The 57671-nt window shown below is 35.1% G+C and carries 48 protein-coding genes (2 of these 48 only partly in view); 33 read left to right on the forward strand and 15 right to left on the reverse strand.

Annotation, left to right across the window (positions count from 1 at the left end):
* Together K0U91_RS05430 and K0U91_RS05435 are read left to right on the forward strand one after the other, a co-directional pair.
* Positions 1–1481: the 3' portion of a S9 family peptidase gene (locus K0U91_RS05430; protein ID WP_220178685.1), read on the forward strand. 565 nt of this gene lie to the left of the window's left edge; the window shows 1481 of its 2046 coding nt (coding positions 566–2046); the start codon falls outside the window, past its left edge; it ends in the stop codon at positions 1479–1481.
* A gap of 54 nt (positions 1482–1535) precedes the next feature.
* Positions 1536–1877 (forward strand): hypothetical protein, encoded by a 342-nt coding sequence (locus tag K0U91_RS05435; RefSeq protein ID WP_219970061.1) that lies wholly within the window; start codon positions 1536–1538, stop codon positions 1875–1877.
* A 31-nt stretch (positions 1878–1908) separates the two neighbouring features.
* Here the strand turns inward: K0U91_RS05435 and K0U91_RS05440 are convergent, their stop codons facing one another.
* Entirely contained in the window at positions 1909–2397 is a 489-nt protein-coding gene (locus tag K0U91_RS05440; protein ID WP_220178686.1) for an SRPBCC family protein, read from the reverse strand.
* A gap of 196 nt (positions 2398–2593) precedes the next feature.
* Between K0U91_RS05440 and K0U91_RS05445 the strand changes: the two genes are divergently transcribed.
* The 10 genes from K0U91_RS05445 (at position 2594) to fabF (ending at position 12734) form a co-directional block, all read left to right on the forward strand.
* Positions 2594–4135: a sensor histidine kinase gene (locus K0U91_RS05445; protein WP_220178687.1), complete on the forward strand. Its 1542-nt coding sequence runs from the start codon at positions 2594–2596 to the stop codon at positions 4133–4135.
* Between the two features lie 32 nt (positions 4136–4167).
* Positions 4168–4854 (forward strand): response regulator transcription factor, encoded by a 687-nt coding sequence (locus K0U91_RS05450; protein ID WP_219970058.1) that lies wholly within the window; start codon positions 4168–4170, stop codon positions 4852–4854.
* A gap of 110 nt (positions 4855–4964) precedes the next feature.
* Positions 4965–5606 carry a hypothetical protein gene (locus K0U91_RS05455; protein ID WP_220178688.1) on the forward strand — a complete coding sequence of 214 codons (642 nt, stop codon included), beginning with the start codon at positions 4965–4967 and terminating at the stop codon, positions 5604–5606.
* 30 nt (positions 5607–5636) lie between these two features.
* Complete coding sequence (locus K0U91_RS05460; protein ID WP_220178689.1) at positions 5637–5984, forward strand: hypothetical protein; 348 nt, start codon at positions 5637–5639, stop codon at positions 5982–5984.
* Between the two features lie 63 nt (positions 5985–6047).
* Complete coding sequence (locus tag K0U91_RS05465; RefSeq protein WP_220178690.1) at positions 6048–8741, forward strand: TonB-dependent receptor domain-containing protein; 2694 nt, start codon at positions 6048–6050, stop codon at positions 8739–8741.
* 86 nt (positions 8742–8827) lie between these two features.
* The gene (locus K0U91_RS05470) at positions 8828–9700 is read left to right on the forward strand and encodes a helix-turn-helix domain-containing protein (protein ID WP_220178691.1); all 873 of its coding nucleotides are present in this window, start codon (positions 8828–8830) and stop codon (positions 9698–9700) included.
* A gap of 91 nt (positions 9701–9791) precedes the next feature.
* Positions 9792–10208 carry an OsmC family protein gene (locus K0U91_RS05475; RefSeq protein WP_219970053.1) on the forward strand — a complete coding sequence of 139 codons (417 nt, stop codon included), beginning with the start codon at positions 9792–9794 and terminating at the stop codon, positions 10206–10208.
* Positions 10209–10312: 104 nt separating this feature from the next.
* A complete protein-coding gene (locus tag K0U91_RS05480) occupies positions 10313–10918 on the forward strand; it encodes a TetR/AcrR family transcriptional regulator (RefSeq protein ID WP_219970052.1) in 606 nt (201 codons plus the stop codon).
* A gap of 8 nt (positions 10919–10926) precedes the next feature.
* Positions 10927–11352, forward strand: a complete 426-nt coding sequence (locus tag K0U91_RS05485) for a PaaI family thioesterase (RefSeq protein WP_219970051.1) — start codon at positions 10927–10929, stop codon at positions 11350–11352.
* 140 nt (positions 11353–11492) lie between these two features.
* Positions 11493–12734, forward strand: coding sequence for a beta-ketoacyl-ACP synthase II (gene fabF, locus K0U91_RS05490; RefSeq protein WP_220178692.1), 1242 nt, complete (start codon positions 11493–11495; stop codon positions 12732–12734).
* A 48-nt stretch (positions 12735–12782) separates the two neighbouring features.
* On the opposite strand, the gene K0U91_RS05495 is transcribed toward fabF, so the two are convergent.
* Together K0U91_RS05495 and msrB are read right to left on the reverse strand one after the other, a co-directional pair.
* A complete protein-coding gene (locus tag K0U91_RS05495) occupies positions 12783–13541 on the reverse strand; it encodes a murein L,D-transpeptidase catalytic domain family protein (RefSeq protein ID WP_220178693.1) in 759 nt (252 codons plus the stop codon).
* Between the two features lie 126 nt (positions 13542–13667).
* Positions 13668–14195 carry a peptide-methionine (R)-S-oxide reductase MsrB gene (gene msrB, locus K0U91_RS05500; protein WP_220178694.1) on the reverse strand — a complete coding sequence of 176 codons (528 nt, stop codon included), beginning with the start codon at positions 14193–14195 and terminating at the stop codon, positions 13668–13670.
* A 103-nt stretch (positions 14196–14298) separates the two neighbouring features.
* Here msrB and K0U91_RS05505 point away from each other — a divergent pair, with 103 nt between their 5' ends.
* Complete coding sequence (locus K0U91_RS05505) at positions 14299–15543, forward strand: DUF445 domain-containing protein (protein WP_220178695.1); 1245 nt, start codon at positions 14299–14301, stop codon at positions 15541–15543.
* A gap of 63 nt (positions 15544–15606) precedes the next feature.
* On the opposite strand, the gene K0U91_RS05510 is transcribed toward K0U91_RS05505, so the two are convergent.
* The 3 genes from K0U91_RS05510 to K0U91_RS05520 all read right to left on the reverse strand — a co-directional run bounded on the left by K0U91_RS05510 (position 15607) and on the right by K0U91_RS05520 (position 18765).
* Entirely contained in the window at positions 15607–16644 is a 1038-nt protein-coding gene (locus tag K0U91_RS05510) for a quinone-dependent dihydroorotate dehydrogenase (RefSeq protein ID WP_219970046.1), read from the reverse strand.
* Between the two features lie 345 nt (positions 16645–16989).
* A complete protein-coding gene (locus K0U91_RS05515; RefSeq protein WP_219970045.1) occupies positions 16990–17685 on the reverse strand; it encodes a pseudouridine synthase in 696 nt (231 codons plus the stop codon).
* Positions 17686–17709: 24 nt separating this feature from the next.
* Positions 17710–18765: an alpha/beta hydrolase gene (locus K0U91_RS05520; RefSeq protein WP_220178696.1), complete on the reverse strand. Its 1056-nt coding sequence runs from the start codon at positions 18763–18765 to the stop codon at positions 17710–17712.
* A gap of 234 nt (positions 18766–18999) precedes the next feature.
* Here K0U91_RS05520 and K0U91_RS05525 point away from each other — a divergent pair, with 234 nt between their 5' ends.
* Together K0U91_RS05525 and K0U91_RS05530 are read left to right on the forward strand one after the other, a co-directional pair.
* Positions 19000–20541, forward strand: a complete 1542-nt coding sequence (locus K0U91_RS05525) for a glycine--tRNA ligase (RefSeq protein WP_220178697.1) — start codon at positions 19000–19002, stop codon at positions 20539–20541.
* Between the two features lie 87 nt (positions 20542–20628).
* Positions 20629–22158, forward strand: a complete 1530-nt coding sequence (locus K0U91_RS05530) for a hypothetical protein (RefSeq protein WP_219970042.1) — start codon at positions 20629–20631, stop codon at positions 22156–22158.
* 19 nt (positions 22159–22177) lie between these two features.
* Here the strand turns inward: K0U91_RS05530 and K0U91_RS05535 are convergent, their stop codons facing one another.
* On the reverse strand, positions 22178–23479 hold the full coding sequence (locus K0U91_RS05535; RefSeq protein ID WP_220178698.1) for a M48 family metalloprotease: 1302 nt from the start codon (positions 23477–23479) through the stop codon (positions 22178–22180).
* A 94-nt stretch (positions 23480–23573) separates the two neighbouring features.
* Here K0U91_RS05535 and K0U91_RS05540 point away from each other — a divergent pair, with 94 nt between their 5' ends.
* A complete protein-coding gene (locus K0U91_RS05540; RefSeq protein WP_220178699.1) occupies positions 23574–24707 on the forward strand; it encodes a serine hydrolase domain-containing protein in 1134 nt (377 codons plus the stop codon).
* A 75-nt stretch (positions 24708–24782) separates the two neighbouring features.
* On the forward strand, positions 24783–25394 hold the full coding sequence (locus tag K0U91_RS05545; RefSeq protein WP_220178700.1) for a YdeI/OmpD-associated family protein: 612 nt from the start codon (positions 24783–24785) through the stop codon (positions 25392–25394).
* A 9-nt stretch (positions 25395–25403) separates the two neighbouring features.
* Here K0U91_RS05545 and K0U91_RS05550 read toward each other — a convergent pair whose 3' ends face one another.
* The gene (locus K0U91_RS05550) at positions 25404–28472 is read right to left on the reverse strand and encodes a DNA polymerase III subunit alpha (RefSeq protein ID WP_220178701.1); all 3069 of its coding nucleotides are present in this window, start codon (positions 28470–28472) and stop codon (positions 25404–25406) included.
* 19 nt (positions 28473–28491) lie between these two features.
* On the reverse strand, positions 28492–29640 hold the full coding sequence (gene dinB, locus K0U91_RS05555; protein ID WP_220178702.1) for a DNA polymerase IV: 1149 nt from the start codon (positions 29638–29640) through the stop codon (positions 28492–28494).
* A 61-nt stretch (positions 29641–29701) separates the two neighbouring features.
* Here dinB and K0U91_RS05560 point away from each other — a divergent pair, with 61 nt between their 5' ends.
* The 14 genes from K0U91_RS05560 to K0U91_RS05625 all read left to right on the forward strand — a co-directional run bounded on the left by K0U91_RS05560 (position 29702) and on the right by K0U91_RS05625 (position 48970).
* A complete protein-coding gene (locus K0U91_RS05560; RefSeq protein WP_219970036.1) occupies positions 29702–30475 on the forward strand; it encodes an XRE family transcriptional regulator in 774 nt (257 codons plus the stop codon).
* 276 nt (positions 30476–30751) lie between these two features.
* Entirely contained in the window at positions 30752–31252 is a 501-nt protein-coding gene (locus tag K0U91_RS05565) for a M15 family metallopeptidase (protein WP_219970035.1), read from the forward strand.
* 84 nt (positions 31253–31336) lie between these two features.
* Positions 31337–32374 (forward strand): patatin-like phospholipase family protein, encoded by a 1038-nt coding sequence (locus tag K0U91_RS05570; protein WP_219970034.1) that lies wholly within the window; start codon positions 31337–31339, stop codon positions 32372–32374.
* 241 nt (positions 32375–32615) lie between these two features.
* Positions 32616–32795 carry a hypothetical protein gene (locus tag K0U91_RS05575; protein WP_219970033.1) on the forward strand — a complete coding sequence of 60 codons (180 nt, stop codon included), beginning with the start codon at positions 32616–32618 and terminating at the stop codon, positions 32793–32795.
* Between the two features lie 285 nt (positions 32796–33080).
* On the forward strand, positions 33081–36596 hold the full coding sequence (locus tag K0U91_RS05580) for a hypothetical protein (protein ID WP_220178703.1): 3516 nt from the start codon (positions 33081–33083) through the stop codon (positions 36594–36596).
* A 205-nt stretch (positions 36597–36801) separates the two neighbouring features.
* Complete coding sequence (locus tag K0U91_RS05585) at positions 36802–40917, forward strand: hypothetical protein (RefSeq protein WP_220178704.1); 4116 nt, start codon at positions 36802–36804, stop codon at positions 40915–40917.
* A gap of 118 nt (positions 40918–41035) precedes the next feature.
* Positions 41036–43276: a zincin-like metallopeptidase toxin domain-containing protein gene (locus K0U91_RS05590; RefSeq protein WP_220178705.1), complete on the forward strand. Its 2241-nt coding sequence runs from the start codon at positions 41036–41038 to the stop codon at positions 43274–43276.
* A 1-nt stretch (position 43277) separates the two neighbouring features.
* Entirely contained in the window at positions 43278–43604 is a 327-nt protein-coding gene (locus K0U91_RS05595; protein WP_220178706.1) for a hypothetical protein, read from the forward strand.
* 618 nt (positions 43605–44222) lie between these two features.
* The gene (locus K0U91_RS05600) at positions 44223–44789 is read left to right on the forward strand and encodes an REP-associated tyrosine transposase (RefSeq protein WP_220178707.1); all 567 of its coding nucleotides are present in this window, start codon (positions 44223–44225) and stop codon (positions 44787–44789) included.
* Between the two features lie 305 nt (positions 44790–45094).
* Positions 45095–45574: a hypothetical protein gene (locus tag K0U91_RS05605; protein ID WP_220178708.1), complete on the forward strand. Its 480-nt coding sequence runs from the start codon at positions 45095–45097 to the stop codon at positions 45572–45574.
* Between the two features lie 708 nt (positions 45575–46282).
* Positions 46283–47200, forward strand: a complete 918-nt coding sequence (locus K0U91_RS05610; protein ID WP_220178709.1) for a helix-turn-helix transcriptional regulator — start codon at positions 46283–46285, stop codon at positions 47198–47200.
* Between the two features lie 51 nt (positions 47201–47251).
* Complete coding sequence (locus K0U91_RS05615) at positions 47252–47881, forward strand: energy transducer TonB (RefSeq protein ID WP_258561815.1); 630 nt, start codon at positions 47252–47254, stop codon at positions 47879–47881.
* Positions 47882–47936: 55 nt separating this feature from the next.
* Entirely contained in the window at positions 47937–48485 is a 549-nt protein-coding gene (locus tag K0U91_RS05620) for a hypothetical protein (protein WP_220178710.1), read from the forward strand.
* 53 nt (positions 48486–48538) lie between these two features.
* Complete coding sequence (locus tag K0U91_RS05625; RefSeq protein ID WP_220178711.1) at positions 48539–48970, forward strand: nucleoside deaminase; 432 nt, start codon at positions 48539–48541, stop codon at positions 48968–48970.
* Between the two features lie 51 nt (positions 48971–49021).
* Here K0U91_RS05625 and K0U91_RS05630 read toward each other — a convergent pair whose 3' ends face one another.
* Positions 49022–49780, reverse strand: a complete 759-nt coding sequence (locus K0U91_RS05630) for a type III pantothenate kinase (protein ID WP_220178712.1) — start codon at positions 49778–49780, stop codon at positions 49022–49024.
* A gap of 112 nt (positions 49781–49892) precedes the next feature.
* Positions 49893–50372: a hypothetical protein gene (locus tag K0U91_RS05635; RefSeq protein WP_220178713.1), complete on the reverse strand. Its 480-nt coding sequence runs from the start codon at positions 50370–50372 to the stop codon at positions 49893–49895.
* A 333-nt stretch (positions 50373–50705) separates the two neighbouring features.
* Here K0U91_RS05635 and K0U91_RS05640 point away from each other — a divergent pair, with 333 nt between their 5' ends.
* A complete protein-coding gene (locus tag K0U91_RS05640) occupies positions 50706–51539 on the forward strand; it encodes a M23 family metallopeptidase (RefSeq protein WP_220178714.1) in 834 nt (277 codons plus the stop codon).
* On the opposite strand, the gene K0U91_RS05645 is transcribed toward K0U91_RS05640, so the two are convergent.
* From K0U91_RS05645 to K0U91_RS05660, 4 genes are all read right to left on the reverse strand, one after another.
* Positions 51536–52099: an STM3941 family protein gene (locus K0U91_RS05645; protein ID WP_220178715.1), complete on the reverse strand. Its 564-nt coding sequence runs from the start codon at positions 52097–52099 to the stop codon at positions 51536–51538. The two genes, K0U91_RS05640 and K0U91_RS05645, sit on opposite strands and share 4 nt — an antisense overlap.
* Positions 52100–52514: 415 nt before the next feature.
* Entirely contained in the window at positions 52515–54356 is a 1842-nt protein-coding gene (locus K0U91_RS05650; protein ID WP_220178716.1) for a M1 family metallopeptidase, read from the reverse strand.
* A 203-nt stretch (positions 54357–54559) separates the two neighbouring features.
* Positions 54560–55027: a DUF1572 domain-containing protein gene (locus K0U91_RS05655; protein WP_220178717.1), complete on the reverse strand. Its 468-nt coding sequence runs from the start codon at positions 55025–55027 to the stop codon at positions 54560–54562.
* Between the two features lie 238 nt (positions 55028–55265).
* The gene (locus K0U91_RS05660) at positions 55266–56957 is read right to left on the reverse strand and encodes a DUF6909 family protein (RefSeq protein WP_220178718.1); all 1692 of its coding nucleotides are present in this window, start codon (positions 56955–56957) and stop codon (positions 55266–55268) included.
* A 377-nt stretch (positions 56958–57334) separates the two neighbouring features.
* Here K0U91_RS05660 and K0U91_RS05665 point away from each other — a divergent pair, with 377 nt between their 5' ends.
* A protein-coding gene (locus tag K0U91_RS05665; protein ID WP_219970011.1) for a glutamine synthetase III family protein crosses the window boundary here: on the forward strand, positions 57335–57671 show its 5' end (the start). It continues 1859 nt past the right edge of the window; 337 of the gene's 2196 nt are visible here — the first part of the coding sequence; it begins with the start codon at positions 57335–57337; its stop codon lies beyond the right edge, outside the window.

Consider the following 57671-nt stretch of genomic DNA (forward strand, 5'->3'; position numbering starts at 1 on the left):
ATGAAAGCCTTCGTGCATATAAAGTGTACAGGCATGAATTGGGAACAAGTCCTTCAGAAGATGTTTTGATTTTTCATGAGGAAGACGAAACTTTTGATGTTAATGTTTTTAAAACAAAATCTTTAGAATACATTTTCCTGGCGAGTTCGAGTACGATTTCTGATGAACATCATTTCATTCCTTCAGACAACGTTTTTGCAGAATGGAAAGTCATTCAGCCAAGAATTGATGATCTGGAATATTCTGTTGAGCATTATGAAGATGAGTTTTACATCATCACCAATGCGGACGATGCTACCAATTTCAAAATTGTAAAAACAAAAATCGATAATTGCGGAATGGAAAACTGGGTAGACGTTATCCCTCACCGTGCCGAAGTTTTGCTGGAAGGTTTTGAAATTTTCAAAGATTATCTTGTGTTGGAAGAAAGAGAAGAAGGACTTTTGCAAATCAAAATCATCAACGAGAAAAACGGGGAAACGTATGATTTACCTTTTTCGGATCCCACTTATACCGCTTATATTGGTTTAAATTTAGAATTTAATACTGATGTTTTACGTTACGGATACACATCGCTTACAGTTCCTAGCTCGACTTACGAGTATAATATGAAAGACAAAACCACAAAACTCTTGAAGCAACAGGAAGTTTTAGGCGGAAAATTTGTCGCAGAAAATTATATTTCAGAAAGAATTTGGGCAGACTCAAGAGATGGAGAAGTGAAAATTCCAATCTCATTAGTTTATCATAAAGACACTCAAAAAACAGCGGAAACTCCGGTTCTTTTATACGGATATGGAAGTTACGGACACACCGTTGATGCGAGCTTTTCTAATGTGCGACTTTCAATTCTTGATCGTGGTTTTATTTATGCAATTGCTCACATCCGTGGTGGAGAGTACCTGGGAAGAGAATGGTATGAAGACGGGAAAATGTTATTTAAAAAGAATACGTTTTTTGATTTTATCGATGCCGGAAAATATTTAGTTAAAGAAAATTATACTTCTTCGAAACACTTATATGCAATGGGAGGAAGTGCAGGAGGCTTGTTAGTTGGAGCTGTCGCTAATTACGAGCCACAATTATTTCACGGAATTGTTGCACAGGTTCCTTTTGTAGATGTTGTAACAACAATGTTGGATGAATCGATTCCTTTGACAACAGGAGAATATGACGAATGGGGAAATCCGAACGACGAAGAATATTATCATTACATGAAAGATTATTCGCCATACGATAATGTGGAAGCGAAAGAGTATCCGAATATGTTAATTACAACAGGTTTTCACGATTCTCAGGTACAATATTGGGAGCCTGCAAAATGGGTTGCGAAATTACGTGAGTTAAAAACTGACAACAATCTTTTATTGTTTAAAACTGATATGAGTTCAGGACATGGCGGCGCAAGCGGAAGATTTGAATCTTTGAAAGAAGATGCATTGGAATATGCGTTTTTGATGAAACTTGAAAATAAAATTTAATTAAAAATCAGGTTTAAATTACTTGATTTAAATAATAAAACAAATTCTTAAAATATGACAGAAGCAGAATTATGGGCTAAGGTTGAAGAATTTTTTCAAATAAATTTCGATACAGAAAAACATCCGCAGATTGACACTATTTTATTTTTAATCGGTGTGCAGGAATTAGGAAGTGGCCAACAGAAATATACGAAAGACGACAAGCTGAATATTCTTCATATTGCAGTTTGCCGACTTCTGGAACCTTTTGGGTATTTTAAATTTACACATTACGACAAAGATGGTTATCCGCATTTTGAAGAAGTGGAAAAGCTTCCGGAGCTGAAACCAAATGAGCAGCAGCTTTTAATGAAAAAAGCGATTATTCACTATTTTCAGGAAGAAGAATTATTATAAAAAAAGGGAAGCGTATTTGCTTCCTTTTTTGTTATTTTTTTAAAAGTTCTTCGAGCTGATTCAAACCCATTTTAAAACCTTCTTCAAAACCCATCTCTAGTTGTTTTTTCATATCCTCTTCATTTTGAAAATGCATATTTACAGATAGCTTTGTACCTTCTTCCACTCCTGTGAAGCCTAAAAGCCATTTAGTTTGAGGTAAATTCTCATCTGCTTTTCCGTTTTCGTCACAGAATGCATCGATTCCGTCAAAACTCCTTCCATCATTAATCTCACCGTACTTCACTTGTGAATACATTTTCTCGCCGTCCGGACCATTCATTGAATAGAACCAAATACCACCTTCTTCAAAGTTCAGATTTTCAGTTTCACATTTCCAAGGTTTTGGTGCCCACCATTGGTCGAGCAAATCCGGCTGAGTAAAGTAATCCCATACTTTTGAAACTTCTGCATCATATACTTTCATTACATAGATGCTTTTTGAATCAAAATCTTTATTAAAAACAATTTCTAAACTCATATTGCTATTTTTATTTAAAAATAAAAAATTAAACTTAAACAAATACAATTTCGCCATTAAAATAGATCAAATTCCCAAAAAAATGTTAAAAAATAGGATTTTAAGAAACTGGATGCAATTTTTTGGCGTATTTTTTGTTTATGTGGTCATAAAATATTTAATTTTAACATTTGTAATTATAAATTAATTAAGTTCAATGAATAATAAATTCATACCTATAATCTCAGTGTTCATGACAATCTCCCTGATTGTATTTGTGACGCTGCAGTTTTATTGGCTTAAAGGATATTATGGCGCTTTGGAACAGGAATTTTCCAACAAAGTATACACGGCCCTTGAAAACACCTCAAAAACAGTTTCCGAATTGGAAGTTGATAAATATCTCAATCAAGACAATTTCAGAGACAATATCATTTCAAACAGCAAACAGCCTTCATTGACAACCATTCAGCAGACATTAGATTCCGGAACACAAAGATCAATTATCTATTCTAAAAATCTCATCGAGCAAAAACAGCTCCCTTTATCGAAAAGAGGAGATTCTTTAAGTTTAACTACTCTTTACACTGATGAAGCTGCATACAAAATAAAAAGAGACACCACAAAAAGAGAACAGCTGACATCGGAAATCAATCAGGATATACAAACCGGAGATTGGGGCATGAGAGAATTTGTAAAAGTTTCGGGAAATAACCTTCCGATAGCGAAACGTGTAGAACCTAAAGTTTTAGACTCAATCCTTACAAAAGAGCTTAGCATGAAAGGAATTTCAGCAAATTTCGGATATGGTGTTACAGACAAGAATAACAAGCTTACTAATGTTGTCAATACAATTTTTAAAGAAAAAAAAGACGGCAATACCTATTCTTACCCTCTATTTACGGATACCAAAGACCGTACGCTCTACACATTGGCCTTAGTTTTTCCGAAAAAGGAATATTCTTTAGCGATGAATAACTGGCCGATGCTTTTGGGGACCTTTCTTTCTTTGCTGACCATTTTGGGAATTTATATTATTTCCATCAATTACATGATGAGACAGAAAAAAATTGCTGAGATCAAAACAGATTTTATCAACAATATGTCTCATGAGTTTAAAACGCCTCTGGCAACAATTTCTGTGGCGACAGACTCTTTGGCCAATGACAAAATTGCGACCAATCCGGAAAAGGTAAAATACTACTCTAGCCTTATCAAGCAGGAAAATCTCAGAATGAAAAAACAGGTGGAAAATGTTCTCAATATGTCTAAGCTTGAAAGGAATGAAGTGAAATTATTCCTCAAAGAAACTAACGTCAGAGAACTCATCAAAAGAACAACAGAATCTTTCAGCCTGATTGTAGCACAAAGAAACGGATCGCTAAGGCAGGAATTTAATGCCAGCAAATACATTTTTAAGATCGATGAATTTCATATTTCAAATATGCTGGTCAATCTATTGGATAATGCCAATAAATATTCTACAGATGCCCCGGAAATAGATGTAAAAACAAGAAATGAAGGAAATTGGTACGTCATAGAAATTTCTGATAAGGGAATGGGTATGGAAACAGAAAACAAAACCAAGATTTTTGAGAAATTCTTCCGTGAAGAAACCGGCAACATTCACAATGTAAAAGGTCAAGGACTTGGACTTTCTTATGTGAAAAAAATCATTGAGCTTCATAAAGGCCAGGTCATTGTAGATTCAGAAAAAGACAGAGGAAGCACGTTTATCATCAAACTTCCGATGTCGTAAAATAAAAATAGTTTTTAAATAAAAAAAAAAATATGAGCAACAGAATATTATTAGTAGAAGACGACCAGAGTTTCGGAGCAGTTTTGAAAGATTATCTATCCATCAACAATTTTGAGGTGACACTGGCTGTAGACGGCGAGCAAGGATTAAAAGAATTTACAGAAAACGAATTTGACATCTGTATTTTCGACGTAATGATGCCGAAAAAAGATGGTTTTTCTTTGGCGGAAGACGTTAAAAAAATTGATAAAAACACACCCATCATATTCCTTACGGCAAGAAATATGAGAGAAGATATTCTGAAGGGTTATCAATTGGGAGCTGATGATTATATCACAAAACCATTTGATACTGAGCTTCTTTTATACAAAATCAAAGCAATTCTACAGAGAAGTTCTACCTTAGAAAATGAGGAGCAGGAACAGTTCAAAATTAGCAACATTTTCTTTGATTCGATGTTGAGACAATTGAGAGTAGGCGATAATGAGTACAAACTTTCACCTAAAGAAAATGAACTTTTAAAATTGCTTTGTCTTCACAGAAACGACTTCATGCCGCGAGACTTGGCTTTAAGAAAAATCTGGAAAAAAGAGAATTATTTTACAGCAAGAAGTATGGATGTCTACATTGCTAAGCTTAGAAAATTATTGAGAGATGATGAAGGATTAGAAATTATCAACGTACACGGCGAAGGTTTCAGGCTTTTGGTTAAAAACTAACCGAACGTTAAAACATCAACATAAAGGAGAAATTAGCAAAGCATTTGGAAATGTTTTGCTAATTTTGTTTTTCAACATAAATGGTGAGAATTTAAACAATAAATCTACCTATGAAAAATATATTTTTAGGAATAATTACAGCAGGCATTTTGGTTATTTCTTGTAAAAAAGACGAAAAGCCTACATACATAAAGGATGAAAATAGCGTTCAGCAGCCCGCTGCTGCAGTCAATAATGCTCCACAACCTTCCCTATTGAATCAGGCAGGAATTCAGACGACCACACAAAACTCTCCATCAGTTGCAACTGCGCCAGGTATGAATCCTCCGCACGGGCAACCGGGGCATCGATGTGATATTCCTGTAGGACAGCCTTTAAACAGCAAAGCGGCGGCTCCTTCTGCTGCACCATCTGCACAAAACATAACTGTAAATGGAAATAACTCTGTTCAGATTAATCCCAATGCAGTAAGTCCGGGAAAGGTAATGATTGATCAGAATGGAAAACAGGTAAAAACCGCTCCGGGAATGAACCCGCCGCACGGACAACCTGGTCATAGGTGTGATATTCCTGTGGGACAAGCTTTAAACAGTAAACCTGCGCCGCAACAATCTGCAAAGCCTAGTCCGGTACAGACTCCGACATCTGCTCCACAAGCGGTTGCCGCAAATACAGGACCTAAACCAAAGTTGAATCCTGCGCATGGTGAGCCTTGGCATGATTGTGCTAAAAAAGTAGGTGAAGCTCTATAAATTTTTTCGTAATTTTGCACCGTGAAGTATATGAAGGTTTTATTGATTATCTTTTGCTTGGGAATTTTCTTGATTCCTAAAGATAATTTTTATGCCCAGGCTTCACAGGAAAACTGCTGCAAAACAGATTCAAAAACTGATGATTGCTGTAATAAAGACCACAGCAGCCACGATAAAAAAGATGGTAAATCTTCATGCAATGATGATTGCTGCTCTTTCTGTATGACTTGTCATACGTTTGTAGAAAATATTTCCAATAAAGCTATTTTCTTCGATTATTCTGATTATTATGCAGATAATAATTTACGATTTCAATATTCTGATCCTTACATTTCAAACAGTTTAAAAGACATTTGGCAACCGCCAAAACTAAGTTAATTATATCCAGATTATTCATTAAAATTTTAATGAATCGTTTTTAATTAACTTAAATTTAAACAAATGAAAATATATACAACCAAGGTACTTCTTGGCTTATTCCTGTTATTTACACAATTTATATTTGCTCAAAATCTTAATAAAAACCAGTTTCAAGTAAAAGGAAACTGTGAGATGTGCAAAGAAAGAATAGAATCAACAGCATTGAAAGCTGGAGCAACTGCCGCAAGATATTCAATAGACAATCAAACGCTTACTTTAGAAACCACCGGAAACGTTTTACCGGAAGAAATTCTCAAAAAAGTAGCAGAAGCCGGACATGACAATGAAAAATTTAAAGCGTCAGATGAAACTTACGACAAGCTTCCGGGATGCTGTCATTATGAAAGAGATGCTCCTTCTGCAAAAATTTCGATTACAGAAAATCATGATCATTCAAAAGCTGAAAATGAATTTTTTGTAAAAGGAAATTGTGAATCTTGCAAAGCAAGAATTGAAAACGCGGCAAAAAATGCCGGAGCAAATTCTGCAGAATGGGATGCAGAAAAGCAGACTGTCGTTTTAGATTTTGACTCTTCAAAAACTTCAGCAGATCAGATCCTGAAAAAGATTGCTGAAGTCGGCCACGATAATGAAAAGTACAAAACTACAGATGATGTTTACAAAAAGCTTCCCGGTTGTTGCCTATATGATCGTGAAACTGCATTGGGAGAAACCAATATCAATGTCCATTCCGACAAGGCAACTGGTACACAAAATCCTGAAAAGCATGATCATTCAGATCCTGCTCACCAAAACGATACCGGCGAAAAAAATATCGAAGAAGTAAAATTATCGGCTTCAAAAGCGGCTACTTCAATCAATAAAAAAGAAGCGGGTTTGGTTTTTAATATCGACTCCAAAGAATTATTAAAAGCTGCATGCTGTAATTTGTCCGAAAGCTTTGAAACCAATGCAACGGTAGATGTTTCTTTCAGTAATGCAGTGACCGGAACAAAACAATTGAAAATGTTGGGTTTAGACCAAAAATATACGAGCTTAACTAAAGAACTTTTACCTGAGATCAGAGGAATTGCATCTGCATACGGCTTAAATCTGATTCCGGGAAGATGGATCGAAAGCATTCAGCTTACCAAAGGCGGTAGTACCGTTACCAACGGCTACGAGAGTATCACAGGACAAATCAATACAGAACTCATCAAGCATTCTGAAAAGTCTGAAACTTCTTTAAATTTATTTTCAGATTTTAACGGAAGAGCCGAAGCAAACATTACTCACGTAGAGCCGATAAACGATCATTGGACGCAGACTTTCCTGCTCCACGGTAATGGAACATTTGGAGATACAGACATGAATGATGACGGCTTTCTTGACAGACCAAAAGGAAATCAGATCAACGCAGCTTATTTGTTGAATTTTAATGACTTAGATCACTCAGGTTTTGGTTCACACTTCGGAATTAATTTTGTAAAAGATGAAAGAACTGCCGGGCAAATAGGTTTTGACAAAAAGCTTCCACAAGATAAACAGGACGCATACGGAGTCGGGATTGACCTCTCAAGATTTCAGGTCTGGAACAAAACAGGATACGTTTTTAAAGGTAAACCTTATCAAAGTCTAGGCTGGATGAATCAGTATGTTTATCACCAGCAAAACAGCTTTTTCGGATTGAGAAATTATTCCGGACAGCAGCATACTTATTATTCAAATTTAATTTTTGAAAGTATTATTGGAAACACGAATCATAAGTATAAAACCGGTGCAAGTTTCATGTATGATACGTACAACGAAGATTATTTGACCGATAATTTCAAAAGAAACGAAGTCGTTCCCGGAATTTTTGCAGAATATACTCTGACAGGATTACAATATACATTAGTTGCCGGTGCAAGAGCCGACTTTCATAATCTGGCAGGAACCCAGTTTACACCGAGATTAAATTTAAAATATGATTTTACTCCACAAACTATTTTAAGATTGTCTGCAGGAAGAGGCTTCAGAACCGCTTCGGTTTTTGCTGAAAACCAACAGTACTTTGCATCCAACAGAAACATTCAGATTTTACAAAATGGTGGAGAAATCTATGGTTTAAGACCTGAAATTGCCTGGAATTATGGTGCAAGTTTACAACAAGAATTCAAACTATTCGGAAGAAAATCGACTTTGATGGCAGATTTTTTCAGAACAGATTTTCAGGATCAGGTGTTAGTAGATCTTGACCGTTCACCTCAACAGCTGACTTTTTATAATCTTGAAGGAAAATCTTTTGCCAACAGTTTTCAGACGCAGTGGGACTTTTCGCCTTTCAAGAACTTTGATGTGAGACTGGCTTACAAATATTATGATGTACAAGCTGATTATATGGATGGGCGAAGAGAAGTTCCGTTTATGGCAAAGCATAGAGGTTTTGTAAATTTAGCGTATGCTACTAATAAAAATACAAAAGGTGGATTCTGGAGTTTTGACACCACTTTAAATGTTGTCGGAAAACAAAGACTGCCAAACACAGCAAGTAATCCGGTCGAGTTTCAAATTCCTGCATATTCTGAATCTTATGCGGTTTTGAATGCACAGATTTCAAGAAATTTCAACCAAAAAATAAGAGCTTATTTAGGTGGTGAAAACCTGACTTCTTACAACCAGAAAAATGCGATTGTAGATTTTAAAAATCCTTTCGGAAATTATTTTGACGGCGGAATGGTTTACGCCCCAATCATGAAGGCCAACTTCTACTTGGGGTTGGATGTGAGTTTTTAGACTTATACAATAACTGCAGAGCGTGATGTCATTAATTAATCTTACTGCATCACGCTTTTTTTGTATCTTTCATTGAAAGAAAATATATGAGTATACCAGATTTATTTTTTGAAGACGATTATAAAAAATTTGGTTTCGGACATTTCTCACAAGACAATTTTGAAAATGTAGAACGTATAAAAACGCAACCCTACATCAAGGTTCTGTATGTTCCTGCAGGGTATGAGCTTACAGTAGATTTTAATCATTACAAAACAGAAATTCCAAGTCTTTTTTTCATTACTTATCAATTTCTTGATATCAAGAAAGGAAATATTGATGAAGCTTCTTTAATTTATTACAACAGAGATTTTTACTGTATTCAAATCCACGATAAAGAAGTTGCCTGCGACGGGTTGCTTTTTCACAATGTTTTTGAGAACCCAAAAGTAGAACTCAGTGGTTCTGAAAATAAGATCATCAAGAGTTTATTTGATAATATTAAAGATGAATTGCAGTCTAAAGATTCTTCCTCCGAAGAAATGATCAGAACCTATTTGAAACAGATCATCATCCGTGCAACAAGAAAATGGAAAATTCAAAACATGGAAACAGAAAACCTGAAGATCAGCCCCCATGAAGTAGATGTTTTCCGGGACTTTAGCCGCTATCTGGAACTCCATTACAGGGAAAAGCATCATGTATCTGACTATGCAGATATGCTTCATATCGCACCCAAAACATTGACTCACAAGTTTAAAAATCTAAATTTAGAGTCGCCCAATCAATATATCATCAACAGAATTCTGCTGGAAGCAAAAAGACTTCTCTTCTATACCGAAAAAACGGTGAAAGAGATTGGCTATGATTTGGGCTATGAAGATCCCGCATATTTCAACAGACTTTTTACCCAAAAAGTGGGAAGCACACCTATCAATTTCAAGAAAAATTATTCCGCGGGAAAAAAGTCCAACATTTAATGCTTTTAATCTATTTATTTGGGAATATACAGTTCATATCTTTGTATCATCAAAAAGCAATTAATATTTAACATTAAAAAATTCAAACATTATGAAACGTAACGCAACAGCCGTTTGGAACGGTACCGTAAAAGAAGGAAAGGGTCACTTAACGACTCAAAGCACCACGCTTAATCAAACACAATATTCTTTCAGCAGCCGTTTTGAGGATGGTGTGGGAACAAACCCTGAAGAATTATTGGCCGCAGCTCACGCAGGCTGTTTTACAATGAAACTGAGTGCAGAACTTACTCAGGCAGGTTTTACTCCTGAAGAACTGACTACCAAATCGGTTATCACTTTAGATCCAAGTATCGGAAAAATCACGAGGTCTGAATTGACATTAACGGCAAAAGTTCCCGGAATTTCTGAAGAAGACTTTCAAAAATATGCAAAGATTGCAGAAGAAGGTTGCCCCGTAAGCGCAGCTTTCAATTTTGAGATCACTTTGAATGCTACTTTAGCGTAATAAAATAAAAAGTCTGAGTTTAATATTATTCTCAGACTTTATTTTGAAATAAAATATACCGATTGGTATATTTTTGTTATATTTGCAAAACATTTCTTGCAAAAATGTCTAAAGCAGAAAAGACAAAACAGTTTATCATCGAAAAAACCGCAGCCTTGTTCAACAGCAAGGGCTACACAAGAACGTCATTATCTGATATTTCTGAAGCAACAGGACTTACAAAAGGTAGTATTTACGGAAATTTCGAAAACAGAGATGAATTGGCCATAGAGGTTTATAAGTTTAATTCTGGTTTGCTCGGGAAAAATTTACTAAGATCTTTTGGCGATGAATTTCCGAGCTTACTCGATAAACTTTATGCATTTGTTGCTTTTTATAGAAAAAACTGGCATTTTGTTTTCGCCAATGGAGGTTGCCCGATTATGAATGCGGCAACAGAATCTGACGATACTTTCCCAGATCTTAAAAAACAGGTTGCCATATCTTTTGAAAACTGGAAGAAAACAGTATCAAAAATCATCTTAAAAGGACAGGAAAGTGGGGAATTTAATAAAAAAATAAATCCAGAAGAATATGCGTCGCTCTTTATCATGCTGATCGAAGGTGGCATTTTATTATCTAAAACTACCGACGATGAAAAATACCTTAATCTGGCGTTAGATAAAGTTTTATCAATCATCGACACGGAAATAAAACAAATTCCATCATAAACACTGCTATGGACAAACTTTCAAAATTACAAGCATTTATCGGCAAAGAATTCACCGAATCTCCTTCACCATTTATGCGCTGGCTTAATCCTGTTGTAATCTCAGCAGAGGAAGGTCAGATAGTTTTTCAATACACGGTACGAGAAGAATGGCTGAACCCGATGGGGAATCTTCATGGTGGTGTCACAGCCGCAATTATGGATGATATTATTGGTGCAACAATGTTTTCTTTAAATGAAAAATCATTCATAACAACAATTAATAATGCGATTGATTATTTCTCGACGGCAAAAGTGAATGATAATATTATTGCTGAAACCAAAGTCATTAAGAGAGGAAGACAATTTGTAAATGCTCAGTGTGAAATCTGGAATGCCAATAAGACCCGCTTAATTGCGAGAGGAACGTCTAATTTATTTAAAATCAACAATTAAACATAAAAGCCAATATACTTAGGCATAGTTTTAATGCTATTATTGAACTTTAAAAGAATACAATTTTATTTATGAAATCGGCACTAGTTTTTACGACCGAAAACTGTCATAAATATTAAAAACAACAGTAAAATCTACTTATGAAAAGAGTTGTCATTACAGGAATGGGTGCAGTAACACCTTTGGGAAACAATGTCGAAGATTTTTGGCAAAACAGCATCAATGGAAAAAGCGGAGCAGATTTAATAAAACATTTCGATACCCAAAAATTTAAAGTTCATTTTGCCTGTGAAGTGAAAAATTTTGACCCAAAAGTTCATCTTACTCACAACGAGATTAAAAGAAGTGACCTTTTTACCCAATATGCAATGTATTCTTCTGCTGAAGCCATTCAGGATTCGGGATTGGATTTTGAAAAGATGGATCCGTTTGACACAGGTGTTATCTGGGGAACCGGACAGGGAGGAATGTGGACTTTTGAGCATGAAGTAATGGAATTTTCAAAAGGTGACGGAACACCTCGCTTTAACCCGTTTTTCGTTCCGAAATTTATCGCCAACATGGCATCCGGAATGATCTCAATGAAATTTGGACTACAGGGAATTAATTATACAACGGTTTCTGCATGTGCCACCGGAAATACCGCAATCATGGATGCTTTTAATTATATTCGTCTTGGAAAAGCGAAAGTTATCATCAGCGGAGGTTCTGAAGCAGCAATTACACCCGCTTCAGTTGGCGGATTTTCTATCATGAAAGCCATGTCGACCAGAAATGATGATTTTGCTGCAGCAAGCCGACCATATGATACAGACAGAGACGGTTTTGTAATGGGAGAAGGTGCCGGATCTTTGGTTCTTGAAGAATATGAACATGCAAAAGCACGTGGCGCGAAAATCTATGCGGAATTGGTAGGAGCAGCAATGACTGCCGATGCTTATCACATGACCGCACCGCATCCGGAAGGTGCCGGAGCGATAAAAGCAATGCAACTTGCTCTGGAAGAGGCAGAAATCAATGCTGAAGAGATTCACTACATCAACCCGCACGCAACCTCTACTCCGCTTGGGGATTTGATTGAACTGAATGCAATCACAAAAGTTTTCAAAGGCAATACCAATTTAGATATCAGTGCTACCAAATCAATGACCGGCCATTTATTAGGTGCAGCTGGAGCGGCGGAAGCAATACTTTCTATAAAAGCGATCCAGACCGGAATTATTCCTCCGACTATTAATATGCATTCTATTGATGAAAGAATTCCGAGGGATATCAATATTGTATTTAACGAGGCGAAAGAAAAAGAGGTTAACTATGCCTTAAGCAACGCCTTTGGTTTCGGCGGACATAATGCTACTTTGATTTTTAAGAAGTTTAAATAAGATTAACAAACATAAAAAAGGCTGTTCCGATAAGAACAGCCTTTTTATTTATGCTTTCAACCACTCTGAGGAGGAAAGGTAATTTTCATCAGGATAATAAATAAAAAGACAATTTTTTCCTTTTATTGTATTGATGATAGGCTCTGCCAAACTTCGCGGAATTGCAGGGCAACCCCAGCTTCTTCCGATTCTTTTGTGCATCGCTGCAAATTCTTCACTTACATAATCTGCACCATGCATTACGACTGCTCTTTTATATGCTGCGTCATTAAATCCTTTGTCCATTCCTAAAAGTTTTAGAGAATACCCATTATCACCATTATACGTAGATTCGGTAATATAAAATCCCATACTGCTTTGAAGTGAGCTTTCGGTATTGGAAAAATTGGTAGCGAACTCCTCACCAGTGTTCTTCCCATGAGCTACAAGAGAATTAAAAAGCACTTTCTTTTCATCAGTATCAATGACCCAAAGTCTTTTGGTATTTGAAGACATCGAAAAGTCACAGATGGTAAGTAAATGAGCATTTTGATCAATTTTTCCTGCTTTTTTAAGATTTTCGAATCCTAATAGTGCTTTTGCAAATACGTCAAATTGAATTTTGTGATCGTTCTCAAATAGTATTGAGTTATATAGTTCTTCGGAAGAACTCACGCCGCTTGTATTTTTTACAGATTTTGTTTCAACTATAGTTTCTATTTTGTTTGTGCTCTTAAAATTTCTGTTATTATCTGCTTTTTTTGGAGACAGATAAAATGAAGTTGAAATCAAGTACACAATGCCTAATAAGCTATAAAATCCTTTCATTAAATATTATGTTAATTAAAATTGGTGAGGCAAAATTATAAAAACATAATAAGTTATCAGTCTAAAACTTAAAAGTTTAACTGAATTTAAGAAAGTTTAACGCAATGATTATCTGATACTAAGCTGTTATTTCTTCGAATCCGGAACAAATTCTAAACTAACAGAATTCATGCAATAACGAGTTCCTGTAGGTGCAGGACCGTCATTGAAAACATGACCGAGATGCGAATCGCAGCGTTTGCAAACCACTTCTATTCTTTCCATCCCGTGAGAAGAATCTCTGTTATAAGCCGTACCTTCTTTGTCAGCTTCAAAGAAACTTGGCCATCCGCAAGTTGATGAAAATTTAGAATCTGAACGGAATAAGTGATTGCCACAAACCGCGCAGTAATATTCTCCTAATTCGTCAAATTCATTATATTTTCCTGTAAAAGGTCTTTCTGTCGCTGCTTCTCTCGCAATGGCATACAAATCAGGTGAAAGAATTTTCTTCCATTCTTCGTTCGATACATTCAGCTTTGTACGGTCTGTTCTTGAATAATATGGATTGTTTTTTGCTTCAATATTTTCCATAGGAGTTGATTTAACAGGTTTTTGAGTCTGCGAACACATCTGCAGAAAGATTAGTAATAATATGGGAATCAAAAATTTCATAATTGATTATAAATCGCCAAGATGAATGCAAATTTTAATCCGCAATCGATCATCCGTCACTTTTATTCCGTTTTTCAATTCCAAATTTACTAAATTTGAGACTATGAATGACGAATTAAAAAGAAAACAGCTCAATAAATACAAGGCATTTGCCACAGGACTTTTTGTTTTGATGGCGATTATTTTTGTTCTGGCTACAATTTTTCAGAAAACTAATGAATCGCATTGGATCGGCTATGTAAGAGCTTTTTCTGAAGCAGCAATGGTAGGTGCGTTAGCAGATTGGTTCGCTGTAACTGCATTGTTTCGTCATCCGCTTGGGTTACCGATTCCGCACACCAATCTGATTGAAAACAGTAAAGAAAAATTGGGTGATAATTTGGGAAGCTTTGTGGTTTCTAATTTTCTTTCTCCAAAAACAATCCGGCCTTATATTCAGAAAATTAAAATCTCAAATTTTGTCGGTGAATGGCTTTCAAAAGAAAGAAATCAGGATATTTTGATTAAAAATATTTCAGATATTGTGCTGGACATTCTCAATAAGCTAGATGATTCTGAAGTAAGTCAATTTATCAGCAGAAAAGTCAGTGAAATGACAAATGACATTCAACTAAACAAAATTCTTGGGAATGGAATTATTTATCTTTTAGACAAAAATGACCATCAGAAAATCGTCACCAATCTTTCAAAACAAATCAAAGAATACCTGATAGAAAACGACAGCATGATTCAGGAACGGGTGAAAAAAGGCAGTTATTCTTTTATTCCTTCGTTTGTTGACAATAAAATTGCCGAGAAAATCGCTAGTGGACTTTCAGATTTCTTCCGAGAAGTAGAAGAAGATACCCATCACGAAATCAGAGGTTTAATTACAAAAAAGATTTATGAATTTTCTAATGATCTGAAAGAAGACCCTAAATGGAATGATGAATTCAAAACCATCAAAAATGACTTTCTAAACAATGATAAACTTAATGAATATTCTAATGACATCTGGATTTCGATTAAAAAAACTCTGAGCAGCGAATTACAGGAAGAAGAATCTTCATTAAAAAAATACATTACAAAAAACCTTAATGAGTTTTCTCAAAACTTGAAAACTGACGAAAACCTTCAGAATAAAATTGACCATTGGGTACGAGTAACTGCCTATAAATACATTCTAAAAAATACACATCAGGCCGGAAACCTCATCAGCTCGACCGTCGGAAACTGGCAGGGAAAAGAACTGAGCGAAAAGCTTGAATTAGAGGTCGGTAAAGACCTGCAATTCATCCGCGTAAACGGAACTTTAGTTGGTGGATTGGTGGGATTAATTATTTATACAATATCTCATTTTTTTCTTTAAATCTAAATAATAAAAAAAAGCAAAGCCACAGTGACTTTGCTTTTTTAATATATCTAATCAAATTTATCTGGCAATTCTTCCCGCTCTCGTCAAAAGTTCCCGATTAATATCGTTGATCAATTGTGGACCTTCATAGATAAATCCGGTGTACAACTGAACCAAACTTGCACCTGCATTTAGCTTTTCAATCGCATCTTTTGCAGTGTGAATTCCGCCCACTCCGATGATCGGGAATGCTCTGTTGCTTTTATCAGAAAGATATTTAATCATTTTTGTACTTCTTTCACGAATCGGTTTTCCACTCAAACCACCGTTTCCGATTTCTGCTAAAACTTCAGGTGAAGTTTTTAAACCTTCTCTATTAACTGATGTATTTGAAACTACAATTCCATCGATTTTTGTATCTGAAATCAATTCGATGATTTCGTCAAGCTGTTGATTGTTCAAATCAGGAGCAATTTTTAAAAGAATTGGTTTTTGAGTCGGCTTGGTTTGATTGATTTTCTTTACTTCTGTAATCAATTCTCTTAAATATTCAACATCTTCAAGCTTGGCGTGGCTTCCCACGTTTGGACAGCTTACATTCAGTACAAAATAATCTACGTAAGGATGCAGACCTTCGAAACAATCTAAGTAATCCTGTGTATAATTTTCGGGAGTTGTATTGGTGTTTTTTCCAATGTTTCCGCCGATGATGATTTTTCCTTTGTTGCCTCTCAGTTTTTCAATGGCCGCTTCAAGACCGTCGTTATTGAAACCCATTCTGTTGATGATTCCACCATCTTCGATCAAACGGAACAATCTTTTCTTTGGATTTCCAGCCTGTGCTTTTGGAGTTACTGTCCCGATTTCTACAAATCCGAATCCTAAATCGCCTAATTCATTGAATAAAACCGCATTTTTATCAAAACCTGCTGCTAAACCAACCGGATTTTTAAATTTCAGTCCGAAAACTTCTCTTTCCAGACGTTTGTCAACAATGGGTTTTGGTAGAAATAATTTAGTGAGAAATCCGAAATTTTTAAGCATTGAAAAAGTAAAGTGGTGAACTTCTTCGGGATCAAATTTGAAAAGGATAGGACGGATGAACGATTTGTACATTAAAAAAAAGTTTTACAAAAATACCATTTTAAATTGAATGATTTTTTGATGGTTGATATTTTATTTAAATGAAGATGATTGTTGCAATTAATTTTTTAAACCACAACGATGTTCTTCACGAATGAACAAATTATAATCTGCTTAATTCTCTAATTCTGCGAAAGCTATTTAACGCAAAGGTTTATATTCTAAATGTAGAATTAATTTTAAAGGATCAAAGAATCGTCAAGTCGATTTGATGATGCGTGTAGCTTAGCGAAGCAAATTTATTTGCCTTTGCGCTCTAAAAATAAAACGCTTGCTTGATAAATCTTTGCATTTAAGAATAGGAATTCTATCCCATAATTAACTATACAAGCTCAAATCAAGTTTTAAAATTTCCCCTACTCTTTTGAACTCATCATCTATAGTAGCATTGACCATAATTCTTTCGTTAGAAATTGGATGATTAAAAATTAATTGATGAGCATGAAGCGTCATTTTGGTAATACCAAAAGTTTGAAGCCATAATTTGTTTTGCTTATTGCAACCGTGCTTACGGCATCCTAAGATCGGATGTAAAATATGTTTAAAATGCTTTCTCAACTGATGAAATCGTCCCGTTTCAGGAATTGCTTCAACTAAACAATATCTTGAAGTTTGATGTTTTAAAAATGGCAAATCTATTTCTGAAGTCTGTAAACGATGATAATAGGTGATCGCATTTTGTTTGACTTCATCTTCATTAACTAAATCATAATCAATGGTTTCTTCTTCTTTTGTCCAGCCGCGAAGAATGGCTATGTATTTCTTTTCGACTTCCCTTGATGCAAACTTGTCGCTCATGGTTCTCAAAGTCTCTTTATCTAAAGTAAAAAGCAAAACGCCGGAAGTCTTTCTATCTAAACGATGCACAGGAAAAACTTTCTGCCCAATTTGATTCCTCAACTCCTGAATCGCGTACGTGTCTGCTTCACCGGAATAAAAAGATTTGTGAACCAATAATCCGCTGGGTTTATTGATGGCAATAAGATGTTCGTCTCGATAAAGAATTTCTAACATCCGGCAAAAGTAGAGGTTTTCTGATTATTCCTCAAACTTTAGATGTTGATTAAAAAATGGCAACATCTGATTTTCAATTCTTCCGTTTTCTTTGCTTACTTCACTTCCATGCGTTCCGATATATTCTTCAGCTTCATGTTTTATGTTGAGTATTTCAAGAGTCTTACTGAAATTCATACAACTAGGCGGGATATGTTTCAGTTCGTCATTTCTTCCCCAGTCGAATTTGATGGCTTTTAATTTTTTAAGATTTTCATAATGTGAAAATGGTAATTCTGATGTAGAATTTTTCTTAAGCTCTTCGGCAATAGATGCATTCACTGTCAATTGATTATCTTTAAAAGAAAATGGAAAATCTGCGTAAAATGGAGGTTTATTTTCGTTTCCGTTATAAGCTCTTGCGATGGCAAATATGATATTTGTTCTTGCGTTTTCGGGTTTTGTTAAGTCTTTTACATCCTTTATTTTGTCTAAATTTTTATACAGATCAATTTCTGTCAGGGCAAAATATTGAACATCTAAAATTCCCGGAGAAAGTGCATAAACAGAGGAAAAAACTTCGGGATGGAGAATTGCATTTCTTAAAGCTCCATTTCCACCCATCGAATGACCGGAAATTCCACGGCTTTCTTTGTTGGCAATGGTTCGGTAATTTTTATCAATAAAATTGACGAGTTCAACAGAAGTAAAATCTGACCAGTTTCCGGATGATTTTGAGTTGGCATAAAAGCTTCCTTTGAAAACCGTACTCTGATCAGCCATCACTACAATTACCGGTTTAATCTTTCTTAAATGAATCGCACGATCTAAAATGTGATTGATTTTATCGCTGTTTACCAACAAACTATCACTCCAGAAAAAGCCATGCAGATAGTAAATAACCGGATATTTTTTAGATGATTGATCATAATCCGGCGGCAGATAAACAGAAACTCTTCTTCTAGGATTTTCTCCAGCTTTGTTTTTTAGAGTTTTTGCTGTAATAGAAGTCGTCACAACTTTTCCTTTAGGAATACTTTGTGCTGATAAAAACTGAGTACACAAAACAAAAATTATAATCAGAAAACACGATTTCTTCATTGTGAAAATTTTAGATAAACAAATTTCGATAAACTGTCTCGAAATAAGACAATAATAACAAAACTTATTTTCCTTCTCATTTAGCCCTGATCGTAACGGCATCCTTTTGCAAAGCAAAAGATATAGTGGAGAGCAGGTTCCCGGCTCCTGACATTCCTGAATTTTAAAATCTTCAACCTTCAACCTTCTAACTTCCCGCTTTTTCACTATTTTTGCAGGCAAGACGAAAAATTTATGGCAAAGCAAGAAGATGTTTTCAAAAAAGTGATTTCTCACGCAAAAGAATACGGTTTTATTTTCCCTTCGAGTGAGATCTACGACGGGCTATCCGCTGTTTATGATTATGGACAGAATGGTGCAGAACTAAAAAACAATATCAAACAATACTGGTGGAAAGCTATGGTACAGCTGAATGAAAATATTGTAGGTATTGATTCGGCAATTCTGATGCACCCGACTACCTGGAAAGCTTCGGGCCATGTTGATGCTTTTAATGATCCTTTGATTGACAATAAAGATTCTAAAAAACGTTTCAGAGCAGATGTTTTGGTAGAAGATTATTGCGCAAAAATCGAGGATAAAGAAAATAAAGAAATTGAAAAAGCTGCCAAAAGATTTGGTGAGTCTTTCGATAAAGCTCAGTTTGAAGCGACAAACCCTAAAATTCTGGAATACCGTGCGAAAAGAACTGAAATTCTTTCAAGATTATCAAAGTCTTTAGAAAATGAAGATTTGGCTGATGTGAAATCTTTGATTGAAGAACTGGAAATTGCTGATCCGGATACCGGTTCAAGAAACTGGACTGAGGTAAGACAATTCAACTTAATGTTTGGAACCAAACTGGGTGCTTCTGCAGATTCTGCGATGGATCTTTACTTAAGACCGGAAACGGCACAGGGAATTTTCGTTAATTTTTTGAATGTACAGAAAACTTCACGTCACAGACTTCCGTTTGGTATTGCACAAATTGGAAAAGCATTTAGAAACGAGATTGTTGCGAGACAGTTTATTTTCAGAATGCGTGAATTTGAACAGATGGAAATGCAGTTTTTCGTGGCTCCGGGAACGGAACTCGAATTCTACGAACAGTGGAAGCAAAAACGTCTGAACTGGCATTTAGCGCTTGGTTTAGGAAACGAAAATTACAGATTTCATGATCATGAAAAGCTGGCTCATTATGCAAACGCTGCGGCTGATATTGAATTTAATTTCCCGTTTGGATTTAAAGAACTGGAAGGTATTCACTCAAGAACTGATTTCGATTTGAAAGCGCATGAAAAACATTCAGGTAGAAAATTGCAGTTTTTCGATCCTGAAAGAAATGAAAACTATGTTCCGTATGTTGTTGAAACTTCGGTTGGTTTAGACAGACTATTCCTTTCGATATTCTCTCACTGCTTAAAAGACGAGGTTTTGGAAGACGGTTCGGAAAGAACAGTTTTATCTCTACCTCCAGCTTTGGCTCCGGTAAAAGCAGCGATTCTTCCTTTGATGAAAAAAGACGGTTTAGCAGAATATGCTGAAAATATTTTCAATGATCTGAAATATGATTTCAACTTATTCTACGAGGAAAAAGATGCGATTGGAAAGCGTTACAGAAGACAGGATGCAATTGGAACGCCTTACTGCATCACGATTGATCACGACTCATTAACCGATCACACGGTGACGATCAGAGACAGAGACACAATGCAGCAAGAAAGAGTTCCGGTTTCTGAGTTGAGGCGCATCATTGATGAGAAAACAAACTTCAGAAATTTACTTTCTAAAATATAATGATAAAGCCTTGAAAATTTTCAGGGCTTTTTTAATTTTTATAAAGGATAATTCGGGTAATTTTCTATCTTTGTCAAAAGATCAATAATGAAGAAAATTTATGTGCTGCTTTTCGGATTAATCCAAGTTTTTGCCTATTCCCAAACGCAGGATTTAGCATCTTTAGCTTCGGGAGATTACATTGGAATGAATGCGTTATTTGACGATAAAGATAATCTTTACGGCTATATTTCATTATACTCTTATGGCAAATCCGGAGAAAAAACCAAAAAATTTGAATATGTCATTCTTGATAAAAACCTCAACCCTGTTGCCAATAAAGAGTTTGAAGGTGATATCACCGCGGCATCTTATGTGGGATATGTTGATTTTAAAGGTCAGATCATTTTACGGCCTTCTCAGATAGATTATTCGCAAGTAAAAATGCGTGATATTTTCACACCTGTTTCGATGGTTATTGATCCTAAAACCAATACCATCAAAAGAAAGGTCTATTACGATTATCAAAACGGAACTTTCAAGGAAATCAATCAGCCCAAAAACTGGAAAGAGCAGAGAAAAGAAAACCGTGAAGAGAAAAAAGAAAAAGGCTATAACTACGTTTCTGCAGTAGGCGAAATTAAAGAAGGCGGACTCATTGCCATCGAATATAAGGATTATGGAAAGTATGTCAACAACAATGCGATCATAAAATTTGATGATGATAAAAAAGAAATCTGGAGATATAATTATAATACAGACGGAGACAAAAAAGTATTCTCGGATCTGAGTATTCTGGATAAAGATGACAAACACCTTTATGGGATGCTGCGCAAGGTAAACGGAGATGACAAAACCTTTACTCTTCTTGTACTTGATATGAAAACCGGAAAAGAATTATCAAATAAGCCTATAACAGGGCTTTCTCCGGAAACCATATATAATATTGATGTTTTCGCTTCGGGAGGCATGAGAATAGACAATGACAAGACATTTGATGATAAAATTATTTTTACCGGCAGAAATTATTCTTCAACGATGAATCCTTTCGGGTATGCAAGACTGATGATCAACAAATCAGATTTTAGCACCAATACACAAACCATCAACTATAAACCTGACTTTCTTAAGTATATTCCAGGTATTAATGTTCATGGAGTTGTAGAAGCGGGCTACAGTCTGCAGACGAAAGACATGTACTTTATGAGTGACGGCAGCGTAGGTATTCTGGCAGAAAAATATAAGCCTTCGACAGACTATACTGCTTCTAAAACAACAGATCTGGTTTATGTTTCTACCGACAAAGATTTTAAAATAAAAGAGCTGAAAGTTTTTGAAAAAGAAAAAACAAAATGGGCCAATAACGATTATCTTTTTTCACAATATCTGAATAATGGTAAAGATGTGGTTTTCTTTTACCGTGATTATCAAAAAGACCAGGTGACCAAAGAAAAAAAATGGAATCTTTTTATCAATACTGTAATCAGCGGAACATTCAAACAGGAGATCATTCCTATTTCTGAAAAAGACAATTACATCGTTACGCCTTACGTAGGAAAAGAAGGATACATTCTTCTGAGAGAGTTTAACGAAAAAGAAAAATTCAACAAAATACGTCTGGAAAGACTTAATTATTAACGAAAAACTCCTGATTTGATCAGGAGTTTTTGTTTTGATAGTAGTCGGAAATATTTTTTATTTCGTCCAGGCTCAGATTCCACATAAAGTTGAGGAATTGCTGATAGCTTTCACTCTGGTTTTTAGGGTCTACCCGATCAAGATATCGGTTTAGATTATAATTTTTCCGGCCTTCATAGATTTTGGCAAAACATTTTCCCAGCCATTTTTCATAATATTTTTCTTCTTCCGCATCTTGCAAAAACTGCAGGCTGGTGTAAATTCCCAAACCATAATCTTCTGCATGATAAAAATTGGGCAAGATTTCCATTCTTGCAATTTTTTCCAGTGAAATAAACGATTCTGAAGCTTTTTCAGAAGATGAAGATGTTTTGAGTTCAGGAAATATTTTCTTTAGTCTTTCAATCCTTAAAATAACTTCCGGATGAGAAGCCAGAGAGTCTTTATCTAATTTTTCTTTAAAATGATCATAATTATAGAGTGAAAAGTCTTCTTTTTTCAGCCATTTATCCTGAAAAGCCTGCTTGGGAAAATTAAAATATTTCTTATACGTTTCAATCTTCAGTTCACGCGGCGAGATGGTATCAAAATCCTGAAGTCTTTTTAAAGCATTCACAAATTCGCCCTTGATGAAATCACTGTTTTTAAAAACCGCATACCCTAAAGAATCGGCCTGCATTTCATCTTTTCTTTTCTCGACACCTTTTTTATACATTCTGCTTTTAAGAATATCAAAGGCTTTCTGATTTTTATTTCCTGCAGTGGCTTTTATATTCTGAACCGTAATCTTATCCTGCTGATCATCATTAATGAAACTCATAAATGTTCTCAGAGAATGCTCCTCTATTTTATGTCCCAGCTCATGCGAAATTACGGATGCGACCTGGTCATCGTTGTTCAGCCAGTTAAAAAGCCCCATATTGATTACAAAAGTTCCGTCTGCCATACAGTAGGCATTCGGAGTGTTGTCTTTTGCAATGAGAATCTGGAGTTCTTTGGGAATCTGAGGGTTGTTTTTTCGCAATCGCTCAATCAGAGACTTTACTTTCGAGTCAAATACCGATGTGAAAATGAAGTCTTTTTCTTTCACTTTCTTTTCAAAATCTTTCTCAAATTCTTTATAAATCTTCGAGAGTTCGCTTCCTGTTTTCCCGGAATATTTAATCTTAAGATTCTTAATCAGCAATTCATTATTTGCCGAAAATTTTTTCAGGAATTCTTTTCTCTGAATATAATCTGCGGTATCAAGCGGTTTATAAACCTGTGCAAAGCCTGTTGCAGAATACATCAACAGCAAAAAGAAAATAAATTTTTTAATCATACCAGGTATTCGTTAAGACAAAAATAATTCATTTCATAGTACATTTATGACTTTCTTTTCAAATTTATTCTAAATTTGTTACAGATCGTTTCTTATGATATTTTTATTTTACTTCATCGCTTTCATTGTTGCAGTAGCAGCATTGATATATATTTTAGGCTATGCTTATTTATTCAGTGGAATTTCCAAAACGTACTTTAGGGGGAGAATGAGTGCCAATATTGATGACGGAAAACTCTTCAGGAGCAATATCATTCATACTACTGCGCCAAAACTATGGGAAGAAGATGCTGAATTGAATAAGAAGGAGCTATCCAAAGAAATTGCAGATGACTTACTGCATTCAAATACAGCCTCATTCTTGGTTATAAAAAATGGCAAATTGCTTCACGAGCAATACTGGAATGGCTATACTTCCCATTCAAAAACCAACTCCTTTTCGATGGCGAAAGCCATTACGGTCATGCTTTATGGAAAAGCTCTGGAAGAAGGAAAAATCAAAAATACTGATCAGAATTTTTCTGAATTGTATGAAGAATTTAAAACTAAATCTTTCGGCAAATATTTAACTCTAAAACATCTTGCTCAAATGGAATCGGGCTTAGAATGGGACGAAAACTACAAAAATCCTTTTCTCCCAAATGCCAGAGCATATTATGGAAGCAGTCTGATAAAAGCTACTTTTTCCAGAAGGTTTAAAGAAAAACCGGGCGAAAGATTTGAATATCAAAGCGGCTCGACACAACTTTTAGGATTTGCAGTGAAAAAAGCAATCAACCAATCTCTGTCAAGTTATCTGTCCGAAAAATTCTGGATTCCTTTGGGAATGGAACAAAATGCCGACTGGAGTGTTGACGAAAGCGGGATGGAAAAAACCTACTGCTGCATTCATTCCAACTCAAGAGATTTTGCAAAGCTCGGACAGCTGTTTTTAGATGACGGAAAAGCGGGTAATCAGCAGGTTCTGAATTTAGAATTCATTGAGCAGATGCGAACTCCTACCAAAAAATCTGACGAAATTTACGGAATGGGTTTATGGATCAATAATGACAATCCCATTAAGCATTATTATTTCCTTGGGCTTCAGGGGCAATACATCATTATGATTCCGGAGCACAAAATGGTCATTGTAAGAACAGGCAGTTACAACAATTTGCCAAAAACAGACCGCGGGAGACCAGACCAGGTGAAATTCTTAGTGAATGAAACCGTAAAATTATTTTTTTAATTTTAGTTAAGGTTGAGACTGAAAGAATGCCGAATGTTTTTATTAATCTTTTGTAATTTATTTAAATTTCAATTTATGGAAAAGTATAACCCACAAGTTGATGAATACATCGAAAAATCTCAGGATTTTGCAAAACCAATTCTGACTTACCTTCGAGAAACAGTACACGAATTTTGCCCTGATGCGGAAGAGGCAATTAAATGGAAATTCCCCACTTTTTTGTATAAAGGAAAGATTCTATGTTCGATCACAGCTTTCAAACAGTATTGCAGCATGGGTTTTTGGTTGCATGGAGAAATGATAACGATTAAAAACCTTGAAACCAATGCCGAGAAAAGTAATATGTTCAGTTTAGGAAAAATAAAATCTCCGGAAGATCTGCCGTCAAAAATTCAGATGAAAAATATGATTCTTGAAGCAATGGAACTGACGGATATGGGGGTGAAAATGAAAAAAGCAGCACCTTCAAAAAAGGAAATCGAAATTCCTGATTATTTTCAAAATGTTTTACACGAAAATAAAAAAGCAGCTGAAGTTTTTGACAAAGCCTCTCCTTCTTTCAGAAAAGAATATACCATGTGGATTACTGATGCCAAAACAGAAACCACCCGAAACAAAAGAATAGAACAGGCTTTGGAATGGATTTCTGAAGGCAAAGGAAGAAACTGGAAGTACGAGAAGAAATAATTGACTAATTTATTTAAACTTCTGCCGCGGCAAATTGATTTCCTGTGCCTGCGGATATGGCTTTCTCGAAGTCATACTTACATCTTCCCTGATCTGCTTGTGAATGTCATATTGTTTTTCTTTATCATAAGCATATCTTGGGTCAGGGATCATCGGCATTTTGGCCATCTTATGAATAGTAATGGTTGGGAAGTGATAATCGACCTCCACAGTTCCCAGCAGTAAATAACATCCTCCACCCTGAAAGTCATACTGCTTCAGATTATCCGGAAAATGTGCCGTATCAAAATATTCACCGTTCACATCGATCCACGTTCCGAAAAACATGGCTCCTTTCTTGGTGGGAACATGTTTTCTTGAAATAAGATAGGCTAACATTTTTACCGGTCTTTTATGAAATTTCAATAAATCTTTCACGAAGACTGAACCTCTGTATTTTGTTTCCAGCAGATCAAAAGGTGTGGAGGAAACAGGAAACCCAATAATTTCTATTTCATCAAAAGCGTCTTCAAAGTTTTCTCTTTTTAATTGTGGGAGCTGATATTCCTGCATGGGCTCTTCAATCAGCATCAAACCTCTGTGTTCAGGTCTGAAATTTACAAGCAGCAACCGTGCTTCTACAAGAAGTTCGTTTTTCGGCTTGCCTGTAAACCTAAACGCCCCGATAAAAATAAGGATCTGCACCGTTTCAATACCGATAGGAATACGCCTAATGAAATCTTCCAGCGATCTATAATTGCCTTTTTTTTCTCGCTCTTCAGAAATTATTTGGGCAATTTTGGTTTCCAGTGACTGCAAAAGCATAAAACCTAAATAAATTTCTTTCCCTTTTAAAATCGTCTGAAGCTCGGATGTATTTACACAAGGATTCTGAATAATGGCACCGGACATTCTGGCTTCGTGGATATAAACTTCAGTGCGATAAAACCCACCCTGATTATTGATCACCGACACCATAAATTCTAACGGATAATACACTTTTAAGTACAAACTCTGATAACTTTCTACGGCATAAGAAGCCGAATGTGCTTTGCAAAAGGAATATCCCGCAAAAGACTCAATCTGCCTGAAAGCTTCTGTGGTCATCTGATCAGAATGTCCTTGTTTTTTGCAAGATTCAAAAAAATTGGCTTTCACTTCATTAAGCTTTTGAATGGATCTTTCCTTTCCGCTCATTGCACGTCTAAGAATATCACCGTCGGCATGGGTAAGTCCGCCAAAATATTGTGCGATCTTGATGACATCTTCCTGATAAACCATGATTCCATAAGTTTCCTTTAAGTTTTTTTCAAAAACAGGATGAAAATATTCAAACTGATTAGGATGATTGTGACGGAAAATATATTCACGCATCATTCCGCTTTGAGCAACACCGGGTCTGATAATTGAAGAAGCGGCAACCAAAATTCTGTAATTATCACACTTAAGTCTTCTCAACAAACCACGCATTGCCGGAGATTCTATGTAAAAACAGCCGATGGTTTTTCCTATGGCTAAATATTCATTACAAATCTTTTCATCTTTTGAGATTGAGGTATCCCGAATATCAACTTCAATGCCTCTATTTTTTTTAATGAGTTCTACGGTATCATTGATGGTTCCCAATCCTCGCTGAGAAAGAATGTCAAACTTTTCGAGTCCTATATCTTCAGCAATATTCATATCAAACTGAGCAATAGGGAAGCCTTTCGGCGGCATTTCGAGAGTGGTATAGGTGGTAATCGGTTCTTCAGAAATCAAAATTCCGCAAGCATGCATACTTCGCTGATTGGGAAATTTTTCTAAGAGTTTGCCATATTCATAAACCTGCTTTACAATTTTATCCGAATGATGGTTTTCAACTGATTTTGTGGCTAAAATATCCAATTCTTCTTTTGGAAGTCCAAAAGCTTTACCCACTTCCCGAAATATCGACCGGTATTTGAATTCTACGTTGGTTCCGCAAAAAGCGACGTGATCTTTCCCGTATTTATTGAAAACATATTCGAGGATTGCATCTCTGTTTTGCCAGCTCCAGTCGATATCAAAATCAGGCGGCGAAGTCCGGTTAAGATTCAGGAATCGTTCAAAATAAAGATCCAGTTCTATCGGGCAAATATCTGTGATTCCGATGCAATAGCTGACAATAGAATTGGCACCACTTCCGCGGCCAACATGCATGAAGCCCATTTTATTGCTGTGCTGAATAATATCCCAAGTAATTAAAAAATAGGCAGAAAATTTGAGTTCACCAATGACTTTAAGCTCTTTTGCAACTCTTTTCCGGGCAACCTCATCATCTGCACCATATCGTTTTTCTAATCCGTCATAAGCAAGCTTGGTTAAAAGTTGTATGTCTTCTTCCTGAGATCCCAGATAATATTTTTTATTTTTATTCTCAGTGCTTTTAGGTTCTTTATATGCAAATTCAAAATTACATTCTGCAAGAATTTTTTTGGTGTTTTCAATGATTTCGGGATAGTGCTCAAATGATTTTATTAAACTTATTTCAGATCTTAAATATTCCGATTTACTACAGATGTCCTCTTCGGAAAGCTTAGAAATCAACGTATTTTGTTCAATGGCTCTCAGGATCCGATGAAGATTGTATTCTTTTTTTGTACTGAATGTGACCGGCTGCAGAACCACCATTTTATGAATTTTATCTTTAAACTCAGAACGTATCAACAGATTCAATTCTTCTTCACGAATCCCTATAAACTCGTTTTCTTTTAGTTGTTCAGGAATGTTATTTAAAGGATAAATGACGAAAACTTGATTATAATTCGGTGCCCTTTCAGAAAGTTCAATTCCGTCACAATTATAGGCTGTAAGAATTTTATTGACCTCTCCTATTCCGCTAAATTCTTTGGCAATGGCGATATAAAGCAGTTTATTTTCTTTTCTTACTTCAATTCCTGCGATTGGTTTAATTCCACACTTATCGCATTCTTTTTTGAAATCATAAATAGCCGTCACTGTATTGATATCAGTCAAAACCAATTCTTTAATTCCCAATTCAGCAGCTTGCCTTACCAGTTCTGTGACTGATAAAGTTCCGTAACGGAGGCTGTGGTAAGAATGACAGTTGAGAAACATTTCATTAAATTTTAAAAAATTATTTTCCGAAATCAAATCCGGAAGCTCTTCCGACTGCATCTGCACCAAAGCGGTTTTTGATATAATCCATGGTTTGGTAGAGATTCATCTGCTCTTCGGTATCTTCGAACAGATTCATCTGATGATTTCCGTGTACCAGATCTGTGAAGCGCAAACCTACGAGTCTGAGACGCATTCTTCGGGTATATGCTTTGTTAAAAAGCTCTAGTGCAATTCTAGACAGCGTGTGATCGGCGGAAGTGTAAGCCACTTTATGCTGCTTGGTCTCAGTGTCAAAATTGGCATAGCGTATTTTTATGACTATGGTAGAAGTCAGCCACTTTTCCTGTCGCAACTGATAAGCCAGCTTTTCTGCCATCCCGGAAATCAGCCTTTTTAGTTCCGGCAGATCCATGGTATCGGTGCTAAAGGTTTTTTCCGTAGAAATAGATTTTCTTTCAGAATAAGGAACAACAAGACTTTCATCAATTCCGTTGGCTTTTTTCCATAATTCTTTTCCATTGACGCCAATCATTTGTTGCAAAACGAGAACAGGAACTTCTGATAAAGTTTGAATGGTTCTGATCCCGATTCTTGATAAAAGCTGAAACGTTTTGTCCCCCACCATGGGAATTTTTTTTACCGACAGTGGATTCAGAAAAGGTTGAATTTCTTTTTCCATAAGTTGTAGCTTTCCATCAGGCTTCGATTCGCCGGTTCCTATTTTTGAAACGGTTTTATTGTTTGACAATGCAAAACTTATCGGCAGCCCCGTTTCTTTGGTCACAGCAGCAGAAATTTCCTTTGTCCATTGATAACATCCAAAGAATTTATCCATTCCTGAAAGATCAAGGTAAAACTCATCAATACTTGCTTTTTCTACCACAGGCACTCTTTCCTGGATCACTTCCGTTACCTGATGTGATAATTTGGAGTACAGCTCATGATCGCCTTTTATCACTTTCGCATCCGGACAAAGTCTGAGCGCCATTCTGATCGGCATTGCAGAACGGACGCCAAATTTTCGCGCTTCATAGGAGCATGAGGCCACAACTCCGCGGTCTCCACCTCCGATAATAAGAGGGATGCCTTTGAGCTTTTCATTTCCTAATCTTTCACAGGAAACAAAGAAGGTATCCAAATCCATATGAACAATTGCACGTTTCATTTTACAAAATTAGATTCATTTTGTATCATTTTTATTATATTTGCAGATACAATTTGTATCAATGTCAGTTTTTTCAGATAACATCAGGTTTTTAAGGAGCAAAAAAAACTTATCCCAACAGAGCTTTGCAGAAAGTATCGGGATGAGCAGAGTACGCTATTCTAAATATGAAGATGGCCGCTCGGAGCCGCCTTATGAAATTTTAATCAGCATCTCTAAATTTTTTAATGTCAGTATTGATCTGCTTCTTACTTTAGATATCAGAAAGTATCCATTGGATGAAATGCTAAAGCTTTCAGACAACAGAATCCTATTGCCCATCATTGTTGATCAATCAGGAAACAACAGCATTGAAATTATTCCGCAGAAGGCAACCATGGGATATTTATCAGGATACAGCGATCCGGAATATATTGAAAATCTACAGCGAATCTCATTGCCGTTTCTGACCAATGGGAAGTACAGGGCATTCCCGGCACATGGAGATTCTATGCCGCCATTCAAAGACGGATCTTACATTATTGGAAAATATGTTGAGAATATAGAAGAGCTGAAACCCAACAAAAGCTATATTTTTATTACACTTGATAACGGTATCACTTATAAAAGGTTTAAATCAAGAAAAGAAAATTCAATCACAGTAAACGCAGACAATGAATTTTATGACCCCTATGATATTGATCTTCATAATATTGTTGAAATCTGGCAGTATGCATCGGGTATTTTTCCTGAAGAATTTGGGGCTGATCATCCTCAACATTATACTGTGCAAGATCTTTTTTTAGAATTGAGAAAAGACATTAAAGAGCTGAACCATAAAATTTCGGGAATCTGATCTGAATTTCTATTAAACTAAATATTGATTTAATTTTTTCACAGCTTTCTTCTTAACCTAACATTTAGGTTAATCTTATTGATGCTCAATTAAATCATTTCTTTGCTTTCAAATTATTGAATTAATATATCCAGCATTAAATTTCTATTCCACTTACATCCAGACAATTACGATTAAAAACTTAATATTCAAACAATTAAACAACTCAAATACGTCGAGTTTTGTCGCTATCCCCAATTATATTTGTTTTTTGAAACCAAAATAAAATCTATAATTATGGACAAAATAACCTTACAAAGAATTGAAAAACTACATCCTCTGGTAAGAGAAGAGATAAAGCAAATCATTAACGAATGTGACCTGGCTCTCACAGGGAAAGCAAAAGTAAGAATCACACAAGGATTGAGGAGTTTTGAAGAACAGGAAAAATTGTACGCTATCGGAAGAATTACACGCGGAAAAAAGGTAACCAACGCAAAAGCGGGCCAAAGCATTCACAATTATGGTCTTGCTGTTGACATCTGCATGATGATCGACGGAAAAACAGCGAGCTGGGATACGGTAAAAGACTGGGACAATGATAAAGTTGCAGATTGGTACGAATGTGTAAAAATTTTCGCAAAACACGGTTGGGATTGGGGTGGAAACTGGAAGACGTTCAAAGACCTTCCGCATTTTGAAAAGAAGAATTTTCCAACGAAAAAAGGACTGGTGAATACAAGCTGGAGAGTGCTTTCTAAGCTGAAAAAGGATGAGGATGGATATGTTATTTTTTAAATATTATGTTAAATTAAAATATAATACGTCAACTTCTGTCGCTTCCCATTTCTACATTTGTTTTACCAAATAACAGTAGAAAAAATGAAGAAGACAACCATTTTATCATTAGACGGTGGCGGAATAAGAGGCATTATTACCTGTATTATTCTTCGCTACATAGAAGAGCAGCTTCAGATTCTTGATAATCCCAAAGCAAAACTGGGAGACTATTTTGATCTGGTTGCAGGAAGCAGCACGGGAGCATTAATTGCTTCAATCATACTTTGTCCGGATGAAAACCGGAAAGCAAAATATTCAATACAGAAAGGATTAGAACTTTACGCTGAAAAAGGCGGCGATATATTTCAGGTATCTTTTTGGGAGAAACTGGTCAACCCATTCGGATTATTAAATGAAAAAATTTCTCAGGAAGCACTTCAGAAAAACCTGAATGACTTTTTTGGTCATCTCGAATTAAAAGAACTGATAAAACCCTGTTTGATTACAAGTTACGACATCGAAAACAGAAGAGCAAAACTGTTTAATTCCTGGAAGGCAAACCTTAGCACCGATAATTTTTATGTGAAAGATGTTTGCAGAGCGACTTCGGCAGCTCCTACTTATTTCAGCCCGGTGCAGATAAAATCTAAATACGGACAGATTTTCAGTCTGATCGACGGTGGAATGTATGCCAATAACCCTGCATTATGTGCTTATGCCGAAGCAAGAAAAATTCCGTTTGCGGAAGTGCTCAAAAATCATCAGAAAGCCAATCACCCGACTGTAAATGACATGATCATGGTGTCGATAGGAACAGGAATTGAATCGAAAAGTTATTCTTTCAAAAAAATGGAAAAAGCCGGAAAACTGGGCTGGGTAACTCCGATCATTGATATTTTGATGTCTGCAAATGCGGAAACTGTTGATTACCAGCTTTGCCAGATGTTTCAGACGTTAGGCTTGAGAAATCAGAAAAATTATTACCGCATCAATCCTTCATTGAAAAATGCTTCACCGGCAATGGACAATGTAAGAAGATCGAATATCGAAAACCTTATTCAGGCGGGGCTGAGTTATATTGATGATAACAGGGAAACTTTGAATCAAATCGTCCAAAAGCTCATTAAGAATAAAATATAAGCTAATTTGCTTATAAATAGACAAAATAAGGTTATTAGCTTATATTTTAAATTTCATAATTATTTCGAAAAATATTTTTACACGTCAAGTTTTGACGCTTCCCTCTACTACTTTTGGAATATAAAAAAAGACACAAAAAACAATCATTTAACATTTAAAAGTTCTTTAGAAATCAGAATTATAAAAATGCCGGACAGCCAGAAATATCTCAAATTTTATCAATTTTTTTAAACACACAAACATGGAAGTACCTAATCACAACACAGACACCATCATCGATAGCGACATCTACACCATCAGCTGGAGCGATATTGAAAACACCGAACCAGACTATGAGAATTATCTTACCGACATTGAAAATTTCTTCAGAGAAGATTCTGAAAATGATTTGACAGAGGAAGAATTTATGAAATATAATTAATACACGTCAAGTTCTGGCGCTTCTCAATACTACTTTTGAAGTATATCTAAAAACACGAAAACAAACCATAAAATTTTAGCAACATCTTAAAATTTATCATTCAAAAGTGATGAACAGCCAGAAATATGTCTAATCAAAAAACACTTTAAAAATGACATTTGCCACAAAATAATAAGGTGGAAATCTTTGCCTGAAACCACCCTAAAAAATTAAGGCAAAACGTGAAGTAAATCTAATAAAAAGAGACTTCAAAATTTAATCTTAAAACCTTAATATAATAATATAATGGAAGACAACGAAGAATTTGATTCTGATTTTAATGTAGAAGACATTCCTATATCAAATGGGTTCTGGAACTACATGGAATCTTATTGGCATAACAACCGGGAATTTCCGCAAAGTACAGAATCACAATTAAACAAAAAAGCAGATTTAATCAGCGGGAAAGTACCCGCATCACAACTCCCCAGCTATGTAGATGATGTTCTGGAATTTGAGTTTTTTGAAACTTTACCGAATCCGGGAGAAAAAGGAAAAATATATGTGATAGTAAGCGATAATACTCAATATAGATGGAGCGGCAATGATTATGTACAGATTAATTCCGCTGATGATCTGATGACTACTGATACATTTCAGGAAGTTACGGGCATAAAAAGATTCATCAATAAAGGAAATGCAGTTGATGATTTAAGTCTACAGATATGGGGTAAGAATGGTGCTAAAGCTGGAGTTTTCTTTTATAGTGAAGGAATGGATACATCTCAAATTAATTTTGATGGTTATTTCAATTTTAAGAATCAGGATGATGAAGGCTATAGAAACATAAAGGCGGCAGGTTTTATAAAAGATGGATATAATAATGGTTTTATTCTTTTAGCCGGAGGAGGACATGTGCCTATTAGTGAATTTGTTTTGAATTCTGATTTTAGTAATCAATTAGCTTTAGTACATAAAGCAGATGTCACAGGTGGTATTTATAATGGTTCTATTGGGAGAACTAACAAATCTTGGTTTGATTACAATTGGGCAGGTACAGGTGGTAAAGGTTCAGTTATAAGTTTCTCAGGTTTGGGAGGTGCATATTCTACGGAAATATTTGCAGCTTATAATGATTACTATACTGCTATTAGGTCAAGAAATGGAGATTCTCTTACTTGGAATGATCCGATGGTGCTATGGCATAATAAAAACTTTAATCCAGATGATTATGCGTTATCTCATACTTTAAACAATTATATACCTTACACAGGAGCAAGCCAAAATGTAGATTTGAATAATAAAAATATATTCAACATAAATAGAGTTGCCACTAACGGTTCTATAAAACACAATAATCTAGGGCTTTCATTAGCAAATGCATCAGGTAGTGGAAGTTATAGTTCCGTTTTGATTAAAAGTGGACTAACCTTTGGTAACATGGGTACTTATACTGTTAAAATTTATAATTACGCACATGAATATTTTGAATTTAATGTAAATAATTATAAATATAACGACAGCAACTATATACCTACTATCACATGGAAAACAGGTAATTCTAAAAGAATAACTAGAATAGAGTTTTTAAAGAACTCTAATAATGATTTATATATAAATGTAGTCATTAATATAGCTTATCCAAGAGTGGCTGTGACAGACTTAATGGTTTACGGATTTGATGATGTAGCTTTTGATAGTAATAATTGGAGTATAGAGTTAGGAGGTAGTACTACAGGTCTTATAAATGAAGGACAGTTAGTACCTGCAAACTTTCTCAGAGATGATTATCTTAATGACATTTATACCACACAGGCTTGGGTTCAATCACAAGGATATTTAACATCAGCAAGTTTAAATGGCTTTGCTACTGAAAATTATCTAAATAATAATTTTATACCAAATTCTCAAAAAGGAACTGCAAATGGTGTAGCAACATTAGGTAGCTCAGGATTAATTCCGACTAATCAATTACCAAGTTATGTAGATGATGTATTAGAGTTTGCTGGTTTGAGTAATTTTCCAACAACAGGAGAAACGGGTAAAATATATGTAGCAATAGATACAAATCAAACCTATAGATGGAGTGGTTCAGCCTATATCCAAATTGCATCAGGAGCTGTTCAATCAGTAAATGGACAGACCGGTATTGTTAATTTAACAAAAAGTGACGTTGGTTTAGGTAATGTAGATAATACATCAGATGCAATTAAAAATGTAGCAACAGCAAGAAGTTTAAGAAATGTAAATATTACTCTTGCACAATTAAACTCAGTAACATTAGAACCTGGAATTTATAATTTAGAAGGAGCTGCTCCAGGACAAGGATTAACGTCAACTTATAATTATATTATTCAACTAGGTTCATATGGAGGAGCAGGAGGAGCTTATAAAGCACAGATAGCTATGCCGTATCAAAATGGTATAAATGATTCAATTTATATCAGAACTTCTTTAGGCAATGATTATGGTAATTGGGAAAGAATAGCTAAAAATAGTGATATTACTGCTGCAATAAATGCACTTAATTTACCTTCATATGGATTTTTAGCACAGAATTATGCTTTAAGAGATGGTAGTAATGCCACTGAGAGATGGGTAAATTCTGCAAATGGATTACAAGTAAATCCTACTATTGTAGGAAAAATGTATAATGGTTCAGGACAATCAAACCTAAGAGATGCTACTTATGGTCAGGTAATGGGTTATATTAATGAATTTGGTGTAGCAGCTGGAAACCCAGGTGATAGTTGGTATTATAGAATGAAATTTCTTCACAATAATGCTAATGGATACTATGGAGAGTTAGCTGTTAAAATGACTGATGGTAATGGATTGTTTTATAAGAGAGTTGAAGCCAGTACTGATTTTGGATGGATTAAAGCTTGGGATGATTCAAATTTTACACAAACAAATATTAATAACTGGAATACAGCCCATGATTGGGGCAACCACGAGTTAGCAGGATATTTAACATCAGCTGGTTTAAATGGTTATGCTACAGAATCATGGGTTGTTGAAAATTTCCCAAATCAAACATTATCTGTTGGTACAGAGGGTTTAGGGGGACAAGATTTAATTTTATCTAATGCCAGTACAGTTAAAATAACGAATAACTTTCTTACAAGTAGAGATGGTACTAGAATACCAAATGACATTAAACCAAATGAAAATGGAAACAGAGTAAGATTTGACTTTGCTAATGCAGGTACAGTCGGAGGTTCTGGTAATTATGCAGGTGTAATGACCTATTCACCTTGGGATGGTACAACAGTATCCACAGGTGACAGTTCTTATCAATTGGCTTTTGCCAATCAGACAGGTATTGATGGCTCAGGCATCCCGATGCTTAAACTAAGAAAAGGAATTGATGATGCATGGTCTTCTGACTGGTACAAAATGTGGAGTGAAGGCGATTTCTCTCAAGTAGATATTAACAACTGGAATAACATTGTAAATTCCGCTGCCACCCAATCCTGGGTACAATCACAAGACTACGCAACCAACAATTTTGTCGAAACAAAAATTGATGAACTCAAAGGAGAAATTGTAGATCCTGCTCCAGGATTTGAAATTACAAATGAATTTACAACCGTCATCGTTACTGATAACCATTCAGGAGGACCTTTAGAACTAGAAGGAGAATTAATTTCTAAGCGATACCTAACCATTATTAACTTAAGTCAAAACGTCATTGACCTGAATCGAGACGCAAAAACGATTGACAGAATTCCTGAATACGAGACTGCAGAATATTACATTACTACAGAAAAACGACTACTAAAAAAAGGGTCCTATAAAAACACTGCAGTTTTAATCTAAAAAGATTTCAATTATTATTTCACGTCAAGTTTTGTCGCTTCACGAGATTAATATTGCAATCACAATAAAGCTTTTCACATGGTCACGATTCTAAGTGGATATTTAATAGTCTAATACCACTTAAAAAATAAGACTATCTCCGGAAAATTTCTACTAAAAAGAACTTCCAAACAATTTTAATCTTAAAAACCAAAACAATTTTAAAATGTCAACAAATTTAAACACAAACAACTCTTCGCAAACATTATTCAGATTTGCGGCTATGAGAAACCCGGAACTATCCGATCCGAAAAACTTAGACAGAAGATTTATCTTCAGAGATAGTACTATCGCAAATACAAGTGTATTTGACACCAATCTTCCGGTAGAAAAAACATTACAGGCAATTAGTCGAAAAATAAATCAGCCCAACTCAGGAATTACCCTGGGAATTTTAACTGAATCTGATATTAAAGATATAGATTCCGGTAAAATTTACGAATTGGCTGTTTGGGTTGCAAGAAACAAGACGACTGCAACAAAAGCTGAATTTGATCAGAAGATCAATGATTATAAAGCCAGTAATCCTACTCTGATTCATTTGCCAGATCCTACAGACGTTTGGGACAACCTTGTTTATCAGGTCGTAACTCAAAAAGATTTTTATGCAAAAGAATTGATCATGCAATACCTGCATTTGGAACATATTCTTAATGTATATGATGGTTCAGAAGAATCTTTTGAGGATATGAAAAAAGCAAAAGTAGTTCTGCCTAAAGAATTATTTAAAGTTTCTCAAGCTGATTTCAATGCTACAGGATCTTCTACTCTACAGAGAACAATGTTCGATGATAAGGCGATGAAATTTGCAGAGGCAACCATTAATCTGAAAGAAAATCAGGATTTGATCGATGCTCTTTCAAAATTAGAAAAGTCTTACAAAAAACAGCATGAGGCAGCTTACAAAGAAGCATATGATGAATATCAACAGACTGTAAAACCACTTTTGAAGACAGTTCAGAAAGACTCCGCAGAAGCAGAAAGAAAAAAACAAATATTAGAAAACAGGATCAATTATCTTACCCAGCTTAGCGTAGCCGATCCCGAAAAGTTCTATGCAAACAGTGAAATGGATATGGAGCTTCACCGTATCAAAGATGAAATCATGCAGATCACAACTCCTGATGTAGAGATTCCTGAATTTGAATTCATTTTTGAAACCCCTGAAATTGATATAGCTGAAATTGGCAGAACGTTGACTGTGAGCAATCAGAAAACGTTGCTTAAAATATTAGGTGCATCAACTCTCACCGACGCTCTATCCGACATTTCAACATTTGATGAGCTGAATCAGAATATTACTCAAAGTAATCAAACTTTACAGCAAACTGTTTTAAACAATACAGTTCTTAATCAGCAGGTTTCTGCCAATGTAGGCGGGGTTATCATTCCGGTGAGCAATAATTCTGTTACTTCAAACTACATTCCTTTCAGCATAAAGACTTATGCACGGAGCTCAACCGAGTGGAGTTTACTTTTAGCTTTAAGCAGCAATCTTGATATTGTTTCTGCAAATTATAAGATCACATTAAATAACGTAGATATTTCTTCTACAAGCGTTTCTTCTATGGGTGGAGGATCTTGCTTGTTATTTGATATACCTAGAATTTTGGTTTCTCAAACCTCGTTGGTAGAACAATTTATTTTACAAGGAGAAGTGAAACTAAGTGATGGTAATACGTATAAGCTAAACGTCACCTTACTTCAAGACCTGAATGATCTGGATAGGATGACTAAACAATACCATTTCCGAGGTGCTGACGGATGTTTTCCTGTTGATCCTCCAAAACCTGAGAATCCTGAAACTCCTGAAACACCAACAAATAATCCTACTGAGACATCCTCCTTCATCCCTTCAGGGTTTGGAATGAAAAACATCGGGGTAGCAGATTATTTAAAAGTAGAACAAAGTACTTACTGCTATGTAGAAGGAGATGTAGCCCACATCGAAAACATAATGGCTCGCGAATACAAAGAGCGTTCTACCAGAAGATTAAAAAGAAGCGAATCTCAGACTACAAAGTCTACAGAATCTGAAAAGGAAAAACTTACAGACACCACTTCCACCGAAAGACATGAGATGCAGAGCGAGATTTCTAAAATCTTACAGGAATCTAAAGATTTTGCAGCACAAGCAGGATTCACAGCAAGTTGGGGAAGCGAAAAAGGAACTGGGAGATATGGATTAAGTGCTAATGCAAGCTATGCCACACACAATTCCAAAGAAGAAAGCAATAGACAAGCGGTTACAGAAGCTAAAGACATTACAGCAAGAGCGCTAGACAGAATTGTTACTAAAGTAAAAGAAGAGCGTATTGATAAAGTTTTAGAAGAATATGAAGAAAACAACAAACATGGTTTTGATAATACAAAAGGAAGCAATCATGTCGTAGGCGTTTACAGATGGGTAGATAAAGTGGTGAAAAACCAAATCTATAATTATGGGAAACGTATGATGTTTGAATTCATGATTCCTGAACCTGCTAAGCTACATAACTTAGGAGTAAAAATGATTGATGCTTCTGAAAAATTATTGAAACCTGTTGATCCAAGAGAGTCTTCTACTCATAAATTAGATAATTTTTCTTCTTTAAATGATGATACTAAGCTAAAGTTTTGGTTAAGCAAATACAATGTTGAAATAGATGAATTTCCTATGCCAACATTTAACATAAATAAATCTTTCCACGAAAGAGACTCTTCTCACGCAGGCCATGATGACGGTAAAGTACAGGTGGCTAATGGTTCTGGGGAAGTAGAAATCCCCGAAGGTTATATAGCTAATCAGGTAACTTATACTTTTAATACTTATCCACATGGCTTCAATGGTTCTCATCAAGCATTTATAACTATAGCAGGGAGACCTATACCTTGGATTGAATCTATTCATCAAACACAAAAAGACGGAACCATAGGAAACTTAAATGTTAGAAATAAATTAGCCTACTCATTTGCAACCGGAGAAAGTCCAATCATAGAAGGAAGTTTAGACATTTTATGTAATCTAACCCTTGAAGCTAAAAATGCTTGGTTACAATCAACCTTCAACAAAATCATCGAAGCCTACGAATTAGAACTCGAAAAATACAACCAGGCCTTAGCAGAAGCAAAAGCATTGGGCGTACAAATCAAAGGTTCAAACCCCGGTTTTTACAGAAAAATTGAAAATACGGTCTTAAGAAAAAACTGTATTTCTTATATGATTGATCAGAATCCTGCAGCAGCACTTACCTTTGGAAAAAATAAGTATCACAATAATGGCTATACTTCAGGACAAGAAACTTTCTTAAATACAGATATCAAAGTAGATTCTACATTAGACCAATATGCGGCTTTTGTGAAATTCATGGAACAGGCATTTGAGTGGGATATTATGAGCTACTATTTCTATCCATATTATTGGGGAAACAGAGAAAAATGGGCAGACATGTATCAGTTTGACGATAATGATCCTACTTTCAGAGCATTTATGCAGTCTGGTATGGCGAGAGTAATTGTTACCGTAAGACCAGGATTTGAAGAAGCTGTAAGACACTTCCTGGCAACCGGACAAATCTGGAATGGCGGTGAAGTACCTGTAATCGATGATCCGTTATTCTTATCAATTGTAGACGAAATGCGTTCTGCTTTAGGTAAAAAACAAGGCGAACCGTGGAGAGAAAAAATCCCTACTTCATTAACGATTCTTCAGGCAGATTCTATCGGTTTAAAAGTTGAAAAAGCTTTGCCTTGCAACTGCGAACCGGGAGTGAAATTTGATGACCAATTAGGTGAAATGTGCGAAAGCAATTTTGAACTGAATAATAATCAAATAGGTCAATCAGCAGACAAATGGATTGAGATCAGTTTCAATGAGATGGACGATATTACCTTTACAACCATTCAGGATTTTGAGGATGCAAATGCATACCCTAAAACATATGAGTGTCTTGGGAATACCTTTGAAATCAATGACATTCCTGAATCTGAACCTTCAATAAAACTCTACAAGCGTATCGCAGAAGAAGTTTCTCAGATCGAAGGTGTAGAAGCTTATCCTACAGGAGAAAACGGGATCACATTCAAAGTCAATACAAGACTGATCCAAACTTTTAATTTTGTTGAAGTAGGCGCAGATCCTGAAGAAAAGAAATTTTCATTTTCTACCGATGCGGAGACGTTTCTTAAGGTTACATCTCCGGCCGCAGCTTTCGGAAGAGAACGAATTTTAGATAAAGACGGGCAATTACTTTCTGATGAAGAATATGAAAATCAGGCTCCTTTTTCTAAGTTTTTATTGTAGCCTTTTGAATTTCAAATCATGAATCGGTGTAAAACCGAGGTTATTGGGCAGCACTTTATTGTGCTGCCTTATAACCCTCATGAAATTAATGAATTGTTAACAACTAAAAACGAAGAAAATGGAGAATTTCGATGATGAATTCGGAGATTTATCCGGATATAAAATGCTTTCTTTTAAAGAAGTAAGCAATGGTTTTGAAGGAAATAAAAATCCATTGCAGGGAATTGCTGGAAAATCTTATCAGATTGGAAAAAACATTAGAGGTTTGCAAAATGTAAGCCCGTTAGCGACCTTTAAGCTTTTCAATCAGACATCTGATGAAATTTTCAGTAAATATTTTATAGATGGCAATGACACCCCAAAAGGAAATACAACAATCATAGAAGATATTAATCTAGTTGTAAAAAAGGGATTCAAATTTAACGTACACGATTTTTATTTTGACAAAAACGAAAACGGACTAAAAGACGCAGATGAAGAAACCATATTTAAACTTCTGCTTTTCGTATCTACAGACGGAAATAAAGTAAAAGAATGCTATGAAGTAGTAAAGCCTGGCGATGACGAAATCATCCTTTTTTTAGAAACAGATGGAGATGGTTTAAGCAACCAAAAACTTTATGGCAGAATCTCGGAAAAAGTAAGAAAAACCTACGTTGACATCGGTACGGGAAAATTATACAGTACTTTTTTCGATGGAGATATTATTGAGACCGTACAAAGATATTTGAGTCAGGTAAACAAGGATATTATTGAAGAACTTTTGCTACGAGGATATATTGAAAATAAAAGTATTGCGGATAGTTTTTTTACAGGGTTGAAATATGTGCTTCTTGCTACATCTGCTCCTTCAAAAGCATTAGGCTGGGTAATGAATAAGCTCGGAAACGGATTAGATTTTCTGAAAATTTCCGATGAATTTTGGGATACAGAAAATGAAAACTATTATTTCCAAAAAGATAAGCTGATTGAAAATCTGATCATTTCAACCGACAAAATAAATCTTCTGAAAGACCTCTTCACTGATAAAGAAGGTTTTAACCTTGCCGATCTTACCCCACAAATGCTGGATGATATTATTTTAAAACAAACTTCTGTAATAGAATCTTTTATAGGGCAATACAACAGCTATGTGAAAGCCAAGATTGAAGAAGTTTTTAAAACATTAGAGAATCCTCAAATGCAAGAACAAACAGAAAATCTTGCAGAAAAAGTAGCCCTCATCTGCGGAATCTGGAACGGATTGGTAGATTTTGTTTCTTCTATTTTTAAATTTCTTGGGATGCTTCTGGAAGCACCTTTCGATATTACCAAAGATATTCAGCAGGTTCTGGAAATGATTGACAACTTTTGGGAAATGCATAGAGATGGTACACTTTGGGATAATGTGGAAACAGCTATCTCAGCAGGAATGACCAAAATGGTAGAATACCTGAAAAGCAAAAATGCCGATGACATAAATTGGGTTCGGGTGTATTATGTTGGGGGTTTTACGATTTCTTTCATAGGTACATTTTTTATTCCTCTTGCCAATATTGCCAAGGTTGCGAATGTAGGAAAGGTTGGCGAAGTTTTAGCAAAAATTACGAGTGAAATTGGCAATACTGTTTCCAAAACAAGTAAATTTGTCAAAATCCAAACTGCGGAAGCTTACCAAAAAACAAGCAAAGCATTGCTGGATTTGTTGGAGCTTTTTAAAACAGGCGGGCAAAAACTTCAAACTTTTGTAGATGATATTTGGAAGAAAATAGCTGATTGGTTTTTGAAGAATAAGAAATTGGTTGAAGGTTGGACAAATAAAATAAAACAATATTTATCCAAAGATGGAAAAACAGAAGAATTTTTTAGAAAAATTGATAAAAAGTTTAATCATGGAGAAGAAATTTTATCAGCTAATGAACTGAAAAATTTAGGGCGCTTATTAAAAGAAACCTTTGATGTCACCATACAATTTGTAGATCAAAATCCTGCTTTGAAGGCAAAGCTAAAAGATTGGACCGCAAGAAGAGTTGCCGGATCTTTTAATATGATGGAGGGAGTGATGTATTTACGAAAGAGCGTAACAGCTTACACGGTACAGCACGAAATGTTTCATATGAAGTTGTGGTATAAAATGACCAAAGAGTTCCCCGATTTGCAACCCCTTTTTCAAAAAACTTTAGGTTTTGAAAATCGGTTATTTCACGAAGAGTATGTGTTAGCACAATTTATGAAAAATCCAAGTAAATGGAAAGAGGCGGATTTATTAAATGACATAGCAGAGATAAATAGATTAAGAGAATTAAAAAATTTAAATAAAGTAGATTTAGAATATTTTAAAAATTGGAATTTAGAACAAGAATTATTAAAATTTAATTAAAATGGAAAAGGAGACAATAATATTAGAAAAGTCAAAAAAATTTTTACAAGATGTCAACCGGCAATATTTTGAAAATACTTTCAAAATCTATGCACCCCAAAAAGTAAAAGATTTAAATATTGATAAGTTTAATTTTGAAGTTTGGGAAACGATTGTAAATGTTCCAGATGAGCAGTTTGGTGGGCAAAGTCCATACTTTATTTTCTTCAGGAATGATACATTAGAACCTTTTATGTTTCATGATAGTGGTGCAGAAGGAAGAACTCCTAATTTGGAAATTCTAATAAAGAATGGAAAATATGAGATAGGAGATGAATGGAAAGGATAAATAAGTAATATTTAGCAGTCAGAAATGACTGCTTTTTTATTATAAATTTGTCAAAATCCAAACTGCGGAAGCTTACCAAAAAACAAGCAAGGCACTATTAGATTTAGTAGAGCTTTTTAAAACTAGCGGACAGAAACTACAAAATTTTGTAGATGATATTTGGAAGAAAATTGCCCCCCGCTGCCGCACGAATCCTTTCGTGTGGCTTTTTCTTTTAAAACTTCATTCTCTCAGATTGTATAATTTTTTATCTTTATAAAACATATAATGATGAGTAGTAATTATAAATTCCACAATCCCCCCGCTGCCGCACGATTGTATCGTGTGGCTTTTTTTAAACATCATTCAATCAATTATATTATTTTTATCTTTATAAAAACATACATTGATGAGCAGAAATTACAAATTCCACAATCCAGAAGGATTATATTTCATAAGTTTTGCTTTAGTAGGTTGGTTGGATTTATTTATCAGAAACGAATACAAAGAAATTCTTTTAAAAAGCTTAAGATTCTGTCAAACGAACCCCCCCCGCTGCCGCACGATTGTATCGTGTGGCTTTTTTTAAACATCATTCTCTAAAATTGTATTATTTTTATCTTTATAAAACATATAATGATGAGTAGAAATTACAAATTCCACAATCCAGAAGGTTTATATTTCATAAGCTTTGCTGTTGTAGGCTGGTTAGATGTATTTATCCGAAATGAATACAAAGAAATTCTTTTAGAAAATTTAAGATTTTGCCAAAAGAATAAAGGTTTAGAAGTATATGCATGGTGCATTATGTCAAGCCATGTACATTTGGTTTTTCGAAGTATCGATAATCAGAAACCTGAACTGCTGATTGGTGATTTCAAAAGATTTACAAGCAAAGACATTATAAAAGCTATTAAAGAAAACCCTCAAGAAAGCAGAAAAGAATTTCTACTCAATTTCTTTCTTCAGGAAGGCTCAAAAGCTTCCAATGTAAACCAATATCAATTTTGGAGACACGACAATAAACCTATTGAACTTTGGAGCAATCATGTAATCAACCAAAAAATTAATTACGTACATCAAAATCCAGTTGAGGCAGGTTTGGTATTTCGGGCAGAAGATTATAGATACAGCAGCGCAGTAGATTATTCTGATGAAAAAGGTTTGTTAGACAATATTGTTATTTTTAGAATGTTTGATTTTTAAGAATGGCCACACGAAAGGATTCGTGCGGCAGCGGGGGGATTTATATCAAAAAGTATTAATAATAAAATTGGATATCATGTCTTTTATACAACATATTCGGATGATTTCCATGTTCAAACATTGATTATTGATAATACTAATCCATGTAATGCTACTTACAGAATTGTCGACCAACATGGTGAAACATCGTCAAATGGTAAATTATCTGATATTGAAAATGGATTTAAAGATCAATCTAGTTGGACATATGTAAATTTTTATTTAAATAGTAATAAACAAACTTTAACTAAAACAATATCATCAATATGGAAAATTCAAAGAAATTAATCTTATTAGCCCTTTCATTTATAATTATTTCATGTGAGAAAAATTTGAAAGATTGTCAAAATTGTGAAACAACTAAAGACAGTTTAATCTTCGTTAATAAGGATCAAAATGAAATTTATTTCAGAACTAGAAACATTGAACGTCATCCTAAATTAGAAAAAAAACTACACGCAAATAATTATTATGAATTTTATAATACTGTAAATATATATTCTTTAAATAAAAATGTAAGTTTAAAAGAAATTATAAACATTGAATCTTTCAGAAAAATTAATAATTTTTATTTTGAAGACAGTGAATTTATTTATTTTGTTCCTCAAAATCCAACAGGTAATTATTTTAATATTTTAGATAAAAAACAAAATATTAAGTTTAGTAAAAATAAAGATACCATCTATAGTCAATATGGAGTTTTTTACAATGGAACTCTACTTAATAAAACTTCGCTAAGAAAATGAGAAAAATTATAGGAATATTAACTTTTCTTTTGCAGTTTGTTCATGTAACACACAAAATGAATGAAAAACATTAAGGACAATCTCCTTTATGAAGATTCAAAAGGAAGTGTTTATCTAAAAAGAGAAATTGACATTATGAGTGAGAAAATTCACAAGTAGATCAATCAAGATTCTTCAATTTAGTTCGCTATAGAGATAGCACGTATTTATTGAAAGATCTTGTTGATGTTAGGTCTTTTCGTTTTGTTAAATCTGTTACTGAAACTATCAATTAATAAATCTGATATTTTTGAAGATAAAAAACATATCTATAAATTTCAACATTTACCTCCAACTTCTCCAGAAATTAAAGCAACTGATAAATAATTTTAACCGCAACCTAACCGTTGCGGTTTTTTTTGCTCAAAATCCCCCCGCTGCCGCACGATTGTATCGTGTGGCTTTTTCTTTTAAAACTTTTTCTCTATGATTGTATTATTTTTATCTTTATAAAAACATAAAGATGAGCCGAAATTACAAATTTCATAATCCTGAAGGATTATATTTTAAAAGTTTTGCTTTAGTAGGCAGACTCGAAGTATTTATCAGAAACGAATACAAAGAAATTCTTTTGGCGAGTTAAAATAGATCCAAAAACTTATCCACAAAAATAAAACACGACACCTTTTGTCGCATTAAGAATATATATTTGTGTTACAAAATTCAAACATGAAAAAAGATTTTTACCTTACAAGATACGCCCTGATTATTAAGAAATTAGAGACCGCTCCCGCTACCTATTCGCAGCTGGAGGATTATCTTCTCAACTCTTTCGAGTTTCAGGATGCGGGAATCAAGAGCTACTCTATCCGTACTTTGCAAAGGGATATCCGTGAGATTTCAAATCTTTTTAATCTTTCCATTCACAACAAAAAGAAGGGCGACAACCGCTATTATATCGAAAGCCGCCCCATGATGGAAGTCGATGAATACAACCAAAAACTCCTTGAATCTTTTCAGGTCAGCAACGCACTCAATGTACATCCCGACTTCGCAGATTTTATCTTTTTTGAAAGCCGGAAACCTACCGGTGTAGAGCATTTTTATGATCTCTTCTTTGCGATTCGCAATAAAAGAGTCGTCACTTTTGAGCATTATAATTACAAAAACAAACTGATGACTTCAAGGAAAGTTCATCCTTTAGCCTTGAAAGAATCTAAAGACAGATGGTATCTTATTGCGATCGACACCAATGATAAAGCGTTGAAATCGTTTGGTTTAGACAGGATCAATTATCTGGATGTAACCAAAAACAAATTCAGAGAAAAATACAAATACAGCTTCAGGGAGCATTTTAAAAATGCATTCGGTGTCATGAATCTTACCGAGCAAATTCCTCAGAAAATCATTCTGAAATGCAGCAAACATCAGGGAGAATACATCCGTAGCTTTGCGTTGCACCAATCACAGAAAGAAACCAAAGAAACTCCAGAAGAAATCTATTTCGAGTTTTTCCTCCATCCTACTTACGATTTCATGCAGGAGATTCTCTCGTACGGAAAAGAAGTGACTGTTTTAGAACCTAAAACTTTAGTTGATGAGATCCGCACACACTTACAGGCTTCCCTAACCAACTATTCAAAATAATATACAACCTCAAATTCTTTTTTTAAGTACATTTACATAAACTTATCTGTATTGAAATCACTGCTACTGTGTCTTTTTTGTTTCGTCTTTTCCATTTGCTATTCACAGCAGACGGAAGAATTTAAGCAGGTAAAAAACTATTACAATCAGCACCGAAGTATGTTGAATACTGAGTTTAAGAAGAAATTTGACGCCGAAACAGACAACGCAAGCAAAATCTCCATCAAGAATGATTTTGTCTTTTTCATGAAGAAAATGGACAGTATTGAGAACACAGCTTTGGTAGGAGCATTGTTGAAAGTTAAAAACACAGAAGACCTCAACAATCTCAATTTGCAGAAGAATATGAAGCCTTCGGCAGATCAAAGTAAAATTTACCCTTTTACCGATAAAACCGCAGATTATCCCGGTGGCATCAATGCATTAAGAACTGAAGTTGCCCAACTTTTCTACAGTGATGCCGTCAATTCCGATATCAATCCTGTGAAAACTAATGTTGCTTTTGTTGTCGAAAAAAACGGAACCATCAGTAACGTAAAAGCTGAAGGTGATAACTTTATTTTCAACCGGCAGGCAGAGATTGCCCTGTATTCTGTTTCGGGTATATTTTCTCCCGCTATAATTAATGGAGATCCTGTAAGATGCCGCTTCAAACTGCCTTTAACGTTAAATATCGAGTAGTTTTCAAATGTTCCATTGTCATCCCGATTTAATGAGTACTTTTGAAAAAAACGATATGAAACAATTTTTACTGGGAATAACCCTGATTCTGGGTACAATAAGCATCAATGCACAGGAAACCGATAATCAGAGAAAAAACGATGTTCTTGCAGATCCGGTCCTGCTCATTGCAGTACCTATGGCAAATGTATCTTATGAAAGATTACTGTCTGAGAACAAAGGTCTCGGCATCAATGCAATGATTACTTTAGATCCTGAAGATGAAAGATTCACACAATTTTCAGCCTTCTACAGAATGTATTTTGGTAAAAAATATGCTTCAGGATTTTTTCTTGAGGGTTTTATACCTGTTACCACTGTGTCAGATGATATATACTCCTATAACTACGATGACATTACTCAAAACTACTATACATCTTCCTTACATAGAGAGAATTTTACGACCGTCGGAATCGGTTTCGGAATCGGAGGAAAATGGGTAATGAAAAACAATTTAGTGATCGAAGCCAGTGGCGGTATTGCAAGACGATTTGGAGACAGAGACAAGCATTATTTTGAAGAAGTTACAGGAAAAGTGATGGGCGGTATCGGATATCGATTCTAAAATTTAAAATATATTTAATGAAAAGCTTAGTTTTGTACTAAGCTTTTATTTTTATGTTTACCCACGAATATTTTATGAAAATGGCCTTTCAGGAAGCCGAGATTGCACTGGAAAAAGATGAGGTCCCAATTGGATGTGTCATTGTTTCCAATAACCGCATCATCGCGAGAGCGCACAATCTTACCGAAACCTTAAACGACGTCACTGCTCACGCAGAAATGCAGGCCATTACTTCTGCTGCTAATTTTTTGGGTGGAAAGTATCTGACTAATTGCACCTTATATGTGACTTTAGAGCCTTGTGTAATGTGTTCTGGAGCTCTTTCCTGGTCACAAATCTCAAGGGTGGTGATCGGCGCAAGAGACGAGCAGCGTGGATTTATCAACAAAAGTTTAAGCCTTCATCCAAAGACAGAGATTGTCACCGGAATTATGGAAAACGAGTGCTCCTCTATTGTGAAAGAGTTTTTTAAATCGAAAAGGTAGATTAAGGTAGAGGCTGAAGTTGAGTTGTAAGAACCTAAAACTTCTCTTCAATTACAAATCTTTCCCTAAAAAATACAGTCCTTTCAAAGTATGCAGCCTGTCTGCAATATGGATTTTATCTGTCAGTGGTTTGTAAACATGGGAAACTCCGCCGGTGGCGATGACAAAACAATCATCATTCACCTCATCATTGATCCTGTCGATAAAGCCTTCCACCATTCCGAGGAAACCGTAGACCATCCCACTCTGCATACAGCTGATGGTATCTAAACCTAAAACAGATTTCGGTTTTACCAGCTCAATTTCAGGAAGTTGAGCAGTCTGGCTGATCAGGGAATTTAAAGAAGTGACAATTCCGGGAGCGATAATTACCCCTAAAGTTTCACCATTTTCGGCAACACAGCTCGCGGTAAGTGCAGTGCCAAAATCGAGTACGATTTTTTTCCGGTCAGGATACATATTATGTGCAGCAACGAGATTGGCATAAATATCTGTTCCCATCTGTTTAGATTTTGCGATCACCTCCGAAGGTGTATTGCGGTCTACCATGACCGGGACAATCCCGTGAATTTTCCGTATCGCCGAGGTGATTTCCCTGGTCAGTTGAGGTACTACAGAACCAATGATAATTTTCTCGATTTTTTTTGCGTCGATTTTATAAGTTTGATACAGGATCAACATCTGACCATGCAACTCGTCTGCAGTGCGGTATGGTTTTGTATTGATTACCCACGATATATCACAGTTGTCGTCATCAAAAAGACCAAATCTGATATTGCTGTTTCCGACATTGATTACGATAGAATTCATACCCTAAAATTATTGTTCAGCTATTTATTAAAGCTGATATTTATTTCCGGCTTAAATTTAAGTAATTAAGACAGAAAAAACCATATTAAATATCTTGAAGACACAACCATTACTACTTTTTTCTGATTTTTTCTGCATCTAAAACTTCCAGCAATTTCGCAACAGCAATTTTAGAAGATATCCTGAAAAAAATTCCGATAAAAAAATATCGTATTACCAATATTTGTCCTATACAAACCAAAATAAATACAGGACTAAATCTCTCTTGAGCAGAAAAAAACTGTACAAAAAAACCTAAAAATGGCAAGCATAAGAAAAAATAGAGAAATACTTTGAAGGTTTTATTGATCTCTACCTTCACTTCACCCTTCGTGACATGTAAAACACCTTGTAACGTACAAAAAGTGCTTTTGTCAATATTCGAAGGACGCAGATTAAATTTGTTTTGATTTACTTGGCCAATGAAAGACTTCCCCGTTATTTTTGAAGTCAGGTTATCAGGGGTTTCGGTTTTCCTTTTTAAGCGGTCTAGAGTTTCTGTTTGAGAATCAATAAGATCAAACTCGTAGTTTTGTACTGGAAGTATATTCATTCGCAATTATTTTCTATCTTCAATGGTTAGTAATTTTCGGTGGTAAATTTAACGATTTTAATAAAAAAGATCCTTTCAATATCTGTAAAAATGGATTATCATTGTAAAAACATTTTATTAAGCTTTTTAGATTAATCTTAAAACTTTTTTTTACCACTAAGAATTTTAAGTACCTTAGAATTATTAAGAATCAACAGGATTGATTTAAGCACCCATGCTTAATAATTTATTTTAGTAAATCTTAAAGATCTAAATTGTTTTGTACTTAAAACTCAACGTTCTTAAAGTTTAAAAGATTATAATTTTTAAATACCTACAAACAAAACTTAAATAATGAAAAATATTTTAATTCTACTTTTCATCAGTCAGTTTGCCATCGTATTTGCTCAGGAAAACGTGAAAATGTATTATGAGCAGAAACAGGATACCATTGCTTATTATGTAGACAATCTTGAAATATATCCCGTTTCTATTACTTTTGAAAGCCAGCCTGAACTCGAGAATATGAAGAAGCCTGAACTCTTTAAAACAACACAGGTTTTGCCCGCAAAATCAAAAAGAAATAAGGTTACGTACTTTGTTGTGAATGATAAGAAAAAGAGGTGGGGCATCAAAAAAATGCCGGGATATTTGATATACATCGGTGATATCACTATCAAGAACTACGACAATACTTACTCTTACGACTTACCTTATCCAAAAGGAAAATCATTTCTGATGTACCAAGGTTATAACGGAAAGTTTTCCCATCAGAATGAAAACTCTCTGGATTTTGTCATGCCCGTAGGAACGGAAATTGTAGCTGCCAGAGAAGGTTTGGTTATAGACGTTCTTCAAAGCAATAACAAAAGCTGCCCTACTGTGAGCTGTGCACCTTTCGGGAATTACGTTTCGATTCTGCATTCTGACGGAACAATTGCTCAGTATTTTCATTTGCAACAAAACGGTGCGAAAGTAAACATCGGAGATAATGTAAGCAAAGGTCAACTCATCGCATTGAGCGGAAATACAGGCTGGAGCAACGGACCGCATCTGCATTTTGTGACGTATTTACCAAGTGCCACTGGCGAGAAAAATAGAATTACGGTAAAAACGCTTTTTAGAACAGGAGACGGTAAGAAAACAGAGTTTTTGGAGGAGAAGAAAACGTATTCGAAGGGATATTAATTCTTTTTAAATTGATTCACACTATCAACCACTAATTTATAAAGTTTATCAAATTTTATCTGTAATGAATTAGCTGAAATACAGATTGGTGTGTCATAATATCTGAAATTGAATTTTAGCCCTCTTAGCTTCAACCATTGAGTAGTTTTATTAAGATAATCTATTGGATTATGCACTACGATGAGGATAGATTTGTTATGATTAACAGTTATCATCTTAACTTCTCTAATATCTTTCCACGGTATAAAACCTAATGCAATAGCACTGGAATTATCATAAATTCCTTTTTCGTTAATAATTAGTCCAGGTTTTTTATTAAACAGCCTAAACAACATTGTTATTGCTGCAAGACCGAAAAAAACAACACATACAAAACCCGCAAGAAAACGAGGAAAAGGTTTCATTATCCAAGCATATCTATTTGAATGATTAATCGATTCTGGTTCATATATTATCAAAATTAACCCAAGAATAACAAATAGAACTGCCCCAATAAAAAGCAAAGTCATTTTCATTTTACTTAAAGGAATTACTACCGGAACAATCTTTTTACTCATCATTATTATTTGTTTTTAGATTGTCAAAAATAAATCAAACAATCGGAAGAAAAACACAATCTTCCAAATTTATAATCCATAACAATTATATTTACTAAAAGTAAAGTCACGGATTATAAATGTGAAACCAGTAGTTTTTAATAAACATCAATCCAAAACATATTCATTTTAAACAAAATGCAACTGCATTAAATCTCCCGCAAATTGTTGGAAACAAAATGCAACCGCATGATGTCTCCCGCAAACTGGTGGAAACAAAATGCAACTGCATGAAGTCTCCCGCAGACTTATGGAAAGAAAATGCAACGTACTTAAGTTCCAAACAATGTTGTTTATAATCAAATGCAGTTTTACATTATATAAAAGCAAAATCCCCAAAGAAAAACTCTTCGGGGATTATTTATGCATTTAAACTCAACTATTTGACCTCAACAAAATTATTTTCAGGATTCACATCCGCCATTCTTTGGCTGAAATCTATTCCCAAAAGTGACAGTTGAGATTTTGTGTAAGGAATTGTCAGCGTATATTCTTTCTGTGTCCACGGCCAGTATTTTTCTGTGGTAAAATCACCATAACCATCTTTCTGTTTCCAGATGTGGGTCATATTCATTGGGATTTGATAGGTAATGATCTTTTTATCGGTGGTCATCACAGAAAAATCAATAGGCATCGGAATCTGACTGTTGTTCAACAACGTGATCGTCGTAGATTTGGCATTGTATTTTACGTCTTTTATTCCGTAATCGATGGTTTTGGTGGTGTTGATCCAGTAATGATGAAACCACTTCAGGTCCATCCCAGAAACTTTCTGTGCAATATGAAGGAAATCTCTGTCGGTAGGATGTTTCATGCTCCATTCTCTGAAATACTCGGTCATGATTTTTTCTAAATTCTGCTCACCAACGATGTAACCTAACTGAACCAAATACAACTCACCTTTCACATAACTGGCAAAACTGTACGCCGTACCGTTGTCGTGGTGATCTCCCAACCAAACTGCGGGCTCTTCAATCTTTTTTTGTACGATATTTCTGTATGCATTGATCTTATCGACAAACGGATTAGGCCGCTCATCTTTTGGAGGAAACAGCTGATGCATCACGATGCTTTCGGCATAGCTTGTAAAACCTTCATCCATCCAAGGTCTCAAAGGTTCATTAGTTGCTAACATTTGCTGATACCATGAGTGAGAACCTTCATGAATCATTAAACCCATTAAATCTTCAATGTTTTCAGCTTCGCCCAGAATCATGGTGCACATTCCGTACTCCATACCGCCGTCACCGCCTTGGATAAATGCGTATGATGGATATGCATATTTCCCGAAACGGGAATTCATGATCTGGAAATATTTTGTGATGTAAGACTGTGCTTCACCCCAAACTTTCGTCTTATCATTTTTCTGATACACAAAAAAAACTTTCGGACCTTGTGGAACATCAAAGCTTTCTACCGAATAATCTTTGTCTGCTGCCCAAGCGAAGTCGAGCATATTTTTAGCAGTCCATCTCCAAGTTGCTTTATTTTTATCGGCTTTTATGGTTGCAGATGCATCGTAACCTTTTACTTCTGTGGGATTCAAAAGCGTTCCGCCCGCTCCTACTACATAATCTTTGTTGATTTTAATGGTTACATCAAAATCTGCGAACGGTGCATGAAATTCTCTTCCTACGTAATCAAAAGTTGCCCAACCGTCATAATCGTATTCTGCAATTTTCGGGTACCATTGCGACATTGTCATATCGACACCTTCACGGTTGTTTCTTCCACTTCTTCTGATTTGCTGAGGTATGACAGCGTCCCACTCCATCGTGAACGTAGTTTTAGAATTAGGTTTTATCGATTCATTTAAATACACTTTCATTACCGTTTCCTGTATTTCAAACTTCAGGTTTTTACCGTTTTGTTTAATCCAGTGAATATTTTGTGCTCCTTCCTGATCTTTCGGGATCGATGCCAGTCTTGAAATCCCATCTTTCTGCAATCTCGAATCACCATTTTTTCCCTGTCCGGCAACTCTCTGGTCCATCATTGAATTGGGTTTGAAAGCATTCCAGTACAAATGGAAGTATACAACATCGAGTTCGTCGGGAGAGTTATTAGAATAATTTAAAGTTTGATTTCCTTCGTAGGTAAATTTTTCTGCATTGACATCAATATTCATTTTGTATTGGGCAGCCTGCTGATAATAAGCATTCTGCTGCGCCTGAAACTGTGAAAAGATAAACGCAAAAAGAATTGCAACCGATTTTTTCATTTAAAATTTTATTTTTTTAAAGGTAAGTAATTTTTATTTCCCGCAGATCACATAAGCCTGGCGGATGATTGTACATAAGGATCTGTGAAAATCTACGAGATCTGTGGGAGTTTTTTAAACCACGAGTTTCACAAATAAATTCGCACAAATGGCACAGAATTATAGTGCAATTTGTGAAAACATTTTTGCTATCGTGTTTAAGTTTAAACAAAAATCAATTTTTTAATCAAAGTGATTTGCCCCAAATGATAATAAGCATGCTCGATCATTCCATCAATATTTCTTAAGTAAGTTCCGTATTTTTCATTGACAAAAACTTCATTCATTTTCGAATCCGGAAATTGTTCTAATAATGTTGCAAACTTTTCAGAATCGCTCCATAATTTAGTTAAAAGCCCTTCCCATTGTTGTTGATTTTCAATTGGCGGAAGATCAAAACTATACTGATCTCTAATTTCCAATCCGCCACCTTCAAAAACATTGACGAGTCCCCCAATATAATAATCAATATGAAAGGTGAGCATTGCAATGGTATTTAAATCAGCAATCTTTGTTGTTGCTTTTTCCCAATTGACATTATTAAGCTGATCTTTATAATTGGTATTGGCAATCCACAAACCATCAAGCATTACTTCTCTGAATCTTTTGGCTAATTGTGAAGCTGTACTCATTTCTTTTAGTTTATAATCTTAAAGATACTATTTTTAAGTTTCCTGCAGATAACAAGGATTTCACAGATGATCGCATATAAGAACCTTTAAAAATTTCAAAACACAAAAGACACTAATAAATTTTCACAAATAGCACGAATCATTAGTATTACTCGTGAAAACATCTGCGCTATTTGTGTTTAAACAAAAACCTCAAATGCAAATACACTTGAGGCTACTATTTATATTGAAAACTATATTATTTAATAGAAAGAATTTCTTTCTTTCCGCCTTGTAAAATCTTTTCAAGGATTCTTAAAGTAATCAGATACGTCGGTTTTACACCAGTCAATCCTAATCCACCCGAAGAAAGTGTAGCCCCTGTTTCCAGAGGATTATCTGAAGCATAGTAAGCATAACTGACAAAAAGATCCGGCGCAATGTGATGCCTGATTTTAGATGCTACCTGAATTGCCTTCTGGTAGTGTGCACCTTCCATTTCAAGCCCGATGGCTTTCCACGACGTATTCATAAAATACTGTAGAATATCTCTGTTTTGAAGTGATGTTCCTAAAACGGTAATCATAGGTCCTTCGAAAGCTTTCAATTCATCATCCTGAAAGTCATCCAGCTTTAAAGCGTTTTCGAAAGGATAATTATCCGCCGTTCCTTCAAAAATATGAGCGGTCGGGATCATAATATCTCCTTTTCCACCGGCTAAAATTCCGGCCTTACCCATAATAGAAACGGATTTTACCTTCATCATATAGACTTCTCCCTTCTGTTCAAACGGTCTTAGCAATTCATCCATCACTTCAAAAGCTTGTTCGCCAAATGCATAATCGAAAACCATAATGACATCATCACCGTTGTATTTCAGATGTCCGAAAGGGGTATTTTTAAGATTAGTTTTGCTTAAATCGATGATCTGAACGTCGATATTACTTCCGCTCTTGTCATTGATGTAAATTAGACCTTCCTCCAGAGCGTATTTTGAAACTTTGTCGCGAAGATCTTTTTTATCGGAAATTTCTCCGTACAATTTGTAATCAACGTCTTTTGTGTCTTTTTTCTTTAAAGCATCATTTCCGTACAGCATATTTTTTACAGAATGCATGTTTGCCGAAATAATATGCAGCGGACGCATGTGAAGATCATTTTCAAATAAAACTTCTTTCACTTTGTGAGCCCATTTTTCACCGAAATAGTGGTGCCCTACTCTTTCTTTAAGAATCGCAGAGAAATAGATCTCTCTTTCACGGCTTTGCTTAGCGTCTTCAAGACTCACTTTTCCTAAATGATAAATGATTTTGAATAATCTGTCGGGGTTTTCATCGTCTCCGAAAGTATTATAAGCATTTAAAGTTTCATCAAAAGTTCTTCCTATTAAAGACGAAAGGTGAATCAATGCTACTTCTTTTTCTCTTCTGCTGAATTTTTTCTCCCCTTTTACTACTTCTTCAATGATTTTGAAAGCTCTTGTCGGCTTCCAGTTTTCATCCTGAATGAATGCAAGATTACGGATTTTATCGGCTTCTATAAATAAGAAGGTTAAATGGGTAAGGATATCATAGATTTCTGAACGTCCCAAAAGGACTTCAATATTCATCTGATGCTCGTCGATTCGATAACAGTTTCTTCTTCTCTTTTTGGGAACGATCGGCTCGAAACTGCCTTTATCAAAACCTTCGTCTGATGTAAGATGAATGAAAGCACATTCTTCGATACCTTCCGGAAGTCTGTCTAAAACATACATCAAACCATCAAGTTCCAATTTGCTTGGAACGCTCATGGTGCCGTAAATTTCGGGATTGATCGTTTTTAACAAACTTCTAATGCTTTCTCCGGAAACTCCGCTTGGCTTGAAAAAACCTCTATAAAACAAATGTCTCATAGATATGTATAGTCTTTCAATGGCCTCGGTGGTTTCTCTTGCTCTAGAATTTGTCATATATTAAATTTTTATAAAAAGTCTGCTAAGTTACGTAAAATATTCTAATTTGATTAAATGCCTAATAACCAATTGATTAGTTCTAAAAAAATCAAATTCTAAGTATTTTATCTGTTTGTAAAATTAATATTTGAAGGCAAAACACAGAAAAATTTGAGAATAAGTTTTCTTCATATTAGAAAATGCAGAGAATAAAGTTATCCGATAATAATCTTTAGCCCCCAATACTCTAATTATAATAGTGTAGCCAGCCTCTTATAATAGAATAATCATTTTCAGTAAAAATATTAAAATTAAAAATAACCCCTAAAAATTTAGGGTAAAAATAAATTCAATTCATTTTTTTTGTAAATTTGCCCCATAAAATTCATACCTATATGTCAACTTTAAGATTTAAAGCTTTAGAGACTTTACCATTCAAGGACTTTAGAAAAGATAATTCAGTAGAAATTCCTGCTAAATTATCAGAATTATTTTGTGAAAACGTATTCTCTGAAAACACCATGAGAGAATACCTTACAAAGGAAGCATTCCAATCTATTATGGATGCTATTAAAAAAGGAACTAAAATCCAGAGACTCATTGCAGATCAGGTAGCTGTAGCGATGAAAGACTGGGCAATGAGCAAAGGGGTTACCCACTACACGCACTGGTTTCAGCCATTAACCGGTAGCACTGCAGAAAAACACGATTCATTCTTCACACCCATCGAAG

The organism is Chryseobacterium sp. LJ668 (assembly GCF_019613955.1).
Lineage (GTDB): Bacteria > Bacteroidota > Bacteroidia > Flavobacteriales > Weeksellaceae > Chryseobacterium.

Coding starts and splice junctions, on each gene's coding strand:
- K0U91_RS05470 (WP_220178691.1), top strand. CDS start 8,828: ATGAGTATACCAGATTTATTTTTTGAAGACGATTATAAAAAATTTGGT.
- K0U91_RS05440 (WP_220178686.1), bottom strand. CDS start 2,397: ATGAGTTTAGAAATTGTTTTTAATAAAGATTTTGATTCAAAAAGCATC.
- K0U91_RS05515 (WP_219970045.1), bottom strand. CDS start 17,685: ATGTTAGAAATTCTTTATCGAGACGAACATCTTATTGCCATCAATAAA.
- msrB (WP_220178694.1), bottom strand. CDS start 14,195: ATGAAATTTTTGATTCCCATATTATTACTAATCTTTCTGCAGATGTGT.
- K0U91_RS05485 (WP_219970051.1), top strand. CDS start 10,927: ATGGACAAACTTTCAAAATTACAAGCATTTATCGGCAAAGAATTCACC.
- K0U91_RS05545 (WP_220178700.1), top strand. CDS start 24,783: ATGGAAAAGTATAACCCACAAGTTGATGAATACATCGAAAAATCTCAG.
- K0U91_RS05595 (WP_220178706.1), top strand. CDS start 43,278: ATGGAAAAGGAGACAATAATATTAGAAAAGTCAAAAAAATTTTTACAA.
- K0U91_RS05660 (WP_220178718.1), bottom strand. CDS start 56,957: ATGACAAATTCTAGAGCAAGAGAAACCACCGAGGCCATTGAAAGACTA.
- K0U91_RS05510 (WP_219970046.1), bottom strand. CDS start 16,644: ATGTACAAATCGTTCATCCGTCCTATCCTTTTCAAATTTGATCCCGAA.
- K0U91_RS05525 (WP_220178697.1), top strand. CDS start 19,000: ATGGCAAAGCAAGAAGATGTTTTCAAAAAAGTGATTTCTCACGCAAAA.
- K0U91_RS05620 (WP_220178710.1), top strand. CDS start 47,937: ATGAAACAATTTTTACTGGGAATAACCCTGATTCTGGGTACAATAAGC.
- K0U91_RS05585 (WP_220178704.1), top strand. CDS start 36,802: ATGTCAACAAATTTAAACACAAACAACTCTTCGCAAACATTATTCAGA.
- K0U91_RS05560 (WP_219970036.1), top strand. CDS start 29,702: ATGTCAGTTTTTTCAGATAACATCAGGTTTTTAAGGAGCAAAAAAAAC.
- K0U91_RS05455 (WP_220178688.1), top strand. CDS start 4,965: ATGAAAAATATATTTTTAGGAATAATTACAGCAGGCATTTTGGTTATT.
- K0U91_RS05655 (WP_220178717.1), bottom strand. CDS start 55,027: ATGAGTACAGCTTCACAATTAGCCAAAAGATTCAGAGAAGTAATGCTT.
- K0U91_RS05605 (WP_220178708.1), top strand. CDS start 45,095: ATGGAAAATTCAAAGAAATTAATCTTATTAGCCCTTTCATTTATAATT.
- dinB (WP_220178702.1), bottom strand. CDS start 29,640: ATGAAACGTGCAATTGTTCATATGGATTTGGATACCTTCTTTGTTTCC.
- K0U91_RS05580 (WP_220178703.1), top strand. CDS start 33,081: ATGGAAGACAACGAAGAATTTGATTCTGATTTTAATGTAGAAGACATT.
- K0U91_RS05475 (WP_219970053.1), top strand. CDS start 9,792: ATGAAACGTAACGCAACAGCCGTTTGGAACGGTACCGTAAAAGAAGGA.
- K0U91_RS05535 (WP_220178698.1), bottom strand. CDS start 23,479: ATGATTAAAAAATTTATTTTCTTTTTGCTGTTGATGTATTCTGCAACA.
- fabF (WP_220178692.1), top strand. CDS start 11,493: ATGAAAAGAGTTGTCATTACAGGAATGGGTGCAGTAACACCTTTGGGA.
- K0U91_RS05480 (WP_219970052.1), top strand. CDS start 10,313: ATGTCTAAAGCAGAAAAGACAAAACAGTTTATCATCGAAAAAACCGCA.
- K0U91_RS05565 (WP_219970035.1), top strand. CDS start 30,752: ATGGACAAAATAACCTTACAAAGAATTGAAAAACTACATCCTCTGGTA.
- K0U91_RS05590 (WP_220178705.1), top strand. CDS start 41,036: ATGGAGAATTTCGATGATGAATTCGGAGATTTATCCGGATATAAAATG.
- K0U91_RS05520 (WP_220178696.1), bottom strand. CDS start 18,765: ATGAAGAAATCGTGTTTTCTGATTATAATTTTTGTTTTGTGTACTCAG.
- K0U91_RS05465 (WP_220178690.1), top strand. CDS start 6,048: ATGAAAATATATACAACCAAGGTACTTCTTGGCTTATTCCTGTTATTT.
- K0U91_RS05570 (WP_219970034.1), top strand. CDS start 31,337: ATGAAGAAGACAACCATTTTATCATTAGACGGTGGCGGAATAAGAGGC.
- K0U91_RS05530 (WP_219970042.1), top strand. CDS start 20,629: ATGAAGAAAATTTATGTGCTGCTTTTCGGATTAATCCAAGTTTTTGCC.
- K0U91_RS05600 (WP_220178707.1), top strand. CDS start 44,223: ATGAGTAGAAATTACAAATTCCACAATCCAGAAGGTTTATATTTCATA.
- K0U91_RS05460 (WP_220178689.1), top strand. CDS start 5,637: ATGAAGGTTTTATTGATTATCTTTTGCTTGGGAATTTTCTTGATTCCT.
- K0U91_RS05645 (WP_220178715.1), bottom strand. CDS start 52,099: ATGATGAGTAAAAAGATTGTTCCGGTAGTAATTCCTTTAAGTAAAATG.
- K0U91_RS05505 (WP_220178695.1), top strand. CDS start 14,299: ATGAATGACGAATTAAAAAGAAAACAGCTCAATAAATACAAGGCATTT.
- K0U91_RS05495 (WP_220178693.1), bottom strand. CDS start 13,541: ATGAAAGGATTTTATAGCTTATTAGGCATTGTGTACTTGATTTCAACT.
- K0U91_RS05640 (WP_220178714.1), top strand. CDS start 50,706: ATGAAAAATATTTTAATTCTACTTTTCATCAGTCAGTTTGCCATCGTA.
- K0U91_RS05575 (WP_219970033.1), top strand. CDS start 32,616: ATGGAAGTACCTAATCACAACACAGACACCATCATCGATAGCGACATC.
- K0U91_RS05625 (WP_220178711.1), top strand. CDS start 48,539: ATGTTTACCCACGAATATTTTATGAAAATGGCCTTTCAGGAAGCCGAG.
- K0U91_RS05650 (WP_220178716.1), bottom strand. CDS start 54,356: ATGAAAAAATCGGTTGCAATTCTTTTTGCGTTTATCTTTTCACAGTTT.
- K0U91_RS05630 (WP_220178712.1), bottom strand. CDS start 49,780: ATGAATTCTATCGTAATCAATGTCGGAAACAGCAATATCAGATTTGGT.
- K0U91_RS05540 (WP_220178699.1), top strand. CDS start 23,574: ATGATATTTTTATTTTACTTCATCGCTTTCATTGTTGCAGTAGCAGCA.
- K0U91_RS05550 (WP_220178701.1), bottom strand. CDS start 28,472: ATGTTTCTCAACTGTCATTCTTACCACAGCCTCCGTTACGGAACTTTA.
- K0U91_RS05435 (WP_219970061.1), top strand. CDS start 1,536: ATGACAGAAGCAGAATTATGGGCTAAGGTTGAAGAATTTTTTCAAATA.
- K0U91_RS05635 (WP_220178713.1), bottom strand. CDS start 50,372: ATGAATATACTTCCAGTACAAAACTACGAGTTTGATCTTATTGATTCT.
- K0U91_RS05610 (WP_220178709.1), top strand. CDS start 46,283: ATGAAAAAAGATTTTTACCTTACAAGATACGCCCTGATTATTAAGAAA.
- K0U91_RS05450 (WP_219970058.1), top strand. CDS start 4,168: ATGAGCAACAGAATATTATTAGTAGAAGACGACCAGAGTTTCGGAGCA.
- K0U91_RS05445 (WP_220178687.1), top strand. CDS start 2,594: ATGAATAATAAATTCATACCTATAATCTCAGTGTTCATGACAATCTCC.